Origin of the sequence: Ralstonia sp. OTU4908 (genome assembly GCF_038440115.1) — a bacterium.
Classification (GTDB): domain Bacteria; phylum Pseudomonadota; class Gammaproteobacteria; order Burkholderiales; family Burkholderiaceae; genus Ralstonia; species Ralstonia pickettii.
Genome location: NZ_JASATD010000010.1, coordinates 111770 through 168642 on the forward strand (window position 1 = coordinate 111770; position 56873 = coordinate 168642).

General features: G+C 63.8%; 50 protein-coding genes and 1 pseudogene (2 of these 51 running past the window's edge). 38 read left to right on the forward strand and 13 right to left on the reverse strand.

Going from position 1 to position 56873, the window contains the following annotated elements; all coding sequences use genetic code 11:
• On the reverse strand, positions 1-940 hold the 5' portion of the coding sequence (gene dapC, locus AAHM38_RS11465; RefSeq protein ID WP_116575772.1) for a succinyldiaminopimelate transaminase. Its footprint begins 260 nt before the window's first position; only the first 940 of its 1200 coding nucleotides appear in the window; its start codon is at positions 938-940; its stop codon lies off the left edge, out of view.
• 141 nt (positions 941-1081) lie between these two features.
• Here dapC and AAHM38_RS11470 point away from each other — a divergent pair, with 141 nt between their 5' ends.
• The 7 genes from AAHM38_RS11470 to AAHM38_RS11500 all read left to right on the forward strand — a co-directional run bounded on the left by AAHM38_RS11470 (position 1082) and on the right by AAHM38_RS11500 (position 12236).
• Entirely contained in the window at positions 1082-2002 is a 921-nt protein-coding gene (locus AAHM38_RS11470) for a DMT family transporter (RefSeq protein ID WP_116575771.1), read from the forward strand.
• A 33-nt stretch (positions 2003-2035) separates the two neighbouring features.
• The gene (locus AAHM38_RS11475) at positions 2036-3082 is read left to right on the forward strand and encodes an alpha/beta fold hydrolase (RefSeq protein WP_116575770.1); all 1047 of its coding nucleotides are present in this window, start codon (positions 2036-2038) and stop codon (positions 3080-3082) included.
• Positions 3083-3333: 251 nt separating this feature from the next.
• Positions 3334-6849 carry a chromosome segregation protein SMC gene (gene smc / locus AAHM38_RS11480; protein ID WP_116575769.1) on the forward strand — a complete coding sequence of 1172 codons (3516 nt, stop codon included), beginning with the start codon at positions 3334-3336 and terminating at the stop codon, positions 6847-6849.
• On the forward strand, positions 6850-8064 hold the full coding sequence (locus tag AAHM38_RS11485) for a cell division protein ZipA C-terminal FtsZ-binding domain-containing protein (protein ID WP_116575768.1): 1215 nt from the start codon (positions 6850-6852) through the stop codon (positions 8062-8064). It abuts the gene before it with no gap.
• A gap of 10 nt (positions 8065-8074) precedes the next feature.
• A complete protein-coding gene (gene ligA / locus AAHM38_RS11490; RefSeq protein WP_116575767.1) occupies positions 8075-10516 on the forward strand; it encodes an NAD-dependent DNA ligase LigA in 2442 nt (813 codons plus the stop codon).
• Positions 10513-11046: a peptide deformylase gene (gene def, locus AAHM38_RS11495; RefSeq protein WP_116575766.1), complete on the forward strand. Its 534-nt coding sequence runs from the start codon at positions 10513-10515 to the stop codon at positions 11044-11046. Before ligA ends, def begins: the two co-directional genes overlap by 4 nt.
• A 68-nt stretch (positions 11047-11114) precedes the next feature.
• Complete coding sequence (locus tag AAHM38_RS11500) at positions 11115-12236, forward strand: alpha/beta fold hydrolase (protein ID WP_116575765.1); 1122 nt, start codon at positions 11115-11117, stop codon at positions 12234-12236.
• Positions 12237-12309: 73 nt separating this feature from the next.
• On the opposite strand, the gene AAHM38_RS11505 is transcribed toward AAHM38_RS11500, so the two are convergent.
• The 3 genes from AAHM38_RS11505 to map all read right to left on the reverse strand — a co-directional run bounded on the left by AAHM38_RS11505 (position 12310) and on the right by map (position 17846).
• Entirely contained in the window at positions 12310-14331 is a 2022-nt protein-coding gene (locus AAHM38_RS11505) for a pseudouridine synthase (RefSeq protein WP_116575764.1), read from the reverse strand.
• Positions 14315-16903, reverse strand: coding sequence for a [protein-PII] uridylyltransferase (locus AAHM38_RS11510; RefSeq protein WP_116575763.1), 2589 nt, complete (start codon positions 16901-16903; stop codon positions 14315-14317). Before AAHM38_RS11510 ends, AAHM38_RS11505 begins: the two co-directional genes overlap by 17 nt.
• A gap of 118 nt (positions 16904-17021) precedes the next feature.
• The gene (map, locus tag AAHM38_RS11515) at positions 17022-17846 is read right to left on the reverse strand and encodes a type I methionyl aminopeptidase (RefSeq protein ID WP_009238241.1); all 825 of its coding nucleotides are present in this window, start codon (positions 17844-17846) and stop codon (positions 17022-17024) included.
• A gap of 304 nt (positions 17847-18150) precedes the next feature.
• Here map and rpsB point away from each other — a divergent pair, with 304 nt between their 5' ends.
• The 19 genes from rpsB (at position 18151) to AAHM38_RS11610 (ending at position 37929) form a co-directional block, all read left to right on the forward strand.
• Entirely contained in the window at positions 18151-18894 is a 744-nt protein-coding gene (rpsB, locus tag AAHM38_RS11520) for a 30S ribosomal protein S2 (RefSeq protein ID WP_009238240.1), read from the forward strand.
• A 253-nt stretch (positions 18895-19147) separates the two neighbouring features.
• Complete coding sequence (gene tsf / locus AAHM38_RS11525) at positions 19148-20038, forward strand: translation elongation factor Ts (protein ID WP_065854831.1); 891 nt, start codon at positions 19148-19150, stop codon at positions 20036-20038.
• Positions 20039-20329: 291 nt separating this feature from the next.
• Complete coding sequence (gene pyrH / locus AAHM38_RS11530) at positions 20330-21040, forward strand: UMP kinase (protein WP_009238238.1); 711 nt, start codon at positions 20330-20332, stop codon at positions 21038-21040.
• Between the two features lie 184 nt (positions 21041-21224).
• Positions 21225-21785 carry a ribosome recycling factor gene (frr, locus tag AAHM38_RS11535; RefSeq protein ID WP_009238237.1) on the forward strand — a complete coding sequence of 187 codons (561 nt, stop codon included), beginning with the start codon at positions 21225-21227 and terminating at the stop codon, positions 21783-21785.
• 52 nt (positions 21786-21837) lie between these two features.
• A complete protein-coding gene (gene uppS, locus AAHM38_RS11540; RefSeq protein ID WP_012761898.1) occupies positions 21838-22614 on the forward strand; it encodes a polyprenyl diphosphate synthase in 777 nt (258 codons plus the stop codon).
• A gap of 3 nt (positions 22615-22617) precedes the next feature.
• Positions 22618-23436, forward strand: a complete 819-nt coding sequence (locus tag AAHM38_RS11545) for a phosphatidate cytidylyltransferase (protein WP_116575762.1) — start codon at positions 22618-22620, stop codon at positions 23434-23436.
• Between the two features lie 11 nt (positions 23437-23447).
• Complete coding sequence (ispC, locus tag AAHM38_RS11550) at positions 23448-24638, forward strand: 1-deoxy-D-xylulose-5-phosphate reductoisomerase (protein WP_116575761.1); 1191 nt, start codon at positions 23448-23450, stop codon at positions 24636-24638.
• An 86-nt stretch (positions 24639-24724) separates the two neighbouring features.
• Complete coding sequence (gene rseP, locus AAHM38_RS11555) at positions 24725-26113, forward strand: RIP metalloprotease RseP (RefSeq protein WP_009238233.1); 1389 nt, start codon at positions 24725-24727, stop codon at positions 26111-26113.
• A gap of 115 nt (positions 26114-26228) precedes the next feature.
• Positions 26229-28526: an outer membrane protein assembly factor BamA gene (bamA, locus tag AAHM38_RS11560; protein WP_041668096.1), complete on the forward strand. Its 2298-nt coding sequence runs from the start codon at positions 26229-26231 to the stop codon at positions 28524-28526.
• A complete protein-coding gene (locus AAHM38_RS11565) occupies positions 28526-29077 on the forward strand; it encodes an OmpH family outer membrane protein (RefSeq protein WP_004626688.1) in 552 nt (183 codons plus the stop codon). The genes bamA and AAHM38_RS11565 overlap by 1 nt, the downstream gene beginning before the upstream one ends.
• Before the next feature lie 10 nt (positions 29078-29087).
• Complete coding sequence (gene lpxD / locus AAHM38_RS11570) at positions 29088-30161, forward strand: UDP-3-O-(3-hydroxymyristoyl)glucosamine N-acyltransferase (RefSeq protein WP_116575760.1); 1074 nt, start codon at positions 29088-29090, stop codon at positions 30159-30161.
• Complete coding sequence (fabZ, locus tag AAHM38_RS11575) at positions 30158-30661, forward strand: 3-hydroxyacyl-ACP dehydratase FabZ (RefSeq protein ID WP_009238230.1); 504 nt, start codon at positions 30158-30160, stop codon at positions 30659-30661. Before lpxD ends, fabZ begins: the two co-directional genes overlap by 4 nt.
• Positions 30658-31473: an acyl-ACP--UDP-N-acetylglucosamine O-acyltransferase gene (gene lpxA, locus AAHM38_RS11580; protein ID WP_012761904.1), complete on the forward strand. Its 816-nt coding sequence runs from the start codon at positions 30658-30660 to the stop codon at positions 31471-31473. Before fabZ ends, lpxA begins: the two co-directional genes overlap by 4 nt.
• Before the next feature lie 41 nt (positions 31474-31514).
• On the forward strand, positions 31515-32648 hold the full coding sequence (lpxB, locus tag AAHM38_RS11585) for a lipid-A-disaccharide synthase (protein WP_218909878.1): 1134 nt from the start codon (positions 31515-31517) through the stop codon (positions 32646-32648).
• Positions 32649-32652: 4 nt separating this feature from the next.
• Entirely contained in the window at positions 32653-33351 is a 699-nt protein-coding gene (rnhB, locus tag AAHM38_RS11590) for a ribonuclease HII (RefSeq protein WP_116575758.1), read from the forward strand.
• A 22-nt stretch (positions 33352-33373) separates the two neighbouring features.
• Positions 33374-34156 (forward strand): TrmH family RNA methyltransferase, encoded by a 783-nt coding sequence (locus AAHM38_RS11595; RefSeq protein WP_116575757.1) that lies wholly within the window; start codon positions 33374-33376, stop codon positions 34154-34156.
• 142 nt (positions 34157-34298) lie between these two features.
• Positions 34299-35174, forward strand: a complete 876-nt coding sequence (locus AAHM38_RS11600) for a M24 family metallopeptidase (RefSeq protein ID WP_116575756.1) — start codon at positions 34299-34301, stop codon at positions 35172-35174.
• A 17-nt stretch (positions 35175-35191) separates the two neighbouring features.
• Positions 35192-37000: an SDR family oxidoreductase gene (locus AAHM38_RS11605; protein ID WP_116575755.1), complete on the forward strand. Its 1809-nt coding sequence runs from the start codon at positions 35192-35194 to the stop codon at positions 36998-37000.
• A gap of 32 nt (positions 37001-37032) precedes the next feature.
• On the forward strand, positions 37033-37929 hold the full coding sequence (locus tag AAHM38_RS11610; RefSeq protein WP_116575754.1) for a metal-dependent hydrolase: 897 nt from the start codon (positions 37033-37035) through the stop codon (positions 37927-37929).
• A gap of 75 nt (positions 37930-38004) precedes the next feature.
• Here the strand turns inward: AAHM38_RS11610 and ppsR are convergent, their stop codons facing one another.
• Positions 38005-38856 carry a posphoenolpyruvate synthetase regulatory kinase/phosphorylase PpsR gene (ppsR, locus tag AAHM38_RS11615; protein WP_012761910.1) on the reverse strand — a complete coding sequence of 284 codons (852 nt, stop codon included), beginning with the start codon at positions 38854-38856 and terminating at the stop codon, positions 38005-38007.
• Positions 38857-39086: 230 nt separating this feature from the next.
• Here ppsR and ppsA point away from each other — a divergent pair, with 230 nt between their 5' ends.
• From ppsA to AAHM38_RS11630, 3 genes are all read left to right on the forward strand, one after another.
• A complete protein-coding gene (ppsA, locus tag AAHM38_RS11620) occupies positions 39087-41474 on the forward strand; it encodes a phosphoenolpyruvate synthase (protein ID WP_116575753.1) in 2388 nt (795 codons plus the stop codon).
• A gap of 177 nt (positions 41475-41651) precedes the next feature.
• On the forward strand, positions 41652-42077 hold the full coding sequence (locus AAHM38_RS11625; RefSeq protein ID WP_009238220.1) for an NfeD family protein: 426 nt from the start codon (positions 41652-41654) through the stop codon (positions 42075-42077).
• Positions 42078-42126: 49 nt separating this feature from the next.
• Complete coding sequence (locus AAHM38_RS11630; RefSeq protein ID WP_116575752.1) at positions 42127-43053, forward strand: SPFH domain-containing protein; 927 nt, start codon at positions 42127-42129, stop codon at positions 43051-43053.
• Positions 43054-43071: 18 nt separating this feature from the next.
• On the opposite strand, the gene smpB is transcribed toward AAHM38_RS11630, so the two are convergent.
• Positions 43072-43518 (reverse strand): SsrA-binding protein SmpB, encoded by a 447-nt coding sequence (smpB, locus tag AAHM38_RS11635; protein WP_012435465.1) that lies wholly within the window; start codon positions 43516-43518, stop codon positions 43072-43074.
• A gap of 125 nt (positions 43519-43643) precedes the next feature.
• Here smpB and AAHM38_RS11640 point away from each other — a divergent pair, with 125 nt between their 5' ends.
• Together AAHM38_RS11640 and AAHM38_RS11645 are read left to right on the forward strand one after the other, a co-directional pair.
• Positions 43644-44081 (forward strand): type II toxin-antitoxin system RatA family toxin, encoded by a 438-nt coding sequence (locus AAHM38_RS11640; RefSeq protein WP_116575751.1) that lies wholly within the window; start codon positions 43644-43646, stop codon positions 44079-44081.
• Positions 44068-44433 (forward strand): RnfH family protein, encoded by a 366-nt coding sequence (locus tag AAHM38_RS11645; protein WP_116575750.1) that lies wholly within the window; start codon positions 44068-44070, stop codon positions 44431-44433. Before AAHM38_RS11640 ends, AAHM38_RS11645 begins: the two co-directional genes overlap by 14 nt.
• 7 nt (positions 44434-44440) lie before the next feature.
• Here AAHM38_RS11645 and AAHM38_RS11650 read toward each other — a convergent pair whose 3' ends face one another.
• Positions 44441-44980 (reverse strand): DUF4124 domain-containing protein, encoded by a 540-nt coding sequence (locus tag AAHM38_RS11650; protein ID WP_012761915.1) that lies wholly within the window; start codon positions 44978-44980, stop codon positions 44441-44443.
• Positions 44981-45134: 154 nt separating this feature from the next.
• Positions 45135-46079 (reverse strand): DMT family transporter, encoded by a 945-nt coding sequence (locus AAHM38_RS11655; RefSeq protein WP_116575749.1) that lies wholly within the window; start codon positions 46077-46079, stop codon positions 45135-45137.
• 154 nt (positions 46080-46233) lie between these two features.
• Here AAHM38_RS11655 and guaB point away from each other — a divergent pair, with 154 nt between their 5' ends.
• The 3 genes from guaB to guaA all read left to right on the forward strand — a co-directional run bounded on the left by guaB (position 46234) and on the right by guaA (position 49993).
• Positions 46234-47697 (forward strand): IMP dehydrogenase, encoded by a 1464-nt coding sequence (gene guaB / locus AAHM38_RS11660; protein ID WP_009238214.1) that lies wholly within the window; start codon positions 46234-46236, stop codon positions 47695-47697.
• Positions 47698-47820: 123 nt separating this feature from the next.
• Positions 47821-48399: a hypothetical protein gene (locus AAHM38_RS11665; protein WP_116575748.1), complete on the forward strand. Its 579-nt coding sequence runs from the start codon at positions 47821-47823 to the stop codon at positions 48397-48399.
• Entirely contained in the window at positions 48374-49993 is a 1620-nt protein-coding gene (gene guaA / locus AAHM38_RS11670) for a glutamine-hydrolyzing GMP synthase (protein ID WP_116575747.1), read from the forward strand. Before AAHM38_RS11665 ends, guaA begins: the two co-directional genes overlap by 26 nt.
• Positions 49994-50094: 101 nt before the next feature.
• On the opposite strand, the gene AAHM38_RS11675 is transcribed toward guaA, so the two are convergent.
• Positions 50095-50307, reverse strand: a complete 213-nt coding sequence (locus AAHM38_RS11675; RefSeq protein ID WP_080725209.1) for a hypothetical protein — start codon at positions 50305-50307, stop codon at positions 50095-50097.
• Between the two features lie 267 nt (positions 50308-50574).
• Between AAHM38_RS11675 and AAHM38_RS11680 the strand changes: the two genes are divergently transcribed.
• On the forward strand, positions 50575-50778 hold the full coding sequence (locus AAHM38_RS11680) for a cold-shock protein (RefSeq protein WP_004626726.1): 204 nt from the start codon (positions 50575-50577) through the stop codon (positions 50776-50778).
• Positions 50779-50947: 169 nt separating this feature from the next.
• On the opposite strand, the gene AAHM38_RS11685 is transcribed toward AAHM38_RS11680, so the two are convergent.
• Entirely contained in the window at positions 50948-51592 is a 645-nt protein-coding gene (locus AAHM38_RS11685) for a Vgb family protein (RefSeq protein WP_116575746.1), read from the reverse strand.
• 36 nt (positions 51593-51628) lie between these two features.
• Complete coding sequence (locus AAHM38_RS11690; RefSeq protein WP_179817539.1) at positions 51629-52849, reverse strand: helix-turn-helix domain-containing protein; 1221 nt, start codon at positions 52847-52849, stop codon at positions 51629-51631.
• An 87-nt stretch (positions 52850-52936) separates the two neighbouring features.
• On the opposite strand from AAHM38_RS11690, the gene AAHM38_RS11695 reads away from it, so the two are divergent.
• Both AAHM38_RS11695 and AAHM38_RS11700 read left to right on the forward strand, forming a co-directional pair.
• Positions 52937-53707, forward strand: a complete 771-nt coding sequence (locus tag AAHM38_RS11695) for a DUF899 domain-containing protein (protein WP_116575744.1) — start codon at positions 52937-52939, stop codon at positions 53705-53707.
• Entirely contained in the window at positions 53682-54452 is a 771-nt protein-coding gene (locus tag AAHM38_RS11700; protein WP_116575743.1) for a DUF2182 domain-containing protein, read from the forward strand. Before AAHM38_RS11695 ends, AAHM38_RS11700 begins: the two co-directional genes overlap by 26 nt.
• Positions 54453-54471: 19 nt before the next feature.
• On the opposite strand, the pseudogene AAHM38_RS11705 reads toward AAHM38_RS11700, so the two are convergent.
• A pseudogene (locus AAHM38_RS11705) lies at positions 54472-54759 on the reverse strand (hydrolase); the annotation flags it as partial.
• Between the two features lie 83 nt (positions 54760-54842).
• Between AAHM38_RS11705 and AAHM38_RS11710 the strand changes: the two are divergent.
• Positions 54843-56231 (forward strand): L-cystine transporter, encoded by a 1389-nt coding sequence (locus AAHM38_RS11710; RefSeq protein ID WP_116575741.1) that lies wholly within the window; start codon positions 54843-54845, stop codon positions 56229-56231.
• Positions 56232-56294: 63 nt separating this feature from the next.
• Here AAHM38_RS11710 and pcaQ read toward each other — a convergent pair whose 3' ends face one another.
• Positions 56295-56873, reverse strand: partial view of a pca operon transcription factor PcaQ gene (gene pcaQ / locus AAHM38_RS11715; protein ID WP_116575740.1) — the 3' portion only. Its footprint extends 366 nt past the window's final position; the window shows 579 of its 945 coding nt (coding positions 367-945); its start codon lies beyond the right edge, outside the window; its stop codon occupies positions 56295-56297.

A 56873-nucleotide genomic window follows, 5' to 3' on the forward strand; every position in this document is an offset into this window, starting at 1 on the left:
CCAGCATCGGCGTGACCTGTTGGAACTTCTTGACGTATTGCGCGCGGTTGTCGCGCACATGGGCCTCGTCGTTCCACGCAGCGATGCTAGCGGATTGCACCGACGGGCTCATCGCGCTGCCGTGATACGTGCGATACAGCAGGTATGCCTTGAGCAGCTTGGCGTCGCCGGCCACGAAACCGGAGCGCATGCCCGGCACGTTGGAGCGTTTGGACAGGCTGGAGAACATCACGAGGCGGTCAAAGCCTCGGCCCAGCTTGTGCGCGGCCTGCAGTGCGCCGAGGGGCGGGTTGGCCTCGTCGAAATAGATTTCGGAGTAGCACTCGTCCGACGCGATGATGAAGCCGTATTCGTCCGACAAGGCGAAGAGTTGCTTCCAGTCTTCGAGGGTGAGCACGGCGCCGGTCGGGTTGCCGGGGCTGCATACGAAGACGAGCTGCACGTTGCGCCATTCTTCGGGCGTGATCGCGGCGAAATCGGGTGCGTAGTTGCGCGCCGGGTCGCTGTTGGCGAACAGGGGCGTGGCACCGGCCAGCAGCGCCGAGCCTTCGTAGATCTGGTAGAACGGGTTCGGGCACAGCACACGGGCACCGGGCTTGCTGCCGTCAATCACGGTCTGGGCGAACGAGAACAGCGCCTCGCGCGAGCCGTTGACGGGGATGACTTCAGTGGCTGGGTCGACCTTAGGCAAGCTGTACCGGCGCTCCAGCCATGCGGCGATGCACTGTCGCAGTGCATCGGAGCCAAGCGTCGTGGGATAATTCGCCAGCCCGCCGAGCGCCGCCGTCAGCGCGTCTTTCACCAGGGCCGGCGTCGGGTGCTTGGGCTCGCCGATGCCGAAGCTGATCGGCGTATGGGCGGCGCTGGGCGTGACGTCCTTCACAAGCGCTTTCAGTTTCTCGAACGGATACGGCTGCAGGGCGGACAGGCGCGGATTCACGGTGTTGGGCGGCGGTGTTGGGCTGGTCAGCGGACAAGCTTGGCGCTTGCCGGGAAGCCAGAAATTATACGGCCAACGTGTGCTGGCCGCCCCAAGACAATGCGGGCCGCGGCGGATTTCCGCCGTTTTTTTATTGCTTAGATGACATCGATAGCCTCCTCGGCGGACGCTTCCGCTCACCACGAGCCGCAATGGGCGGCTGCACTGTTTATCCTCCTGGGCGCCTCGGTCTGGGGCATTTCCTGGTATCCGTACCGCCTGCTGGCCGGCTGGGGGCTCGGCAGCATGCTGGCTTCGTCGATGACGGGCGCAGCTGCGGCTGTGCTGGCTGCAGTGGTGCTGCGTCGTCACTTTTCGACATTCCAATGGTCGTGGCTGATCCCGGCGCTCGGGATTGCGGCGGGCATCACCAACGCGGGCTTTGTCTGGGGCACGGTGCACGGCACGGTCATGCGGGTGCTGCTCTTGTTCTATCTGACGCCCGTCTGGACGGCGCTGCTGGCGCGCCTGTGGCTGCACGAGCGGCTGGGCTGGCGTGGCGGTGTGCTGCTCGCGCTGGCGCTGTCGGGCGCGGTGATGATGCTGTGGTCGGGCCAGGCCGGCACGCGCTGGCCGGGTTCAGCGGCGGAAGGGGCGGGGCTGATTGCTGGGCTCGCTTTTGCGTGCAACAACGTGCTCTCACGCCTAGCGGGGCAGCGCCATCCGACCATGCGCCCGGAAATGCGCACTGTGGTCGTTTTCGCAGGCTGCGCGCTGGTGGGCTTTCCGGCTGCGCTGATGCTGGATGGCGTGCGCACGATGCCGGCGGCTTTCTCGCAGAGCAATACGTGGCTGCTGCTGGCGGGCATGGCCTGCGTGCTGGTCGGCGGCAATGCGATGGTGCAGCGCGGCCTGCAACGCTTGCCGGCCAATCGTGCGGCGCTGCTGATGCTGTTCGAAATCGTGGTGGCGGCCGCGTCATCGGCGCTGCTGACGGCGGAACGCCTGTCCCCTCAGGAAATGGCGGGCGGCGCCTGCATCATCCTGGCAGGCGCGCTGTCGGGGCTGTCCCGGCGCAAGTAGGCTGCCGGCGTTTCGCAATCCAAGGAGTTGCCGATGTTGCTTCGTTCGATTCTTGCTGCGTTGACGGTTGCGTTGTCGATTGCTTCCACCGCCGCGTACGCCGCTCCGGCAGAGACCGGCCCCGTGTATGGCCCGCGCCTGGAGGGCTTCAAATACCCCGCTCCGGTCAAGCTTTTCAAGTTCGAGTCGCAGGGCAATGCCCTGGAGATGGCGTACCTTGACGTCGCACCCAGGCAGCCGAACGGCCAGGTGGCGGTGCTGCTGCACGGCAAGAACTTCTGCGCGGCCACCTGGGAAGGCACGATCGCCGCGCTGACGGGTGCCGGCTACCGCGTGATCGCCCCGGATCAGATCGGCTTCTGCAAATCCAGCAAGCCGCACGCATATCAGTTCACGTTCCAGCAACTGGCGAGCAATACGCATGCGCTGCTGGCGTCGCTCGGGATCGAGCAGGCCATCCTGATCGGCCACTCGACGGGCGGCATGCTGGCGACGCGCTACGCGCTGATGTATCCGAACGCGGTGTCGCGGCTGGTGATGATCAACCCGATCGGCCTGGAAGACTGGAAGGCCAAGGGCGTGCCGTCCATGACGGTCGACCAGTGGTTCGCGCGTGAGAAGCAAACCACCGCCGAGCGCATCCGCGCCTACGAGCAGTCCACGTACTACGCCGGGCAATGGCGCGCGCAATACGAACCGTGGGTGCAGATGCTGGCCGGCATGTACCGTGGCCCGGGGCGCGATCTGGTGGCTTGGAATTCCGCGCTGCTGTACGACATGATCTATACACAGCCCGTCGTCTATGAGTTCAGCCAATTGCGCCCGTCGACGCTGCTGCTCATCGGCCAGAAAGACACCACCGCCATCGGCAAGGACACCGCCCCGCCGGAAGCGCGGGCACAGCTGGGGCATTACCCCGAACTTGGCCGTGCAGCCGCCAAGGCTATCCCGCGCGCGACGTTGGTGGAATTCCCGGATGCGGGCCATGCGCCACAAATCCAGGATCCTGACGCGCTGCACAATGCGCTGCTCGACTGGCTCGCTGCGCCGGAGCCCTCGCGCACCCGTCGCCCGGACTGACGCCGATTGTCATGAACGTGAAACTGCTTACAAATCCGCAGCAATTTGGCCTCCCGTACTGCAAATTTCGTCCATTTTTGTAGCGATTTGATTGGCGGGAGGTTGGGGTGCGAATGGTATGATGGCGCCATCCGCGCCCCTGGGGCGTGCCTTGTCAGTCCACGCCGAACGGCGTGGGTGTGACCGTTAAGGCGCGCTCCTGGGGCGCCCGCTTTATCCCCCTTTTCTGATCCCTTCGAGACGAACACAACGTGCGCCTCTCTTCGATCAAGCTCGCAGGCTTCAAGTCTTTCGTCGATCCGACCAATTTCCACGTTCCGGGCCAGCTTGTCGGCATCGTCGGCCCGAACGGTTGCGGTAAATCCAACATCATCGACGCCGTGCGCTGGGTGCTCGGCGAATCACGCGCCGCGGAACTCCGTGGCGAATCGATGCAAGACGTCATCTTCAACGGCTCCACCCAGCGTAAGCCGGCCGGCCGGGCTAGCGTCGAACTCGTCTTCGACAACGCGGAAGGCCGCGCCGCCGGCCAGTGGAGCCAGTACGCCGAAGTGGCGGTCAAGCGCGTGCTCAGCCGCGACGGCACCTCGTCGTACTTCATCAACAACCAGGCAGTACGCCGCCGCGACATCCAGGACATCTTTCTCGGCACGGGCCTCGGGCCGCGCGCCTACGCCATCATCGGGCAGGGGATGATCTCGCGCATCATCGAGGCCAAGCCCGATGACATGCGCATCTTCCTGGAAGAAGCCGCGGGCGTGTCGAAGTACAAGGAACGCCGCCGCGAAACCGAAAACCGCCTCTCCGACACGCGTGAAAACCTGACGCGCGTGGAAGACATCCTGCGCGAACTCGGCACCAATCTCGAAAAGCTCGAGGGCCAGGCGGAAGTTGCGCAGCGCTTCCAGACGCTGCAGGCAGAAGGCGAAGAGAAGCAGCACCTGCTCTGGCTGCTCCGCAAGCGTGAAGCGCAAGCTGAGCAGGAACGCCATCAGCGCGCAATCGAACAGGCGCAGATCGACCTGGAAGCGCAGACCGCGCAGTTGCGCCATATCGAGGTCGAACTCGAAACGATGCGCGTGGCGCATTACGCGTCGTCCGACGCGATGCACGCCGCGCAGGGCGCGCTGTACGAAGCCAATTCGGAGGTCAGCCGCCTCGAAGCCGAAATCCGCTACGTGGTGGAATCGCGCAATCGCATCCAGCAGCAGATCGCCACGCTGACCGCGCAGCAGGAACAGTGGCATACGCAGGGCGAGCAGGCGCAGGAAGACCTCGCCGCCGCCGAGGAAGAGCTGGCAATGGCCGAGGAGCGTGCTGCGCAGGCCGCAGAGGACGTCGCGCGCAAAGCCGACGAACTCCCCGCCATGGAAGCGCAGTGGCGCGATGCGCAGACCGCGCTGAACGATCAACGCGCCGCGATCCTGCAATCGGAACAGGCCCTCAAGCTCGAAGCCGCACACCAGCGCAATGCCGATCAGGCCCTGCTGCAGCTCGAACAGCGCCGCGAACGTCTGACGCAAGAGTCATCCGGCCTCGACAAGCCGGACGACGTGCAGCTGGAAACGCTGCGTGCCGAACTGGCTGAGCAGGAAGAGGTGCTGGCCGAAGCGCAAGCCGCGCTGGAAGACGCAGAGACACAAGTGCCGCAGCTCGACGAGGCACGCCGCGCCGCGCAGGACCGCGTGCAATCGGAAGCCGCCGCCATCGCTAGCCTGGAAGCGCGCCTCGCCGCGCTCAAGCAGCTGCAGGAGAACGTGCAGACCGACGGCAAGGTCCAGCCGTGGCTGGCCAAGCATGAGCTGAGCGAACTGCCGCGCTTCTGGAAGAAGCTGCAGATCGAGCAGGGCTGGGAGCCCGCACTCGAAGCGGTGCTGCGTGAAAAGCTTGGCGCGCTCGAAGTCTCCAACCTCGATTGGATCAAGGCGTTTGCGGCCGACGCGCCGCCCGCCAAGCTCGCCTTCTATGCGCCCCCGCCCGCAGCGCGTCCGGTCGAGGCGCCGGCGGGGTTGCGTCCGCTGATGTCGCTGGTGCAGGTGACGGAGCCCGGCATGCGCGCCGTGCTGCAAGACTGGCTGGCCGACGTCTACATCGCCGACGACATGCAGGCTGCGCTCGCCGCGCGGCAGACGTTGCCCGAAGGCGGCACGTTTGTGGTCCAGGCCGGGCACTTGATTGGCCGGTCGTCGGTGCAGTTGTACGCGCCCGATTCCGAGCAGGCCGGCATGCTGGCGCGCGCGCAGGAGATCGAGAACCTGCACAAACAGGTGCGTGCGCAGATGCTGTTGGCCGACGAAGCCAAGAGCGCCGCCGTGCGCGCCGAAGCGGCGTACAGCCAGGCCAGCCAGAACCTCACGCAGGTGCGGGCCCGCGCCGAGCAGGCCACGCGTCGCGTGCACGTGCTGCAGATGGATGTGCTCAAGCTGTCGCAGGCGATGGAGCGCTACAACGCACGCAGCGGCCAGATCGACAGCGAGTTGGACGAGATTCGCGCGCAGATCGAAGAGCAGCGTGCCCTCCGTGCCGAATCCGAAGCGACGTTCGAACAGCACGACGCGGCGCTCGCCGACATGCAGGCGCGTTTCGAAGACAGCCAGCAGGCGTTCGAAGCGCTGGAAGTTCGCCTGAGCGATGCGCGCAACGCCTTGCGCGACCAGGAGCGCGGCGCACAGGAGGCGCACTTTGCCGAGCGCAATCTGCAGAACCGCATTGCCGAACTGAAGCGCAACATCCAGGTGGCGAGCGACCAGGCGCAGCAGATCGTGCTGACGCTCGAAAACGCGCGCGCCGAGCTGGAAACCATCAACGAGCAGACCGCGCATACCGGACTGCAGGAAGCGCTGGAGCGCCGTGCCGAGAAGGAAGAAAAGCTCGGGCTGGCACGCATGGAACTGGATGCGCTGACCGCGCAACTGCGCGCGCATGACGAGCAGCGCCTGACCGCCGAGCGCGCCCAGCAACCGCTGCGCGATCGCATTACCGAGTTGCAATTGAAGGAACAGGCCGCGCGCCTGAACCAGGAGCAGTTCACCGAGCAGCTCACCGCTGCCAATGTGGACGAAGCAGCGTTAGCCGAACGTCTGACCGGCGATCTGAAACCGTCGTACCTGCAAGGCGAAGTCACGCGCATCAACAATGCCATCAACGCGCTGGGCCCGGTCAACATGGCTGCGCTCGACGAACTGGCGGCAGCGCGCGAGCGCAAGGGCTTCCTCGATGCACAATCGGCCGATTTGACCGACGCCATCACCACGCTGGAAGACGCCATCCGCAAGATCGACCAGGAAACGCGCGCGCTGCTGCAAGGCACGTTCGACCAGGTCAACTATCACTTTGGCGAGCTGTTCCCGACGCTGTTCGGCGGCGGCCAGGCCAAGCTGATGATGACCGGCGAAGAGATTCTCGATGCAGGCGTGCAGGTGATGGCGCAGCCGCCGGGCAAGAAGAATTCGACCATTCACTTGCTGTCGGGCGGTGAGAAGGCACTGACCGCGATTGCGCTGGTGTTTGCGATGTTCCAGCTGAATCCGGCCCCGTTCTGCTTGCTCGACGAGGTGGATGCCCCGCTGGACGACGCCAACACCGAGCGCTACGCCAACATGGTCAAGCGCATGTCTGACAAGACCCAATTCGTTTTTATTTCTCACAACAAGATTGCGATGGAAATGGCGCAACAGCTCATCGGTGTGACCATGCAGGAACAAGGTGTGTCCCGGATCGTGGCGGTGGACATGGATGCCGCGCTGACCATGGCGGAGGCGGCGTAAATGCAGGACAACAACCTGGTGATGGCCCTGCTGGGCGCAGGCGTGGTGTTTGTGCTCGTGATCGTTGTCTACAACCAGTGGCAGATCCGCAAGGCGCGCCGGCCCGAGGCATATAACCCGGCCGTCGACGAGACGCCCCGCGGCGAAGGCTGGACCGAGCGCGCCGAACCCGCCCTGGGCGGAGAGCGCGACGAAATCAGCCGTGTTGAACCGCGTCTCGAGCCCGGTTTCTCGGCGAAGACGCACACGCCCGCCACGGGCAGCGCCGAAACCGAAGCCGGCGTGATTGGCGCCGAACTCACACCCTCGGGCGACGATGCCGCGCTCGAAGCCGCCGAGATGGAAGCGGCGGCCGAGCCCGCGCCGGGTTCGCTGGAGCCCGCCAATGGCGTGATCGATCCGCTGATCGATTGCATCGTGCCGCTGCATCCGGAACGCGAAGTGTCGGGCGACCGCCTGCTGCCGGCGCTCACCAAGCTGCGCCGCGCAGGCACCAAGCAGGTCCACGTGGAAGGTTTGAACCCTGCCGCCAATGCGTGGGAAGCCATCCGCGCCGGTCAACGCTATCTTGACGTGCAAGTGGCCGTGCAACTGGCCAACCGCACGGGCCCGCTGAATGCGCTGGAGTTCTCGGAATTCATCAACGCGATCGATCCGCTGTCGGAAGCGGCCGATGCGGTGCCGGAACTGCCGGACATGAACGAGACGATTTCCAATGCGCGCGAACTCGACGCGTTTGCCGCCGAATGCGATGTGCAACTGGGCGTGAGCGTGATCTCCGACGGGGCGCCGTGGTCGGCAGCGTATGTGCAGACGGTGGCCACGCAAGACGGGCTGGTGCTCTCGCGCGACGGCACGCGTTTCACGCGCTTCCACGCCGGTGCCGATGGCGTGCAGCGCGCGCTGTTCACCCTCCAGTTTGGCGACACCAATTTCCTGCGCGATGACCTGACCGTCAAGGCCGGCCGACAGATCACGCTGTTGCTCGATGTGCCGGTGGCGGAAGAAGCAAGCAAGCCCTTCAAGCTCGTGTGCGAATACGCCTACACGCTGTCGCAGCGCATGGGTGCGCAGGTGGTGGACGACAACCTGCGTCCGCTGACGGAGCAGTCGTTCGTCGCCATCCAGAAGCATCTGCGGGTGCTGTACGACAAGCTTGAAGCGCGCGGTATCCCGGCTGGTTCGAGCACCGCGGTGCGCTTGTTCAGCCACTGACGGGCCTACGATGCGCAAGATTGCAGAACCCGCGTCCGGTACCACGCCCGAGGCGCGGGCAGCCTGGCTGCGTGCCGAGCTGAACCGCTACGCCCACGAGTACTACGTGCTCGACCAGCCCAGCGTGCCCGACGCTGAATACGACCGGCTCTATCGCGAGCTGGAAGCGCTGGAGGCCGAACACCCCGAGCTGAAGACACCCGATTCGCCCACGCTGCGGGTGGGCGGCGCCGTCCTGCCCGAATTTGCGGCGGTCAGGCATGTCATCCCCATGCTGTCGATCCGCACCGAGACCGACACCACCCCCAACGGCGCGCGCGCGTTCGACGCCAGCGTAAGGCGCGAGCTGGGCCTTGATGACACCGATCCGCCCGTTGAATATGCCGCCGAACTGAAGTTCGATGGCCTGGCGATCAGCTTGCGCTATGAGCGCGGTTATCTCGTGCAGGCCGCCACACGTGGCGATGGCACCACGGGCGAAGACGTCACGCAGAACATCCGCACGATCCGCCAGATTCCGCTGGGGCTGTCGCCAGTTGATGGCCACGTGCCCGACGTGCTGGAGGTGCGCGGCGAGGTCTACATGCGTCGCGACGACTTCCAGAAGCTCAACGCCCGCCAGCGAGAGCGCGGTGACAAGACCTTCGTCAACCCGCGCAATACCGCAGCCGGTGCCGTCCGCCAGCTCGATCCTAAGATGGCTGCCGAGCGCCCACTGTCGTTCTTCGCCTATGGGCTGGGCGAAGTGGCCGGCTGGAAGGGCATGCCCGGCACGCATTCCAGCATGCTCGACGTGCTGCAGGCGTTCGGTTTCCCGGTCAGTAATGAACGCGCGGCTGTGGCGGGCGGTGAAGGCCTGGTCAGATTCCATGAGGCCATCCGGGCCAAGCGCGACAGCTTGCCGTTCGACATCGACGGCGTCGTCTACAAGGTCAACTCGCTCGCGTTGCAGCGTGAACTCGGCTTTCGCTCACGTGAGCCGCGCTGGGCGGTTGCACACAAATATCCGGCGCAGGAAGCGCTGACCACGGTCGAATCCATTGACGTGCAAGTCGGCCGGACGGGCGCCATCACGCCGGTGGCGCGGCTGGTGCCGGTGTTTGTTGGCGGGGTAACGGTCACCAATGCGACGCTGCACAACGAAGACGAAGTGCGCCGCAAGGATGTACGCGTGGGCGACACCGTGATCGTGCGGCGCGCGGGTGACGTGATTCCCGAGGTGGTGAGTGTGGTGCTTGATCGCCGCCCAATGGATGACGTCCCGGGCAGCGACTTGTTCAATCCGCAGCAGCAGCCCAAGTACCCGCCATTCGAACTGCCGAAGACGTGCCCGGTGTGCGGCTCGCACGTCGTGCGTGAAGAGGGCGAGGCGGTGGCCCGTTGCTCGGGCGGTCTGTTCTGCTCGGCGCAGCGCAAAGAGGCAATCCGCCACTTTGCCGGTCGCCGCATGATGGACATCGAAGGTCTGGGCGAGCGTTACATCGACAACCTGGTCGAGTTGGACTACGTGCACGGCATTGCCGACCTGTACAAGCTCACGCTCGAAGATTTTCTGGAGATGAAGCGCCGTGCGGACGAACGTGATGGCGTGAAGCCCGAGACGGTTTCCGCAGGCAAGATCGCCACCAAGTGGGCCGAGAATCTGCTGGAGGGCATCCAGGCCAGCAAGACGCCTCCGCTGGCGCGCTTCCTGTTTGCGCTGGGCATTCGCCACGTGGGCGAGTCGACCGCCAAGACGCTTGCCGACTGGCTCGGCAGCCTGGCCATGATCCGGCGTGCGCCTGCGCCGCTGCTGCTGGCGCTGCCCGATGTGGGTGCCACGGTGGCTGAAGCCATCGCCGATTTCTTTGCCGAGCCGAAGAACCAGCAGGCGCTCGATGCGCTGCTCGAAGCCGGTGTTGCACCGCAAGGCGAGCATGCGCCCAACGCGAAGCTGCGCGAGAAGCTGGAGCCGGCCGAACTGTACGCCACGCTGGGCGTGCCCAAGCTAACCGCCACGCGCGCAAAGCAATTGGCCGTGGCAGCGCCAACGCTTGCCCAGCTCGCCAGCGTTGAGCCCGATCAGTTGGCTGGCCTGCCCGCGGATGTGACTGCATTGCTGCTCGAATGGCTCGCCTCGCACGACCATCGCGCGCAACTGGCGAAGCTCGACGCGCTGCGCGGCGAGTTGCTCGCTGCCATGCCTGCTGAGGCCGCCGAAGAAGGCGTGCTGGCCGGCAAGACAGTCGTTTTGACCGGCACATTGCCGAATCTCACGCGTGACGAAGCCAAGGCCATGCTGGAAGCAGCAGGCGCCAAGGTATCGGGTTCGGTCTCGAAAAAGACCGACTACGTTGTCGCCGGAGAAGATGCCGGCAGCAAGCTCGCCAAAGCCGAAGAATTGAACGTGAAGGTTCTGGACGAAGCGGGTATGCTCGCGCTGTTAAAAAAACCGGCGGGAGACCAGGCATGATCCGAAACATCCTCAAGATGGGCGACAGCCGGCTGCTGCGCGTTGCCAAGCCGGTCGAGCGTTTCCACACGCCCGAACTGACTGCCCTGATCGAAGACATGTTCGACACCATGGATGCGGCCCGCGGTGCCGGTCTGGCAGCCCCGCAGATCGGCGTGGATCTACAGGTCGTCATCTTCGGGTTCGATCGTAACGACCGGTATCCGGATGCACCGGCCGTGCCGAAGACGGTGTTGATCAACCCCACCGTCGAGCCGCTGTCGGACGAGATGGAAGAGGGCTGGGAAGGCTGCCTCTCTGTACCCGGCCTGCGCGGTGTGGTGCCGCGCTACACGCGCCTGCGCTATACCGGCTTCGACCAGCATGGCCATGCCATCGACCGTATTGCCGAGGGCTTCCACGCCCGCGTCGTGCAGCACGAATGCGATCACCTGCAGGGCGTGCTGTACCCGATGCGCGTCAAGGATTTCACTCGCTTCGGCTTTACCGAAGTGCTGTTCCCGGAATTGCCCGCCCATCACGACGACTGATCGCGACTGCGGGAGCGTCGGACCTGCGGGGGCGGGTAGGCGCGTGTTTCATCCACCACGGAGACGATATGAAGCGCGATGGTTTGAGGGGCTGGCGCCGGTTGGCGCTTGGTGTGGCCATGACTGCGATGCTAGGGCTGGCCGCATGCGCGGGGCCGCAGACGCCGGAAACGACCGCGGCTGCGTCGGCTGCGCAGAAGCCTCAGGGGCCCGTCTGGCAGCGCGTGCATCTTGGTACCGATGCAGCGGGCTACGATTTCCCCGTCTACGCCAACCATCCGCTTGATGGCAACCTCGGCAGCATCCGCGAAGTCGTGTTCGTGCAGCACGGCCTGCAGCGCAACGGAAACGATTACTACACCGCTGGCGCCGAGCTGCTCCAGGCCAGCGGCCGTAATCCCGACGAGGTCCTGCTGATTGCCCCGAACTTTCCCGGTACGCCTGACGAAGGCAAAGGCTTCGACGGCATGCCGGTGTGGTCGGTGGACGGCTGGATTGGCGGCTTCAACGCCACCAATGCACCGTACACGGACCTGAGTTCGCTCAAGGTGCTCGATGATCTGATCGGCTACGTAACCGACCCGGCGCGCGCGCCCAACGTCAAGCGCGTGACGGTGGCAGGCCATTCGGGTGGCGGCCAGGTCGTGCAACGCTACGCCGTGCTCAACAACGTGGATGAAGTCATCCGCAAGCGCGGCATCGATTTGCGCTACGTGATCGCCAACCCGTCGTCGTATCTGTATTTCACGCCGGAGCGACCGCGCGGCAAGGGCTTTGCGCGCTACAGCACCAGCGTCTGCCCGGACTACGATCACTACAAATACGGCATGGTCGACATGGTGCCGTATGCCGCCGGCAAGACCGGTCGCCAATTGTTCAATCGATACGCACAGCGCCACGTGACTTACCTGGTCGGCACACACGACAACGACCCGAATCACCGCGTACTCGACAAGTTGTGCGGTGCCGAGGCCGAAGGCCCGACGCGCCTGGATCGCGCACGCAACTACTGGCGCTACGAGCGCTACCTCGCGGGGCGCAAGCGCGTCAACCATCAGGCGCACGAAGTGGTTGGCGTAGGCCACGAGCAGGCGAAGATGTTCGGTTCGCGTTGTGGCGCACAGGCCGTGTTCGGCATGCCTGCGTCGGCCAACACCTCGGGGGCAGCCTGCCAGGCTCCGCATCTGTAATGTAGGCAGAGCAAAAAAAAACCGGTCAACGCAGGGTGCGCTGACCGGTTTTTTGTTTGGGCCTGAGGCTGCCTCAGAACTTCTCGAACGGCCCCAGGAATCGCCACTGGCCGACCGGCAGATCGCCCAGCACGATGCTGCCCATGCGGATGCGCTTCAGGCCGACCACTTCCAGTCCCACCTGTTCGCACATGCGGCGGATTTGGCGTTTCTTGCCTTCGCGCAGAACAAAGCGCAACTGCTCTTCGTTTTGCCAGCTCACCTTTGCAGGCTTGAGTGCTTCGCCGTCGAGCGACAGGCCAAAGCGCAGCTTCTCCATCAGCTCTTCCGGGAAGACCTTGGAGATGTCGTGCTCGACAACGCCGTCCGGTGAATGCCACACCACGCGCACCAAGTATTCCTTCTCGACCGTCGAATCCTCGCCAATCAGGTGGCGTGCCACGCGGCCGTCCTGCGTCAACACCAGCAAGCCGGTGGAGTCGATATCCAGCCGGCCGGCCGGCGCCAGTGCCCGACGCTGCCACGGCGCGAAGCGCTTGCGCGTAGGATCGCCTTCCCACTGGTTTTCCGGCACGAATAGCGAAACCGCCGGCTGATAGCCGTCTTCCGCCTGGCCCGAAACGTAGCCGACCGGCTTGTGCATCAGCACGGTGACGCGCTCGCCTTGCTCGGATCGCGCCGACTGGTGGATTTCGATGATCGCATCCGGCTTGACGCGCGACCCCAGTTCGGTGACCGGCTCGCCATCCACCAGCACCCAGCCACGCGGAATCCATTCATCGGCCTCGCGGCGAGAGCACAGACCCAGCTCGGACATGCGTTTGGACAGACGGACCAGCCCGCTGGATTCGGTCTGCGCGGCCTGGCGTGGTGCCTGCTCCTCGGCATGACGCGGGGCACGCTCCTCACGCTCGCGCTCGGGCCGTTGCGGACGTGCCGGACGATCATCGAAGCGACGCGGTGGTCGGTCGTTGTCAAAACGACGCGGAGGGCGTTCGTCATCGAAGCGACGCGGAGCCCGGTCATCGCCATAGCGGCGGGGCGGTCGTTGCTCATCGTTGAACCGACGCGGCGGGCGTTCATCGTCAAAGCGTCGTGGAGGCCGCTGGTCGCCATCGCGACGCGGCGCGCGTTGATCGTCGCCATAGCGGCGCGGGCCTTCGTCATCGAAACGACGGGGCGGACGTTGGTCGTCGCTGAACCGGCGCGGGGGGCGTTCGTCGTCAAGGCGGCGCGGCGGACGTTGGTCACCACCACGATGCGGTGCGCGTTGATCGTCGCCATAGCGGCGCGGGCGCTCGTCATCGAAACGACGGGGCGGGCGCTGATCGTCACCGAACTTGCGCGGGGGGCGCTCTTCGTCGAAGCGGCGCGGTGGCAGCTGCTCGTCATTGAACCGGCGTGGCGGGCGCTCTTCGTCAAAGCGTCGCGGAGGGCGTTGGTCGCCATCACGACGCGGCGCGCGTTGATCGTCGCCATAGCGGCGTGGGCGCTCGTCATCGAAACGACGAGGCGGCCGTTGGTCGTCGCTGAACCTGCGCGGCGGGCGCTCATCGTCAAAGCGTCTCGGGGGACGGTCGTTGTCGAACCTGCGCGGCGGACGCTCGTCGTCGAACCGGCGAGGTGGGCGATCTTCGAACCGACGCGGCGGGCGCTCATCGTCGGAGCGGCGGGGCGATCGTGGCTCGTCATTGAACCGACGCGGCGGACGCTCGTCATCAAAGCGTCGCGGCGGGCGATCGCCTTGCATGCGGCGCGGCTTGGCTTCGCGCGTCTGGCCGTCGTCGTCGCGTCGCGCAGGACGTGCGGGGCGAGGCGGCTTACCTGCGCCTTCTTCCGGCTTGGGGCGGCGCTGGGCTGGGCGCAGCGGCTGGCGCTCGCGGTTCAGGTCGGAAGAACGCAGCGGCTTGCCGGTGGAGCGTACGGCATTGCCTTCGTCGTCGCGGCGCACGCCGAGCGTTGCACGCTTGCCCGGGCGGGTGGCGCGCTGAGTCGGGTCGCTGGCGCCGCGCTTGTCGTCGTCGCCCGGAAAATCATCGGAATCGGTAGTCATGAATCTAGACCGGTAAGGCTGGCGCTCAGATGGCGAGCGCATCAAGCAGCTCGCTTTCAAGCTCGAGCTGCAGTTTGTTGTCCTGGGTCAGACGGGTCCCGTCGACCAGGAAGATATCTTCCACGCGCTCGCCGAGCGTGTTGATGCGCGCGGTGTGCACCGACACGCGACGGTGTGCGAGCACGCGGGCAATGGCGTAGAGCAGACCGGTGCGGTCTGTTGCAGAAATGGACAGCAGGTAATACTGGCCGCGCTCGTCCGCCCGCAGGTCGACGCGCGGCTTGATCGGGAAGCTGCGCGACTGCCGCGAGATGCGCCCTCGCGGCGGCTCGGGCAGGGCGGTTTCGCGTGAGATCTGCTCAGCCAGCTCGTGCTCGACCAGCGTGATGATGTCGCGGTAATGGCCGGGCTCCACCAGGCCGCTGCTGGGGTCGGCCACCTGGAAGGTGTCGAGTGCGTAGCCGTGTTTCGTAGTGTGAATCTTGGCGTCCAGAATCGTCAGGCTCTTGCGCTCGAAGTAGCCGCAGATGCGCGCAAAAAGATCAGGCCGATCCGGCGAGTACACCGCCACCTGCAGGCCGACGCCCGCTGGCGAAATGCGTGCTCGCACAATCGGGATCGTCGTGTCGACACGGTTGTAGAAATGCCGCGTGAACCAGGCGATGTCGCGCGCGTCGTGGCGCAGGAACACGCCCACGTCGAGCTGTTTCCACAGTGCCTCGTGTGCAGTGTCGTCCAGCGCGGCCAGGCGCAGCAGGGCGCGCGCTTCTTCCTTGCGGCCTTCGAGCACGGCGTGCGGGTCCGTGGTGGCACCGCCGAGCACGCGCAGCGTCATACGGTACAGGTCTTCCAGCAGCTTGCCCTTCCAGGCGTTCCACACCTTGGGGCTGGTGCCACGGATGTCGGCAACGGTCAGCAGATACAGCGCGGTCAGCCGACGCTCGGAGCCGACCAGATCGGCAAAATGGCGGATGACTTCGGGATCGCCGAGGTCCTGCTTCTGCGCGACCTGGCTCATCGTCAGGTGATGTTCGACAAGCCAGACGATCAAGTCTGCGTCTTCCTTGGCGATGCCGTGTTCCTTGCAGAAGCGCCGTGCGTCGGACATGCCGAGCACGGAGTGATCACCGCCGCGTCCTTTCGCAATGTCATGGAACAGCGCGGCCACGGTCAGCACCCACGGCTTGTCGAAGTTCGCCATCAACTGGCTGCAGAACGGAAACTCGTGCGTGTGCTCTACGATGGCGAAACGGCGGATATTGCGCACCACCATCAAGATGTGCTGATCGACCGTGTAGACGTGGAACAGGTCGTGCTGCATCTGCCCGACGATGCGGCGGAAGTTGACCAGGTAGCGGCCGAGCACGCTGGTCTGGTTCATCAGGCGCAGGGCGTGCGTGATGCCCTGCGGCTGTTGCAGGATCGACAGGAACAGCGCGCGATTGGCCGGATCCTTGCGCCATTTGGCGTCCATCAACGTCCGCGCGTTGTAGAGCGCGCGCATCGTGCTGGCTGCCAATCCCTTGATGCCGCGCGTCTGCTCGTAAAGCAGGAACGTTTCCAGGATGGCCGTCGGCTCGCGCTGGTAGAGATCGGCGTCGGCAATCTCGAGCATGCCTTGCCGTTCGACAAAGCGATCGTTGATCCGCCGCGTGATACCCAGCTCGCTCGGGAACAGCCGCGCCTCGATGTTCTGCAGCACCACGGTATTGAGCTGCGTGACCGCCTTGGCCACCCAGTAATAGCGGCGCATGAGCTGTTCGCTCGCGCGCTTGGCGGTGGTCGGGCGGTATCCGAACGATTCGGCCAGTTGCGTCTGCAGATCGAACACCAATACGTCCTGCCGGCGCCCGGCCAGCAGGTGCAGACGCGCGCGGACGGTTTTGAGCAAGCGCTCGTTGCTGGCCAGCTCCTGCGCTTCACGGCGCGTCAGCAGGCCATTGGCGAGCAGCTCGTTCCAGCTGGAGCCGAAACCAGCCGCGCGCGTCATCCACAGAATGACCTGCAGGTCGCGCAGGCCGCCGGGGCTTTCCTTGCAGTTCGGTTCGAGCGAGTAGGGCGTGTCCTGGTACTTGGCGTGCCGCTGGCGCATTTCCAGCAGTTTCGACTGGAAGAAGTCTGCGGCGTCCAGATGGCCTTGATAGTGCGTCTCGAACGTGCGGTATAACCCTTCGTCGCCCGTCAGCAGACGCGCTTCCAGCAGCGACGTGCGTACTGTTACGTCTTGTGCGGCTTCCTTGATGCACTCGTCGACCGTGCGCACCGAGGAGCCGATGTCCAGCCCCATGTCCCAGCAGCGGCCGATGAAGGCCTCCAGCCGGGCCTCCAAGGCCTTGTCTGCGGTGCCTGGCAGCAACAGGAGGATGTCCACATCGGAATGCGGAAACAGCTCGCCGCGCCCGTAGCCGCCCACGGCAATCAGCGCGCAGGTGGTGGGCATCTGCTCTTCCTGCCAAAGACGCACGAGCGCACGGTCCACCGCGCGCGCCAGCTTGGTCACAAGTTGCTGAACGTTGGCGTGCTGGTCGAACTGCGCGAACAGGTGCGCGCGCTCAGCTTTCAGGGCGTCGCGCGGATGAGTTTCTTCGGCAGGGACGGCGGCAGCGGAGGGCATGAGCAGAGCGTGAATGAAACAGCGACCGGAATGAGCCGGTCGCTGCAGGAGTTGAGCCGGTGCGGGGCGAGATCAGCGGGACGTTACCGCCGCTGAGGTCGCAGCTCGCCCGCGAGGATCAGGCCGTGGCGGGAGCGCCTTCGTGTACGAATTCGGGTGCCGGTGGCGTCAATGCCGACACCGTCAGCACTTCATGGCCGGTTTCCGTCACCAGAAGCGTATGTTCCCACTGCGCCGACAGGCTGCGGTCACGCGTCTTGACCGTCCATTGGTCGGGCATCGTGCGGATGTCGCGCTTGCCCGCGTTGATCATCGGTTCGATCGTGAAGATCATGCCGGCTTTCAATTCCATCCCGGTACCGGGCCGGCCGTAGTGCAGGATTTGCGGATCTTCGTGGAATTTCTTGCCGATGCCGTGGCCGCAATATTCACGCACCACGCTGTAGCCCGCAGCTTCGGCATGCTGCTGGATCACGTGGCCGATATCACCGAGTCGGGCGCCCGGACGCACTGCAGCAATGCCCTTCCACATGCATTCGAACGTCACCTGGGTCAGGCGCTTGGCGAGGATCGAGCCCTCGCCAACAACGAACGTGCGGCTGGTATCGCCGTAGTAGCCTTCCTTGGTGATGACCGTGATGTCGAGATTGACGATGTCCCCATTCTTAAGAACCTTGTCGCCGGGAATGCCGTGGCAGATCACATCGTTGACCGATGTGCAGATCGATGCCGGGAAGGGCGGATAGCCTGGGGGCGCATAGTTTAGCGGTGCCGGCACGGTGCCTTGCACGTCACGCATGTAGGCGTGGCACAGCTGGTCCAGCTTGCCTGTCGTCACGCCGGGTACGACGAACGGCGTGATGTAGTCGAGAACTTCGGACGCAAGCCGGCAGGCCACGCGCATCTGCGCAATGTCTTCGGCGGTGTGAATGGTAACGGCCATGCTGTGACTCTTTCTGCACGCAGGCGCCTGGAGCGCCGCGTCGTGGCTAAAGGACGAATTATCGCACCAAAGCGCCCCGGCCGGGGTTTTCGGGCGGCGGGCGCCAGTCTTGCTCGGTTTGTCGCGGATACTCGGAAGGTCTTGAGTTGATTGGGTTTTTGCCGCTATAATCGCTGGCTAAGCAGTTGCCGGTCGTGTGGCCGGTGGCGCTTGAAATCGCGAGCCGCTTCACCGCGGGTGTTTTTCGTATCGCATGCGAAGAATGTCTGAGGCGACTTTAGACCTAACCCGACTGGAGAATTTCATGTCCGTAACCATGCGCGAAATGCTGGAAGCCGGTGTCCACTTTGGCCACCAGACCCGCTTCTGGAACCCCAAGATGGCCCCTTACATCTTCGGCCATCGCAACAAGATTCACATCATCAACCTGGAAAAGACGCTGCCGATGTACCAGGACGCACTGAAGTACGTGCGCCAACTGGCAGCCAACCGGGGCACCATTCTGTTCGTCGGCACGAAGCGTCAATCGCGTGAGATCCTGGCTGAAGAAGCGGCTCGCGCGGGTATGCCGTTCGTCGACAGCCGCTGGCTCGGCGGCATGCTGACCAACTTCAAGACGGTCAAGACCTCGATCAAGCGCCTGAAGGACATGGAAGTCGCCAAGGAAGCCGGCGCGACCGAAACCATGAGCAAGAAGGAAGCGCTGATGTTCGAACGCGAAATGGACAAGCTGGTGAAGTCCATTGGCGGCATCAAGGACATGGGCGGCATTCCGGACGCCATCTTCGTGGTGGACGTTGGTTACCACAAGATTGCCGTGACCGAAGCTGCCAAGCTGGGTATTCCGGTGATCGGCGTGGTTGACACGAACCACTCGCCGGAAGGCATCGACTACGTCATCCCGGGTAACGACGACTCGAGCAAGGCTGTTGCACTGTACGTGCGCGGCGTGGCCGACGCGATCCTGGAAGGCCGTGCGAATGCGGTCCAGGAAGTGGTTGAAGCCGCTCGCGGCGGCGACGACTTCGTCGAAGTCCAAGAAGGCTAAATACAAGAAGGCGGGCGCCCGCGGCTTGATTGCGCGGGACGCGTGCCAGGCCGCACCTGATGGAGCCCATCAGGGTTGACGGCCAGACAGGGGCGCGTAACAAACGCCCCTTTTTTTTGAAATTTGTCATGCGGATGCCCCACGCGCGTCGTATCTCGTGGGGCGGCCGGATGGAAACCGGACGACAGGCCGGCGCGAGGCGAAGACTGATCCGCGCGCGACCGGACGACGATCTGAAACAAGGAGCATGAGAATGGCGGCAATTACCGCAAGCATGGTTGCAGAACTGCGCGCGAAGACCGACGCGCCGATGATGGAGTGCAAGAAGGCCCTGACCGAAGCCGAAGGCAACCTGGAAAAGGCCGAAGAGATCCTGCGCGTGAAGCTGGGCAACAAGGCCGGCAAGGCCGCCTCGCGCATCACCGCTGAAGGCGTGGTGGCCGCTGCCGTGGAAGGCAAGACTGGCGCGCTGGTCGAGATCAACTGCGAAACCGACTTCGTCTCGAAGAACGATTCGTTCCTGGCCTTCGCCAACTCGGTCGCAGCACTGATTGCCAAGAACAACCCGGCTGACGTTGCGGCTGTCGGCGCCCTGCCGCTGTCGCAAGACGGCTTCGGCCCGACGGTGGAAGACGTACGCGTGGGCCTGATTGGCAAGATCGGCGAGAACATGACGATCCGTCGCTTCCAGCGTTTCGAAGGCACTCAGCTGACTTCGTACCTGCACGGTACCCGCATCGGCGTGATGGTGGCATTCGAAGGCAACGAAGTGGCAGCCAAGGACGCAGCAATGCAGGCTGCCGCGATGAAGCCCGTGTCGCTGTCGGCTGACGACGTGCCTGCCGAGCTGGTCGCCAAGGAGCGCAGCGTTGCCGAGCAGAAGGCTGCAGAATCGGGCAAGCCGGCTGAAATCGTTGCCAAGATGGTCGAAGGCAGCGTGCAGAAGTATCTGAAGGAAGTCTCGCTGCTGAACCAGCCGTTCGTGAAGAATGACAAGCAGACCGTTGAGCAAATGCTCAAGGCCGCCAACACGACCGTGAAGGCTTTCACCCTGTACGTGGTGGGCGAGGGCATCGAGAAGAAGCAAGACGACTTTGCCGCTGAAGTGGCCGCCCAAGTGGCCGCCGCCAAGCAACAGGCGTAATGCTGCAGCGGCTGTCTCCAACGGTGCGGCGAGCCGCCTTCCGGCGCAGGCCGGCAGGGGTCGTTTCCACCATTGGCGCAGCCGTATAATGCCAAACAGACAGGGCACCGAAAGGTGCCCTGTTTGCAGGTGCAGCCTGCTTGCGCGGGCATCGTTGGTGATTTTTCCGACGGCTTCCGCGCAAGAAGGTTGCGGGATGTGCGAAGTCCCCGCTTTGCACGTCGTCGTCATATCCGCAGCGTCATTTCCCCTTTCCTGTTTCCCGTACCAGGAATCGTCACGAGGATCTCCATGCCTGCCTACAAGCGCGTTCTACTCAAACTTTCCGGCGAAGCCCTGATGGGCGACGATGCCTTCGGCATCAACCGCAGCACCATCGAAGGGATGGTCAACGACATCGCTGAAATCGTGAAGCTGGGCGTGCAGGTGGCAGTGGTGATCGGCGGCGGCAATATCTTCCGCGGTGTCGCGGGCGGCGCCGCCGGCATGGACCGCGCCACGGCCGACTACATGGGCATGCTGGCCACCATGATGAACGCGCTGGCCCTGCAGGACGCCATGCGTCATGCCAACCTCGAAGGCCGCGTTCAATCGGCGCTGCGCCTGGACCAAGTGGTCGAACCGTACATCCGCCCGCGTGCCATCCGCCAGTTGGAAGAAGGCAAGATCGTCATCTTCGCCGCCGGCACCGGCAACCCGTTCTTCACGACCGACACCGCGGCGGCGCTGCGCGGCTCGGAAATCGGCGCAGAGATTGTGCTCAAGGCCACCAAGGTCGATGGGGTCTACACTGCCGATCCGAAGAAGGACCCGAGCGCCACGCGCTACACCACGATTACTTTTGACGAAGCCATTTCGCGCAACCTGCAGGTGATGGACGCGACCGCTTTCGCGCTGTGCCGCGACCAGAAGCTGCCGATCAAGGTGTTCTCGATCCAGAAGCCGGGCGCGCTCAAGCGCGTGATCCTGGGTGAAGACGAAGGCACGCTGGTGCACGTCTGAAGCCGTCGGAAAGCCGCATAGCAGGCGCCTTTTTTTACCGTTCGCTGACCCTGCGTAAATGGCGTTGGCGAGCGGCTTCCATGTAAAATCGCCTATTGTCTTTTTGGTCTTGCCGGTGCCCTGTGCCCTGTGCCGTGTTCCGGGGTGCATGTTCGGCAGACCGCCGTTATCGTTCGGAGGAAGTATGAGCGTCGCCGATGTCAAGAAGAATGCCGAGCAGAAGATGCAGAAGTCGATCGAGGCTCTGAAGACCGATCTGGCCAAGATCCGTACTGGCCGTGCCCACACCGGTCTGCTCGATCACGTGCAAGTTGACTACTACGGCTCGATGGTGCCGATCAGCCAGGTTGCCAACGTGACGCTGGTGGACGCACGCACGATTGGCGTGCAACCGTGGGAAAAGAAGATGGTGCAAGCCGTCGAAAAGGCCATCCGTGAAGCGGACCTCGGCCTGAACCCCGCCACGATGGGCGACATCATTCGCGTGCCGACCCCCGCCCTGACCGAAGAGCGCCGCAAGGAGCTGACCAAGGTCGTGAAGGGCGAGGGCGAGGATGCCAAGGTCGCCGTGCGCAACCTGCGTCGCGATGCCAACGAACAGCTCAAGAAACTGGTGAAGGACAAGGCAATCTCGGAAGACGACGAGCGTCGCGGTGGTGACGACATCCAGAAGCTGACCGACAAGTTCGTCGCCGAGATCGACAAGCTGGTCGCCGAGAAAGACAAGGAAATCATGACGGTGTAAGGCCGTCTCCCGTCGCCGGCGCATTGGGTGCAGGCGGTGGGAAGCCCGATTCATGCATATCAGTTCCACACTGGCGGTGCCAGACACCGCCGACACGCCGCGCCACGTTGCCGTCATCATGGACGGTAACGGCCGCTGGGCCACCGAACGGCACCTGCCTCGCGTGGCCGGGCATAGCCGCGGCCTCGATGCCGTACGTGCAACCGTTGAAGCGGCTGCGCGCCGTGGCGTCGGCTACTTGACGCTGTTTGCTTTCAGCTCCGAAAACTGGCGTCGCCCGGCAGAGGAAGTCACCTTCCTCATGAAGCTGTTCATGACGGCGCTGCGCCGCGAAGTGAGCAAGCTTCATGACAACGGCATCCGCCTGCGCGTGGTGGGCGATCTGTCGGCATTTAGCCCGCGCATCCAGCTCTTGATTCGAGAAGCGGAAGCCAAGACAGCCGCCAACCCCGGGCTGACCGTCACGATTCTCGCCAACTACGGTGGGCGCTGGGACATCCTGCAGGCTATGCGCGCGTTGTTGGCAGCGCAGCCCGGCATTGCACCCGACGCCATCACAGAAGAGATGCTGGCGCCGTACATGGCGCTGTCCTATGCGCCGGAGCCGGATCTGTTCATCCGCACCGGTGGCGAGCAGCGCATCAGTAACTTTCTGCTGTGGCAGCTTGCCTATTCCGAGTTGTACTTCACCGATCGCTACTGGCCGGATTTCGATGCCGCAGAGCTCGATCGCGCCTTTGCGTGGTATCGCAACCGCGAGCGTCGCTTTGGACGCACCAGCGCGCAGCTCGAGCCCGATGTTCCCCCCGCGCTATCCGCCGGAGCCTGACACATGCTGCTGACTCGCGTCATTACCGCTGTCTGCCTGCTGATTGTCATCCTGCCCATTCTGTTTTTCGCGCCGCCCGCCGGCCTGGCCGGGCTGGTGACGGTATTTGCTGCCCTCGCAGCGTGGGAGTGGGGGCGTCTCGTGCGCCTGACCGGCTGGTGGGGCCCCATTCTCTATGCCGTCGTGGTCGTCATGCTGACGATCGCCTGGCACGACATACCCGTTCGTGGTGATGTGCGGCCGCTGTTCCATGGCGCAGTCATCGCCTGGGTGATCGCCTGGGCGCTGCTGGCAGGTGGCGTGCGCGAGTTGCATGGCACGCGCAGAATCGTTTTCGCGCTGCTTGGCTTGGTGATATTGCCGGCGTTTGTGCATGGCGCCATTGAATTACGCACGCACGGCATCGCGTTTCTGCTTTCTGTGGCGCTGCTCGTGTGGGCCGCTGATGTGGGCGCCTATTTTGTCGGCAAGGCCATTGGTCGCCGTAAGCTTGCTCCGACCATCAGCCCCGGCAAGTCCTGGGAAGGTGCAATCGGCGGTGCTGTGCTCGTTGCGGTGATTGCGACTGCCGCCGGCGTTACGCACTGGTTTGCGCCGACGTGGTTTTCGCACGAGTTTGATCAGCGCGGTGCCGTCGTTGCCTTGGTGCTGACCATCTTGCTGGTGGCTGCAAGCGTCGGTGGCGATTTGTTCGAGTCTTTGCTCAAGCGTCAGGTCGGCATGAAAGACAGCAGCCGCCTGTTGCCCGGCCACGGCGGTGTGCTCGACCGTATCGACGCGCTGCTGCCGGTGCTTCCGCTCGCGGCGCTGCTGATTTCCTGAGGCGTCCGAACATGATGCGTTTGACCGTTCTTGGCGCCACTGGCTCCATTGGCGACAGCACGCTCGATGTGGTGCGCCGCCATCCCGACAAGTACAGCGTTTTTGCGCTGACTGCCCACGCGCAGGCCGACAAGCTCGCGGTCCTCTGCCGCGAGTTTCGCCCCAAGATGGCGGTGCTGGGTTCGCCTGCTGCAGCGGATGCGTTGCGTGATCAGCTCGGCGCCGAGGCAGCCGGTATCGAAATCCGGTCCGGCACCGAAGCATTGGAAGAGGCCGCCGCCCACCCTGGTTGCGATGCCGTCATGGCCGCTATCGTGGGCGCGGCCGGCTTGCGTCCCACGCTTGCGGCCGTGCGCGCCGGCAAGCGCGTGTTGCTGGCCAACAAGGAGGCGCTGGTCATGTCCGGCGCGCTCTTCATGGACGCCGTGCGTCAGCATGGCGCCACCGTGCTTCCAATCGACAGCGAGCACAACGCCATCTTCCAATGCCTGCCGCAGCAAGTTCCGCAGTTCGGGCGCGGCGTGTCACGCATCGTGCTGACGGCATCGGGCGGCCCGTTCCGCACGCGCGCTGTGGAGTCTCTTGCGGATGTCACGCCAGATCAGGCGTGCGCGCATCCGAACTGGGTGATGGGGCGCAAGATCTCGGTCGATTCCGCCACCATGATGAACAAGGGGCTGGAGGTGATCGAGGCGCACTGGCTGTTCGGCGTCCCGGTCGAGCATCTCGAAGTCCTGATCCACCCGCAGAGCGTCATCCATTCGATGGTCGGCTACGACGATGGCTCCGTGCTGGCGCAGCTCGGCAACCCGGATATGCGCACGCCGATCGCCTACGGCCTGGCATATCCCGAGCGCATCGAGGCCGGCGTTGCGCTGCTCGATCTCGTCACCACGGGCGCACTGACTTTCGAGGCGCCGGACCTGCGCCGATTCCCGTGCCTGGCGTTGGCGTTCGAGGCACTGCGTGCCGGTGGTACGGCACCTGCTGCACTGAACGCGGCCAACGAGGTGGCTGTCGAGGCATTTTTGCAGCGCCGCATCCGGTTCACCGAGATTGCTGCCGTCGTGGCTGACACGCTCGCCCGCACGTCGGTCGTGCCGGCTGATTCGCTTGACACCGTTTTTGCTGCCGACGCCCAGGCGCGTCAGCAGGCCGAGCGCTATATCTCGACCGTACGCGCGCAGCTGCCGGCTGCATGAAAGCGCGCCGTCAGAGCAAGCGGGTAACATAGCGGCTTCGCGCGGGCCAGCCTCACGCGTGCCCTTCAGTGCATCCGGAGAAGGTTTTGCAGACCGTTTTAGCGTTTGTCTTTGCGATCGCGGTACTGATCGTCATTCACGAACTGGGCCACTACAGCGTCGCGCGACTGTGCGGCGTCAAGGTGCTCCGGTTTTCCGTCGGCTTTGGCAAAGTGCTGTTCCGCCGCGTCGGTCGTGGCCCTGACCACACCGAATGGACGATCTGCGCCATTCCACTGGGCGGCTACGTCAAGATGCTCGGCGAGGGATCGCGAGACCCCGAGAAAGACCCGCCCATCCTCCCCGAAGACCTCCCACGCACCTTCGATCACCAGCCGGTCTACAAGCGATTCGCCATCGTGGCGGCTGGCCCGGTCGCCAATTTCCTTCTGGCGATTGCGCTTTACGCGGTGCTGGCATGGGTGGGCGCAATCGAGCCGTTGCCTATCCTCGGCGCTCCGCCGCCGGGCAGCATCGCCGCCCAGGCCGACTTGCGCGCCCGGGACCGGGTGATCGCTATCGGCACGGACGGCGAGACGCCGGCCTCTGTGCGCAGTTGGAGCGACGTCCGCATGCGCTTGTACTCGGCCGGCATCGCGGGGCGCGACGCACTTGTGCAGGTGCGCGGCGCCGATGGTGCCGAGCGCACCGTCCGCCTGCATGGCTTGCCGAGCGCAGCCCGTACGCCGCAGGCCGATGTGATTGACCAGATCGGTTTGCGTCTGCTCGGCGGCCCGGTCACCATCGTCGATGTGTTGCCCTCGAGTGCCGCAGCCCGTGCGGGGTTGAGAGCCGGAGACCAAATCGTTCGCTTCGCGGGCCAGCCCGCCGATCAGGCCATGGACCTCATCCGCCAGATCCGGGCCATGCCGGAGCAGAACGCCTCGATCGATATACTGCGCAACGATCAGCCCATGACGTTGCCTGTTCGCCCTGATGCTGACACCGATCCCAAAAACCCGACCGGCCCGAAGATCGGCAAGCTTGGTGCGCAGCTAAACCAGAAGGTGGAAACGGCGATGATCCGGGATGAGCCGGTCGCGGCACTGGGCCATGCCGTAGGCGAGGTCTGGCGGACTTCGGTGCTGTCGCTGCAGGTGCTGGGCAAGATGATTGTCGGTCAGGCATCGCTGCAGAATCTGAGCGGGCCGATCACGGTGGCGGACTTTGCGGGCAAGGCGGCAAGCCTTGGCTGGCAGACGTTTGTGAGCTTTCTCGCGTTGATCAGCGTCAGTCTCGGCGTGCTCAACTTATTGCCCGTTCCGGTATTGGATGGGGGGCATTTGCTGTATTATTGCGTGGAATTTTTGACTGGCCGACCCGTGCCGGAATCCTGGCAAGCAGTCCTTCAGAAGATCGGCGTCGCCTGCATCCTGCTTCTCACTTCGCTCGCCCTGTACAACGATTTGAGTCGGTTGTTTCTGACTCGTGGCTAGACCGTATTCAAATTGGGTCAGTAAGCCGTATCGTTGCCACCGGCGTGAGCGGGCAACTCAGGGTTTTGAAAACACTCAGAAGTGGATTCCGATTGAATCCAACTAGGGGATTAGATTGATCAGACAACATCGCTTCCCGCTCAGCGTGCTGGCGGCTTCCGTGCTGACCGTCACTGCCGGTCAGGCTCATGCAGTGGAGCCGTTCGTCGTCAAGGACATTCGCGTGGAGGGGGTGCAGCGCGTCGAGCCGGGCACCGTGTTCGGCTATCTGCCCGTGAAGGTGGGTGAGACCTTCACCGACGAGAAGGGCGCCGAATCGATCCGCGCGCTCTATAACACCGGCTTCTTCAAGGACGTGCAGATCCGCTCCGAAGGCAACGTGCTGGTGGTGCGCGTGGAAGAGCGTCCGGCGATCTCGCAGCTCGAGTTCATCGGCTTCAAGGAATTCGACAAGGAAGCGCTGCGTCGTACGCTGCGTGGCGTGGGCGTGGCAGAGGCCCGTTACTACGACAAATCCCTCATCGACCGTGCCGAGCAGGAAATCAAGCGCCAGTACGTTTCGCGCGGCTACTACGCGGCCGAGGTGACGACGACCGTGACGCCGGTCGACGCCAATCGTGTGTCGATCACGTTCACGGTGGACGAAGGCCCGACCGCCAAGATCCGCCAGATCAATATCGTCGGCAACAAGGCCTTCAAGGAGGGCGACCTGCGCGACGAGATGCAACTGTCCACGCCGAATTGGCTGTCGTGGTACACCAAGAACGATCTGTACTCGAAGCAGAAACTCACGGCCGACCTGGAAGCGCTGCGCTCTTTCTATCTCGATCGCGGCTACCTGGAATTCGCCATCGAGTCGACCCAGGTGTCGATCACGCCGGACAAGAAGGACATCTACCTGACGCTGAACATCCACGAGGGTGAGCAGTACAAGGTGTCGGACATCAAGCTGACCGGTGAGCTGCTGGGCAAGCAGGCCGAGATGGAGAAGCTCATCAAGCTCAAGCAGGGCGATGTCTTCTCGTCGGCGAAACTGTCGTCGACCACGAAGTCGATCACCGATCTGCTCGGCACGTATGGCTACGCTTTCGCGACCATCAACCCGCAGCCGCAGATCAACCAGACGGATCGTACGGTAGCGCTGACCCTGGTCGTGGATCCGGGCCGCCGCGTATATGTGCGTCGCGTGAACGTTGTCGGCAACAGCAAGACCCGCGATGAAGTCGTGCGCCGCGAAATGCGCCAGATGGAAGCGTCGTGGTTCGATGGCGAAAAGCTGCAACTGTCGCAGAACCGCGTGAACCGCACGGGTTACTTCACCGATGCGAACATCACGACGGAAGACGTGCCGGGTACGACTGACCAGGTCGATGTGAACGTCAACGTGACGGAAAAGCCGACCGGCCAGATCAACCTTGGCGTGGGCTTTTCGTCGACCGACAAGCTGGTGCTGTCGGCCGGCATCCGCCAGGACAACGTGTTCGGCTCCGGCACGAGCCTCGGCCTAGATGTGAACACGTCCAAGTCGAACCGCACCATTGCGGTGACGCAGTTCGATCCGTACTTCACGGTGGATGGCATCAGCCGTTCGACCGAACTGTACTACCGCACGTACCGCCCGCTGTACTACACGGGTGACCAGGACTATCGCGTCGTGCAACAGGGCGGCAACGTCAAGTTCGGGGTGCCGTTCTCGGAAACCGATACCGTCTTCTTCGGCATCGGCTACGAGCGCACGACCATCGATGTGACGTCCAACACGCCGCTGGCCTATCAGAATTACGTCGCGAAGAACGGCCGTATCACCAACAACTTCCCGATCACCATCGGCTGGTCGAAGGACCAGCGTGACAGCGCCTTGGTGCCGACGCGTGGTCGCTACCAGCAGGCCAACCTGGAGTTCGGTATCCCGGGCGGCGATCTGCAGTACTTCCGCGCCTACTATCAGCACCAGTATTTCTACCCGCTGTCGAAGTCGTTCACGATGGCGTTCAACAACGAAATCGGGTACGGCCACGGTTACGGCGGCAAGGACTTCCCGGTTTTCAAGAACTACTACGCAGGCGGTATCGGCTCGGTGCGCGGTTACGAAACCAGCACGCTGGGCCCGCGCGACGCCAACGGTGTGGCTATCGGCGGCGCCAGCAAGTTCGTCGGCAACGTGGAATTCATCTTCCCGCTGCCGGGTTCGGGCGTGGACCGCACCGTTCGCCTGTTCACGTTCTTTGACTACGGTAACGTGTTTGCCGAAGGTCAGCCGTACAAGCTGGGCGACATGCGTTACTCGACCGGTTTCGGTCTGTCGTGGCTGTCGCCGATCGGTCCGCTCAAGATCAGCATGGGCTTCCCGATCAAGCGCAAGACCGAAGATCAAACGCAACGCTTCCAGTTCCAGATCGGGACTGCATTCTAATGACTGCATTCATCATGAAATCCACGCGCATCACGTTGTCCCGCATGGGCGTGTCCGCTGCTTTCGCCGCACTTGCCGCAGCCAGCTTTGCGCTGCCGGCGACGGCGCAGGAAGCGCGCATCGCCGCCGTCAATTCCGAGCGCATCCTGCGCGACTCGCAACCTGCCAAGGCTGCGCAGGCCAAGCTGGAAACCGAGTTCGCCAAGCGCGACCGCGAGCTGCAGGACATGGCCGCCAAGCTCAAGGGCATGTCCGACAAGCTGGACAAGGATTCGGCCGTGCTGGCCGATTCTGATCGCAATCGCCGTCAGCGTGAGCTGTCGGACCTGGATCGCGACTTCCAGCGCAAGCAGCGCGAATTCCGTGAAGACCTGAACCAGCGCCGCAATGAAGAGCTGGCCCAGGTGCTTGAGCGCGCCAACCGCGTGATCCGCTCGATTGCCGAGCAGCGCAAGTACGATCTGATCGTGCAGGAAGCCGTGTATGTGAACCCGCGCATCGACATCACGGACGAGGTGCTCAAGGCGCTGAATTCGCAATCGGCCAAATGAGGTTGTCCGCATGTCGTTTTCGCTTGGTGAACTTGCTGCGTCGCTCGGCGCGACCGTCCAGGGTGACGCAGGCCTGATCGTCAAGTCGATCGCGCCGCTGGATCAAGCGGGCGCCGATCAGCTCGCTTTTCTCTCCAATCCGCTGTACCTCAATCAGGCTGTGAGTTCCGGCGCGGGTGCGATCATCGTGTCGCCCCGCGATCTGGAAACGCTTGAAAGCCAGGGCCACGCTGCTGGCCGGAACTGGCTGATTGCGGCCAATCCGTACGCTGCGTTTGCCCGTGTCGCCCAGCGCTTTGTTGCGCTGGCTGCGCGCCCCGTTGTGCCGGGCATCCACCCGAGTGCCAGCGTGGAAGAGGGCGCCACGGTGCCGGCATCCTGCTCCATCGGCCCGAACGTCACCATCGAAGCCGGTGCTGTGCTCGGCGAGCGTGTGCGCATCGCCGGCAACAGCTTTGTTGGCGCCGGTGCCCGCATTGGCGATGACACGTTGCTTTACGCGAACGTTTCGATCTACCACGGCTGCGAGGTGGGGGCGCGCTGCATTCTGCATAGCGGCGTCGTGATCGGTGCGGATGGCTTCGGCTTTGCCCCTGACTTTGGTCCGCAGGGCGGCGAATGGGTGAAGATTCCCCAGGTCGGCCGGGCCGTAATTGGCGACGACGTGGAGATCGGCGCGAACACCGCCATCGACCGCGGCGCGATGGCCGATACCGTGGTCGAGCAGGGCTGCAAGATCGATAACCAGGTGCAGATCGCGCATAACGTGCATGTGGGCGCCTATACCGTGATCGCCGGCTGCGCGGCCATTTCCGGCAGTACGAAGATCGGGCGCTACTGCATCATCGGCGGTGCGGCCAATTTTGCCGGCCACCTGACCATTGCGGACCGCGTGACCGTTTCGGGCGGCACCTCCATTACCAAATCCATCACCAAGCCCGGTGGCCACTTCACCAGCGTTTTCCCGTTCATGCCGCATGGCGACTGGGAGCGTAACGCGGCCATCGTCCGAGGCCTGACGCGCATGCGCGAACGGTTGCAACAACTCGAACAGCGGGTCAAAGACCTGCAGCAACAACCATGACCGAAGCAACGAATGCGACGAGCGCGGCCCCCAGCCTTGTCAGCGATTTCAACATCAAGAAAATTCTCGACCTGCTGCCGCATCGCTACCCGATGCTGCTGGTTGACCGCGTGATTTCGCTGGAGCCGCGCAAGTCGATTACGGCCATCAAGAACGTGACGTTCAACGAGCCGTTCTTCAACGGGCACTTTCCCGGTCACCCGGTGATGCCGGGCGTGTTGATGCTCGAGGCGCTGGCGCAAACCGCTGCGCTGCTGACCTTCGGCGAGGCCGATCACGAGCGCAAGGAAAACCAGCTCTACCTGTTTGTGAGCATCGATGGTGCGCGCTTTAAGCGACAGGTGACGCCGGGCGACCAGCTTGTGATGACGGCTGAGCTGCTGCGCTCGAAGAGCGGTATGTGGAAGTTCAAGGTGTATGGCAAGGTTGACGGTGAAGTCGCCGTGGAAGCCGAAATCATGTGTGCCGTGCGCGAAGACAAGTCCAAGGGCGAGGCATGACGCAAGCACAGAAGATCCACCCGACCGCGCAGATCGATCCGAAGGCCGAACTGGATTCGAGCGTCGAGATCGGCGCGTTTACGGTCGTGGGCCCGAATGTGCGGATGGGTGCTGGCACGCGTGTCGGCCACCATACGGTGGTCGAGGGCTACACGACGCTGGGCCGTGACAACAGCATCGGCCACTTCGCATCGGTGGGTGGCCGCCCGCAGGACATGAAGTATCGCGATGAGCCGACGCAGCTGATTGTCGGCGATCGCAATACGATCCGCGAATTCACCACGATCCATACCGGCACGGCGCAGGATGCCGGCATCACGTCGATCGGCGATGACAACTGGATCATGGCCTACGTGCATATCGCGCACGATTGCCGCGTGGGTAACCACACGGTGTTCTCGAGCAACGCGCAGATTGCTGGCCACGTGGAAGTCGGTGACTGGGCGATCCTCGGTGGCATGTCGGGCGTGCACCAGTTCGTGCGTATCGGCGCGCATGCCATGCTGGGTGGCGCATCGGCGCTGGTGCAGGATGTGCCGCCGTTCGTGATCGCCGCAAGCGACAAGGGCGGCAACAAGGCTGCGCCGCACGGCATCAACGTGGAGGGCCTTCGTCGCCGCGGCTTTACGGCCGAGCAGATCACCGGTCTGCGCCAGGCGTACAAGCTGCTCTACAAGAGCGATCTGAGCTTTGATCAGGCCAAGGCTGAAATCGCCGCGCAGATCGCTCAGACGGATGACGCCCCGACCCGCGAGGTGTTGACCGCATTTGCTGATTTCATTGCCGCCACCAAGCGCGGCATCGTGCGTTGAGCGAGCAGCTTCAGAACGCCGCGCCGGTGCGCCGCATCGGCATGGTGGCCGGCGAGGCTTCCGGCGATTTGCTGGCCTCGCTGCTGCTGAAGGGGCTGCGCGCACAACTGCCTGCCGACATCGCCTACAACGGCATTGGCGGTGCGCGCATGACGGAGCAGGGTTTCCAGTCGAACTGGCCGATGCACAAGCTGTCGGTGAACGGCTACGTGGAAGTGCTTGGCCAGTTGCGTGAGATTCTCACGATCCGCAAGGAACTCAAGCAGAACCTGCTGACTGCGCCCCCCCTGGCGTTCATCGGCGTGGACGCACCCGACTTCAATTTCAACGTCGAGATCGCCATGCGGCAGGCGGGTGTGCCGGTGGTGCACTTCGTGAGCCCGTCGATCTGGGCGTGGCGCGCCGGCCGTATCAAGACGATCGCCCGCGCCGTCGACCATATCCTCTGCCTGTTCCCGTTCGAGCCGGAGATTTACGCCAAGGCCGGCATTCCGGCCACGTACGTCGGGCATCCGCTTGCGGACGAGATTCCGCTGGTGCCGGACATTGAGGGCGCACGCACCCGCCTGGGGCTGCCGTTGGGCCGCAAGGTCGTTGCGGTGCTGCCGGGCAGCCGCAATTCCGAAGTGAAGCATCTGGGGCCGACGCTGTTTGCCGCAATGTCGCGCATGCAGGCGGTCGAGCCGGATCTGGCGTTTGTGCTGCCGGCCGCCAATGCGACACTGCGCGAGCGCATCGATGCCATGCGCGCGGAGCATCCCGGCCTGCATCTGTGGGTCGTCGATGGACAGTCGCACGCAGCCATGGAAGCGGCTGACGTGATCCTGCTGGCCAGCGGTACGGCCACGCTGGAAGCGGCGTTGTACAAGAAGCCGATGGTCATCACCTATAAGGTGCCCTGGTTGACCGCGCAGATCATGAAGCGCAAAGGCTATCTGCCGTATGTTGGGCTGCCGAACATCCTGTCCGGCCGCTTTGTCGTGCCGGAGTTGCTGCAGGATGACGCGACCCCCGAGGCACTCGCGCGCGAAACGCTGCTGCAACTCAGCGACCATGGCAACGCCACATTCCTGCGTGAACACTTCACGCAGATGCACCTGACGCTCAAGCAGAACATGGCGGAGATTGGAGCGAAAGTCGTCGTCGATCTGCTACGCAGTCGCAGTAAGCTTTAAGCCCATGGCTTCCCGCAAACCCAATCCCGACCAGCTCGGCCTGCTGCTCTCGCAAGAGCCGGCGGCCAAGCGTGCGCGTCGCATCCTGTGCGGCGTGGATGAGGCTGGACGCGGGCCATTGGCCGGGCCGGTGACGGCTGCGGCGGTCGTTCTCAATCCGCGCAAGCCGATCAAGGGCCTGGCCGACTCAAAAATTCTGACCGCCAAGAAGCGGGAAGCGCTCTACGACGAGATCGTCGAAAAGGCGCTCGCCTGGCACGTGGCCGAAGCCACCGTCGAGGAAATCGATCGCATCAACATCCTGCACGCAACCATGCTCGCCATGCAGCGCGCGGTGCATGGCGTGGCCGCACTGGGCACGCTGCCCGATCTCGTGCAGGTGGACGGCAATCGTTGCCCGCAGGTGGCGTTTGCGGTGGAGGCCGTCGTCAAGGGCGATGCGCTGGTGCCGGCCATTTCAGCGGCGTCCATCCTGGCGAAGGTCACGCGCGATCGGCAGTTGGCCGCGCTGCATGTCGAGTTTCCGCTTTACGGTTTTGACGTCCATGCCGGCTATGGCACACCGCAGCATCTGGCGGCGATCGACCTGCATGGCGTGACGCCGCATCATCGCCGCTCGTTCGCGCCCGTGCGCCGTGCACTGGATGGGAAGAGTGCGATCAGCATCGAAACCACCGCTGCAGTCAGCGCCTGGGACGACTGACCTTTTTCTGCTGGGCCCATTCGTGAAGCACATCACTTCCCGCGACAACGCGGTGTTCAAGCATCTCAAGGCGCTCTCGGGCTCGACGCAGCACCGTCGGCGCGCGGGGCAATCCGTGCTCGATGGCGTGCACCTGGTGGTGGCGTATCTGGATGCGGGCCACATGCCGGTGCAATGCCTGGTGTCGGAGCGCCATATCCGGCATCCGGAAGTGGCTGCGGTGCTCGACCGTGTCGATCCGGACACCGTCATCCTGCTGGCCGACAACCTGTTTGGGCAACTCACCACCGTCGTCAATGGCGTCGATCTGATGGCCTTGGTCGAGACGCCGGAAGGCAAGTTGCCGCAGACCATTGATGCGGACTGCGTGATCCTGGACGGCATTCAGGATGCCGGCAACGTCGGTTCCATCCTGCGGTGTGCGGCCGCAGCCGGCGTGCGCGATGTGTTCATGACGCCGGGCTGCGCGTTCGCGTGGTCGGCCAAGACACTGCGCGCCGCCATGGGTGCGCATTTCCACCTGAACATCGTTGAGCACTGCGCCTTCGAAAGCGTGCATTCGCGGCTTCAGGTGCCGCTGTTGGCGACCTCGTCGCACGCCAAGCAGGCGGTGTTCGATGTGCCGCTCAATGCACCTGTGGGTTGGGTGTTTGGCAACGAGGGGGCGGGCGTGTCGCAGGAGTGGCTTTCTGCCGTGACGACGCCGGTGGCGATTCCGCAGCCCGGCGGCATGGAGTCGCTCAATGTGGCTGCCGCAGCAGCGATCTGCCTGTTTGAGGCCGTGCGACAACGCCGCGCAGCGTAACCCTCTCTTTTTTCTGTCGGTTACCGGTCATACGGCGTTTTCAAACGCCAGAAAAGTCCCGCATTGACTTTGACATTGAGTAATGGAACATTGAGCGCGGCGCCATCGAGCGCCCTCGATACCCAGACTCAAGGAGACCGGCATGCCGAACCCCACCCTGGCGCGCGTCCATGTCGACGAACTCGCCCAGTTTCGCGAAATCCAGCAGCTCGCTTACGCGTGCGTCGAAGCCGTCGGTGGCATGCTGCGCCCCGGCATGACCGAGAAGGACGCGGCCAAGCTGCTCACCGAGTGGCTTGGCGATCGCGGCGTCCATGACTGGCTGCACAAGCCGTTCGCGTGGTTTGGCGACCGCACCGCGTTCCAGGGCTTTTCGGGCCTGACGCATATGGCTGGCTTCAATCTGGCCTTCTTTCCGTCGTCGCGGCGGTTGGAAGAGAACATGCCGGTCATCCTCGACGTGGCGCCCGTGCGCAATGGGGTGATCGCCGATGTCGGCTATGCCACATGTCTCGGCAAAAACGCCATCCTCGATCAGCTGCAGGACGACCTGATGGCGCATCGCGAGTTGATCGTGCGTTTGATCCGCGAGCGTCGATCGATGGCAGATGTAGCCCGTGCGGTGGACCAGCTCTGCATGAAGCAGGGCGTGGAGCCCCGTCACAAGGCGTATCCGTTCAAAGTGCTGGCGCATCGCGTGGCCAAGCTCGACAGCCCATCGAAGCCGCGTTTCGTGGCGCGCTTCGGGCTGAACGCCACGCGCAGCCTGGTCCTCGACCAGGTGCGAAGCGGCAAGCAGGAAGGCTGGTCGCCGCTGTGGTCGATCGATCGTCGATCCGAACACGCGCCGGTGCCGGGCTTGTGGGCCGTCGAACCGCACCTGGGCTTCCATGGCGTCGGGGCCAAGTTCGAGGAACTGCTCGTCATTACCGAAGACGACGCCTACTGGCTCGACGACGATCTGCCGCACGTGCGCCGCTGGCAGCAGCGTCAACTGGCACAGCAGCGCGCTGCCTGACGTACGCGGAGGCCAAGATGAAAACGCTTCTTGAAGAGGCCCCGCTGGCGTTGTTCGAATCGACCGCAGCGGTTTCGCCCAACGACTATTCGGAGCGGACGGTGCAGTCGGCCAGAGTCTCGCTCGCCGTCAAGACGTGGGGCAACCCGGCGCATCCGACCGTCGTGCTTGTGCATGGCTATCCCGACAACAGCGAGGTCTGGCACGAGATGGCACCGCTGCTCGCGCGCGACTACTACGTCGTTGCCTACGACGTGCGGGGTGCGGGTCGGTCGAGTTCACCCAAGGGAATGCGCAACTACACCTTCGCGCGGTTGACCGACGACTTCATCGCCGTGATCGATGCGCTGAGCCCCGGCAAGCCTGTGCACCTGATCGCGCACGATTGGGGTTCGATCCAGTCGTGGGAATTCGTGACGGAGGCGCGCCTGCGCGGCCGCATTGCGTCATACACGTCGTGCTCGGGGCCGTGCCTGGACCACGTCGGGCATTGGATGCGCGCGCGATTGCTGCGTCCGACGCCGTCGTCGGTGGGCAAGATGCTCGGGCAGCTCGTGCGCTCGTGGTACGTGCTGCTGTTCCATTTGCCGATCGTGCCGGAACTGAGCTGGCGCCTGTGGCTGGGGCGCGCGTGGCCGCGTGTGCTGCGTCGTGTCGAGAAGACCGCCATCGTGCCGCGCGCCACGCAGACAGCCGATGGCGTGCGCGGTGTGTCGCTGTATCGCGCCAACTTTATCCGCAGCCTGTTCACGCCGCGCAAGCGCGTCGCCCATGCGCCGGTGCAGGTGATCGTGCCGACGCTGGACAAGTACGTCAGCCCCGCGTTGTCCGAAGACCTCTCGCGCTGGGTGCCGCAGTATTGGCGCCGCGAGGTCGTGGCACGGCACTGGCTGCCGGTCACGCATGCCGCACGCATGGCCGAGATGGCGCGCGAGCTGATCGAGCACGCCGAGGGCAAGCCGGAATCCGAAGCGCTGCAGCGCGCGCGTCAGCAAGGCGAGCGCAAACCGCTGTCCGGCAAGCTCGCCGTCATCACGGGGGCCGGCAGCGGCATCGGTCGTTGCGCGGCGCTGGAATTCGCGGAGCAAGGCGCAGCCATTGTCGCCGTCGATATTTGTGCCGAAGATGCCGAGCGCACCGCCAAGCTCCTCCGCCTCACGGGCGGCAAGGCGTGGGCGCGCACCGTCGATGTCGGCAACGCCGAGCAGATGGAAGCGTTGGTCGATTGGGTCGGCAAGGAACTGGGCGGCGCCGACATCGTCGTCAACAACGCGGGCATCGGCATGGCGGGCGGCATTGTCGACACGTCCGAGCGCGATTGGCAACGCATCCTGCACGTGAATGTGTGGGGCGTGATCCATGGCGCCCGGCTGTTCGCCAAGCAGATGGTGGCGCGCGCGCAGGGCGGTCACATCCTGAACACGGCATCGGCGGCGGCCTTTGCGCCGTCGCGTGATCTTGCCGCCTATGCGACGACAAAGGCCGCGGTGCTGATGCTGTCCGAATGCATGCGCGGCGAGCTGGCCGGGCAGGGTATTGGCGTGTCGGCCATCTGCCCCGGTTTTGCGGAGACCGGAATCATGGCCTCCACGGTCTACAGCGGCACGACCGAGGCACAGCAGGCGCAACTGCGCGCCCGCGCGACCAAGCTCTACCAGTTGCGCGGCCTCAAGCCAGAGACCGTCGCGAAAGCGATGTTTGGCGCGATCCAACACAACAAGCCTGTGGTCACGATTAGCATCGAGGCGCATTCGTCACGCTTCATCTCGCGCTATGTGCAATGGCTGAGCCGGCTGATCGCGCGCGTGAGCATGGCCGGGCATTGAGCCCGCACAGACAAGAACATCCGGAGACCACCATGACCGCGCCCGATTACTTCATCAAGGCCCGCCACGTCCGTTTCGACTGGAAGGACACGCCCATCCAGTGGATTCCCGGCGATCCGTCCAGCACGCACATCATCAACATCCTGAACCTGCTGTTTCCCGCCGGCGAGTTGTGGTTCTGCCGCGTTTACAACAAGGCGTTGCCGCTGATTACCGACGCGAAGCTGCGCGCCGATGCCGAGGGCTTCCTGCGTCAGGAGGCGGTCCATTCGCGCTCGCATGCCGGCGTGCTGGCGCATTACTACAAAGACCACGGCATCGATACCCAGCCTTTTACCAAGCGGCTCGACTGGCTGTTCTCCAAGGTGCTCGGCGAACAGCCGATGGGTCTGAAGATCGGTCACACGCGTTTCTGGCTGCGGCAGCAACTCGGCATCATTGCTGCGCTCGAGCACTTTTTCGGCTATCTGGGCAACTGGGTGCTCAACGCAAAGGGGCTCGACGCCGCCCAAGCCGATCCCGTCATGCTGGACTTGTTGCGCTGGCATGGCGCGGAGGAAGTCGAGCACCGCACCGTCGCGTTCGACATCTTCCGGCACATGGGCGGCTCGTATCTCGAACGCTGCTTCCATATGCTGACCACGATCCTGTTGCTCCTGTACTTCTTGGTCACCGGCTTCGGCTTCATGTACCAGCGCGATCCGGGGGCGGGCAGGTTCCCCGGTTTTATCCGCGGCTGGTGGCATGGCTCGCGGCGTAACTGCCTGCCATCGTTCTGGAAAATGCTGGGGGCCGCGCTGCGCTATTTCCGGCCCAGCTATACGCCGCATCATGAAGGGTCGACCGAGCAGGCGCTGGCCTATCTGGAAATATCGCCGGCAGCGCAGGCCGCGGCGCACGGCGGCAACTGGGTGCGCGATCGCGCCTGACTGGCTCGCCCGCCGGCAGAAAAACAAAACGGCCGGTGCAATGCCGGCCGTTTTGTTTGCGGGGCGATTCCACGCTCAGTAGTTGTTGTGATCCATCTTGATGTCCTGCAGGATCGTCGTGGCAATTTCCTCGATCGACTTGTGCGTGGACGACAGCCACTTGATGCCCTCGCGTCGCATCATCGCTTCGGCTTCGTTGATCTCGTAGCGGCAGTTTTCCAGCGCGGCATATTTGCTGCCCGGCCGACGTTCATTACGGATTTCCGACAAGCGTTGCGGGTCGATCGACAGCCCAAAAATCTTGCTCTTGTAGTCATACAGCACCGACGGCAGCTTCCCGCGCTCGAAATCGTCCGGGATGAGCGGGTAATTGGCCGACTTCACGCCGTATTGCATCGCCAGATACAGGCTGGTCGGCGTCTTGCCGCTGCGCGACACCCCCACCAAAATCACATCCGCCTCGGCCAGGTTCTTGTGTGACTGGCCATCATCATGGGCAAGTGAAAAATTGATCGCTTCGATGCGGTTTTTATACGCCTCGGTGTCGGCGTTCTGGTGAAAGCGGCCGATGGCGTGGGTGGACTTGAGGTTCAGCTCCTTCTCGAGCGGCTCGATGAAGGTCTGGAACATGTCCAGGATGGTGGCCTTGGCCCGATGGACGATCTCGTTTGCCTCGGCATCCACCAACGTGGTGAAGACGATCGGCCTCACCCCTTCGGCATGAAATGCTTCGTTGATCTTTGCGACTGCAACATGCGCCTTGTCGATCGTGTCAACAAACGGGATCCGCACCTGGCGGAATTTCATCTCAAACTGCGCCAGGATCGAGTGGCTGAAGGTTTCTGCGGTGATCCCGGTGCCATCCGACACGATGAAAACGGTCCGGAACGGTGTCCGGTTGGGAGTTGCGGAGGCGAGGTCGGTCATCGAAAACGAGGGGTTTTTCCAGCAAGCCGGCAGGAAATCGTGCTGCGGCACGGTAGAATAGCGGCGATCGTTTAGCTAAGCAATTCGGGCCAATCGCCTGCCAGGCGCTGCCGCAGCGGCAATCCTGGCATGGCTTCCGGACGGTTTAGCCAAGCGATTCGTACGGCCAGACGACAAGAAGAACGCTCCGTGCGCATCCGACCGGTTTTTCACTTAGTTTAGGGGCTTGTATGACTAACCTGTCGCAAGACGGCGCCTATGTGCTGCCGTTCGAGCAATTGCGGATGACCGATGTCGAGGTCGTTGGCGGTAAAAACGCTTCGCTGGGCGAGATGATCTCCCAGCTGGATGGCGCCGGCGTGCGCGTTCCGGGCGGTTTTGCCACCACGGCACTGGCGTTCCGCGATTTCCTTGCACACAACAACCTGACCGAGCGCATCTCGCAGCGTCTGGCCAGCCTCGACGTCGACGACGTCAAGGCGCTGGCGGCCGCCGGCAAGGAGATCCGCGAATGGGTCGCCACCGCGCCGTTCCAGCCGCGTCTGGAGCAGGAGATTCGCGAGTCGTACGCTCGCGTGTCCGCCCGCGAAGGCGCTGAGGCATCGTTCGCGGTGCGCTCGTCGGCCACAGCTGAAGATTTGCCGGACGCGTCGTTTGCCGGCCAGCAGGAGAGCTACCTCAACGTGCTCGGCATCGACGACGTGCTCGATAAGATCAAGCACGTGTTTGCGTCGCTGTACAACGACCGCGCGATCTCCTATCGCGTACACAAGGGTTTCGCGCATGACGTGGTCGCCCTGTCGGCGGGCATCCAGCGCATGGTCCGCTCGGACTGCGGCGCCTCGGGCGTGATGTTCACGATCGACACCGAATCGGGCTTCCAGGATGTCGTTTTCATCACCTCCAGCTACGGCCTGGGCGAAACGGTGGTGCAGGGCGCCGTGAACCCTGACGAGTTTTACGTCTTCAAGCCGACGCTGGCCGCCGGCAAGTACCCGATCATCCGCCGCTCGATCGGGTCCAAGCTGATCAAGATGGAATTCACCGCGCCGGGCGAACAAGGCCGCGTGAAGACGGTCGACGTCCCGGGCGAACTCCGCAACCGCTACTCCATCAACGATGCTGATGTGGCGGAGCTGGCGAAGTACGCCGTCATCATCGAGAAGCACTACGGCCGCCCGATGGACATCGAGTGGGGCAAGGACGGCAAGGACGGCAAGATCTACATCCTCCAGGCTCGCCCGGAGACGGTGAAGAGCCAGGCACACGGTAAGGTCGAGCAACGATTCCGCCTGAAGGGCTCGGCGCCGGTGCTGACCACCGGCCGTGCCATCGGCCAGAAGATCGGCACGGGCCCGGTGCGCGTGATCAACGATCCGGCTGAAATGGAACGCGTGCAGCCGGGCGACGTACTGGTTGCCGACATGACCGACCCGAACTGGGAACCGGTGATGAAACGCGCCTCGGCCATCGTCACCAACCGTGGTGGCCGGACCTGCCACGCGGCCATCATTGCGCGTGAGCTGGGTGTGCCGGCGGTGGTCGGCTGCGGCGATGCGACCGACCTGCTGAAGGACGGCACGCTCGTGACGGTTTCGTGCGCCGAAGGCGACGAAGGCAAGATCTACGACGGCCTGCTGGAAACCGAAATCACGGAAGTCCAGCGCGGCGAAATGCCGACGATCAGCACCAAGATCATGATGAACGTCGGCAACCCGCAGCTCGCGTTCGATTTCTGTCAGATTCCGAACGGTGGCGTGGGCTTGGCCCGTCTGGAATTCATCATCAACAACAACATCGGCGTTCACCCGAAGGCGATTCTCGACTACCCGCAGGTCGACAGCGACCTGAAGAAGGCCGTGGAAAGCGTGGCCCGTGGCCATGCCAGCCCGCGCGCGTTCTACGTCGACAAGCTGGCCGAGGGCATTGCCACCATCGCAGCGGCCTTCTATCCAAAGCCCGTGATCGTGCGCCTGTCTGACTTCAAGTCCAACGAGTACAAGAAGCTGATTGGCGGTTCGCGCTACGAGCCGGACGAAGAAAACCCGATGCTGGGCTTCCGCGGCGCCTCGCGCTACATCGCCGAAGACTTTGCAGAAGCCTTCGAGATGGAGTGCCGTGCCATGAAGCGCGTGCGCGACGAGATGGGCCTGACCAACGTCGAAGTGATGGTGCCGTTCGTGCGTACGCTCGGCCAGGCTGAGAAGGTTGTCGAGCTGCTGGCCAAGTACGGCCTGAAGCGCGGTGAGAACGGCCTGCGCCTGATCATGATGTGCGAAGTGCCGTCCAACGCGATCCTGGCCGAGCAATTCCTGCAGCATTTCGACGGTTTCTCGATCGGTTCGAACGACCTAACGCAGCTCACGCTCGGCCTGGACCGCGACTCCGGCATGGAGCTGCTGGCCAAGGACTTCGACGAGCGCGATCCGGCGGTCAAGTTCATGCTGCAGCGCGCCATCTCCACGGCGCTGTCGATGAACAAATACGTCGGCATCTGCGGTCAGGGCCCGTCCGATCACCCGGATTTTGCCGAGTGGCTGGCGAAGGAAGGCATCTCGTCGATCTCGCTGAACCCGGATTCAGTGGTCGACACATGGCAGAAGCTCGGTTCGGCTTGAGCTTGAACTAGAGCGTTGCAACGAATGTCGTGAGACAAGGCGCGTATCCTGACGGGTGCGCGCCAACAAGAACGCGAAGTGCCCGGTGGCGTCCAACGCTGGCGGGGGCCGAGCGACATGCCCCCGCAGACGAACAGCGTCGCGGGGGTTTTTTTCTGGGATTCAGGGAGAGGGAGTATGTCGGCTCAGACCGTCTGGTTTTCGCTGGCCGTGCTGCTCGTCATCGGCGAGCTGATGACGGGCACCTTCTATCTGCTGATGGTCGCGATTGGGCTGATTGCCGGCGGTCTTGCCGCGCTGATCGGCCTTGCATTTCCTGCGCAGGCCATCGTGGCCGCCATCGTGGCGGTGTTCGGCATCGTCGGGCTGCGGCGTACGCGCTACGGGCGTGTGACGCGCGAAAATGCCGCCCGCAACCGCAACGTCAATCTGGATATCGGCGAGACATTGCGCGTCGATGCCTGGTCACCCGAGCGGCGTGCACGCGTGCAATATCGCGGCGCCGCATGGGACGTCGAGTTGGCGCCAAATGCGCCGGCTACCGTCGGTGAATTCCGGATCGTTGAAGTGCGCGGCAACGTGCTCGTCGTCACGCCCAAATAGCACGCAACTCGTAGCCAAAACAACCAACAAGCTCAACCACGGAGGTTTTATGTTCGAGCTGGGGACTCTCGCGCTCATCGTCCTGTTTGCCGCCATCGTGCTTATCGCACAAGGCATCAAGATCGTGCCGCAACAGCACGCCTGGATTCTGGAGCGGCTGGGCAAGTATCACGCGACGCTCTCGCCGGGGCTGAATATCGTGCTGCCCTTTGTCGATCGCGTTGCCTACAAGCACGTGCTCAAGGAAATCCCGCTCGACGTGCCGAGCCAGATCTGTATCACCAAGGACAACACGCAGCTGCAGGTGGACGGCATCCTCTACTTCCAGGTGACCGACCCGATGCGGGCTTCGTATGGCTCCAGCAACTTCGTGATCGCCATCACCCAACTCGCGCAGACGACGCTGCGCTCGGTCGTCGGCAAGCTGGAGCTGGACAAGACGTTTGAAGAGCGCGACTTCATCAACCACAGCGTGGTCAACGCGCTGGATGAGGCGGCATCGAACTGGGGCGTGAAGGTGCTGCGCTACGAGATCAAGGATCTGACACCGCCGAAGGAAATCCTGCACGCCATGCAGGCGCAGATTACGGCCGAGCGTGAGAAGCGTGCGCTGATCGCCGCATCTGAAGGCAAGCGCCAGGAGCAGATCAACCTGGCATCCGGTGCGCGGGAGGCCGCCATCCAGAAATCAGAAGGGGAAAAGCAGGCCGCCATCAACAGGGCACAGGGTGAAGCGGCGGCGATCCTGGCGGTGGCTGAAGCCAACGCCCAGGCGATCCAGAAGATCGGTCACGCCATTCGCACCGAAGGGGGCATCGATGCGGTCAACCTGAAAGTGGCGGAAGAGTATGTGAGCGCGTTCGGCAACCTGGCCAAGCAGGGCAACACGCTCATCGTGCCGGGGAACATGGGCGACCTGAGCACGATGATTGCGTCAGCGTTGACGATCGTGAAGCAGCAGCGGCCGAGCGCGTAAAGTTCGGAGCGGGAGGGCTCAAGCCTTCTCGCGCATGAGGCGGGCTTTTTCGCGCTGCCAGTCGCGGTCCTTCTCGGTTTCGCGCTTGTCGAACTGCTTCTTGCCCTTGGCGAGGCCGATTTCGCACTTCACGCGGCCGCGCGTGTAGTGCAGGTTGAGCGGAACGAGCGTGTAGCCACGCTGCTCGACCTTGCCGATGAGCTTCTTGATCTCTTCGGCGTGCAGCAGCAGTTTGCGGGTGCGCACGGGGTCCGGATGGACATGCGTGGAGGCCGATTGCAGCGGGCTGATATGGGCCCCGATCAGGAACAGCTCGGCGTTACGGATGACGACGTAACCTTCCTTGATCTGCGCACGGTTGGCCCGGATGGCTTTCACCTCCCAGCCCTCGAGAGCCATGCCTGCCTCGTAGCGCTCTTCGATGAAATAATCGAAAAAGGCCTTCTTGTTGTCGGCGATGGTCATACGTTGGAATATGCGGTGCGCGCATTGGGGTGACGATCCCTGCATGCGCTGCGATAAAATGGCGAGTTTAACAAATCCGCCGCAATCCCAACCGGGACGCGGCGCGCAAAGCTTTCGGATCACGCATGGCAGACGTTGAAAAAACCGTGTTGATTGGCCACTCGGCCGAACAGATGTTCGACCTGGTCACCGACGTCAAAGACTATCCGAACTTCCTGCCATGGTGCGGCGGCGTGGAAATCTACGAGCAGACGGAAACGTCACTCGACGCGCGCGTGGATATCGCCTTCAAAGGCATCCATCAGTTCTTTCGCACGCGTAACGTACAAACGCGGCCCACCCGCATTGATATGACGTTCGCTGACGGGCCTTTCAAGTCGTTCACCGGGTTTTGGATCTTCACGCCGCTGCGCGCGGACGCCTGCAAGATCAACTTCCATCTGCATTACGAGTTTTCCAGCGTCATTCTGGAAAAGCTGATCGGCCCGGTGTTCAGCATGATTGCCAACACCTTCGTCGATTCGTTCGTCAAACGCGCTGAGACGGTGTATGGCGAATCCTGATTCCAACACTGTGATCGACGTGATGGTCTGCGTGGCGACGGTCACGCCGCCGCGGCTCGTCAACGTGCAAGTGCCGGCGCAGGCGACGGTGGCCGACGCAGTGCGCGCGTCGGGCTTGCTCCACGGCTTGGACCTGACCATCGATACCTGCAGGCTGGGCGTTTACGGCAAGCGCAAGACGCCGGATGCCGCATTGCATGCGCGTGATCGGGTGGAAATCCTGGGCCCGTTGATCGCCGATCCAAAAACGGCTCGCCGGCGGCGCGTGCAGAAAGTGCGGGCCACCGGCACGCGCGAAGGCCTGAAGTGGCTGCGCAACGAGGCGCCGCCCAAAGACGACGTCCTCGAATAACGCTCCGTCAGCTGCAGTTGGCGCTCAGGGCTGCCTGATTGCGCTGCACGGCGGCGGCACGCTGGTTGTCATCCAAATACGCGATCGAGCCGTCCGGTTGCACCGAACCGACGCGGCGGCCATCCTGCATATACGTGGTTTCGTTGCGCAGGCGTGCGCATTCGGCTTGCTTGCGCTGCGCCGCCTCTGCCTGCCTGGCTTCGTCCTGTTCCTTCTTGGCGCGGTCGGCCAGGCGCTTGCGCAGCTCTTCGTCGGGGTTGGAGGCCGCGACGCCCGAGGCTGGCTGGCCGGGTTTGGCAGCCGCGCCTGGGTCCGCTGCCTTGACGCCCGAAGCCGGCGCGGAAAGCGCTTCGTAGGCCGTGGCCGTGCGGCTGTTCGGGTTGCGGATGATGCGGCTAGGCGGTACCGACGGCGGCGGTGCGGCGTCGCTGTAGACCATATGGCCTTTGTCGTCGCGCCATTGCCAGGCCCATTGCGCCTGGGCAATCGGGCAGGCAAGGGCGATCAGGGCGGCGGTGGCAGGCAACAGGACGTGCAGTCGTTTCATGAAGTTCTCGTTCGTGGACTGCCGACGGCGCGCTGGCCGACCCGACGACGGCCCCTCGACGCGCACGGGAGCCCGGTGGCGTGAGCGCCACTCGCCAATCTACGCCGACGGCCTGGCTCGGCCTGTCGACTCGCCCCCCGGCAAGGCGCCCAGTTTATGCAGACTTGTCGTTGGCGTGCAAGCGCACCGACCAGCCGACGCCCAGGATCAGCAAGGCGATGGCGGCGATCTCGAGCGGGCGGGGCCAGCGGCCGTCGTACACAAAGCCATATGCCAGCGCAAACAGCGTCTCGAACACGATCATCTGGCCCGACAGCGTGAGCGGCAGGCGCCGCGAGGCGATGTTCCACAGGTTGTTGCCGATCAGCGACGCGCCGAGCGCCACAGCAGCGTTGACCGCCCAGAACGTGCCCCAGATACGTCCGCCGGTATGCATCCAGCCTGTGCCGACCGTGAGCAGCGCGGCTGTCGCGAGCGCGGCCGACAGCATGCCGCTCGAAATGCCGTACAGGGCTGACCATTCGTTGCTGGAGAAATGCGGATTGCGCTGCAGATGGCGGGCGTTGTCCACGGCGTACCACGTCCAGCTGCAGAGCGCGCCGGCCGCGCACGCGATGCCGGCAATGCGCTGCCAGATCGGCCGGACATTGGCCGCCGCGGCAGTGGCCTGATGGCCAAACAGGTCGACGTTGATGCAGACGATGCCGGCTGCCACCACGAGCAGCGGCCAGCTCAGCCGGGAAAGCGGCACGGCGCCGTGGTCGCGCCGCCCCAGCACCGTCACGGTGATGGGCAGGATGCCGATGATCAGCGAAGTGGGCGCGACTCCAGCCAGTTGCACGGCAAAAGCCAGAAGTACGTAATAGACAAGATTGCCGCTGCCGGATTGGCGGGCGAGCGCCAGGCAATCGGCGCGGGTCATCTTGCGGGCAATGCGAGGAAGGATCGGGCCGGCGGCAATGGCAGCGATGACGCCGTAGGCGAGGTAGCGGCCGAGGGTCAGTTCCCATGGTGAAAAGGCGGGCAGCGCGCGGGGCGCAATAAAGACCATGCCCCACATCGCCCCGGCCAGCAGGGCGCACAATACGCCGATTCCCATTCGAACACTCACGAGGCTAATTCTGCGCGGCCGCTGGCGGCGCAGGGCGCTGGAGATGCGTGCGCGAAGAAAAATTTATCGAGCATAGCACGGGTCTCTACAACCGTGGGGCGAATTCCCGTATAATCCGATTTTGCGCCTAGAGGAAATTGCTATGCGTCTTGTCCAGAAAGCACTCACGTTCGATGATGTGCTGCTCGTCCCGGCCTACTCGGCCGTCCTGCCCCGCGATACGTCCCTTCGCACCAAGCTCACCCGTTCGATCGAACTCGCCATTCCGCTCGTCTCCGCCGCCATGGATACGGTTACGGAAGCGCGGCTCGCCATCGCCATGGCGCAGCAAGGTGGCATCGGTATCGTCCACAAGAACCTGAAGCCGGAAGAACAAGCGCGCGAAGTTGCCAAGGTCAAGCGCTTTGAATCGGGCGTGCTGCGCGACCCGATCACCATCGGTCCGGACATGAAGATCCGCGACGTGATGGCGCTGTCGGCCCAGCACGGCATCTCGGGTTTCCCGGTGCTGGAAGGCAAGAAGGTGGTGGGCATCATCACCAACCGCGATCTGCGTTTCGAAGAAGAACTGGACGCCCCGGTGCGCGCCAAGATGACGCCGAGCGAGAAGCTCGTCACCGTCAAGGAAGGCGCTTCGCTGGAAGAGGCCAAGCGTCTGATGAACAAGCACCGCCTCGAGCGTGTGCTGGTGGTGGGCGAGGCTTTCGAGCTACGCGGCCTGATCACCGTCAAGGACATCCAGAAGGCCACCGAATATCCGCTGGCGTCGAAGGACGAACGCGGTTCGCTGCGCGTGGGTGCGGCGGTGGGCGTGGGCCCGGATAACGATCTGCGTATCGATTTGCTGGTCAAGGCCGGCGTGGACGTCATCGTCGTCGATACCGCGCATGGCCACAGCCAGGGCGTGCTGAACCGCGTGCGCTGGATCAAGGACAACTACCCGCAGGTGCAGGTGATTGGCGGCAACATCGCCACGGGCGACGCCGCCCGGGCGCTGGTCGACCACGGCGCGGATGGCGTCAAGGTCGGCATTGGCCCGGGTTCGATCTGCACGACGCGGATCGTCGCCGGCGTGGGCGTGCCGCAGATCTTTGCCGTGTCGAATGTGGCCGAGGCGCTGAAGGGCACCGGCGTGCCGCTCATCGCTGACGGCGGTATCCGCTACTCGGGCGATGTGGCCAAGGCACTGGCTGCGGGCGCACACACCGTGATGATGGGCGGCATGTTTGCCGGCACGGACGAATCGCCGGGTGAGGTGTTCCTGTTCCAGGGGCGCTCGTACAAGAGCTACCGCGGCATGGGCTCGGTGGGCGCGATGAAGGACGGCGCTGCCGACCGTTACTTCCAGGAAGACAACACCGCCAACGTTGACAAGCTGGTGCCCGAAGGTATCGAGGGCCGCGTGCCTTACAAGGGCTCCGCGTTGCCGATCGTGCATCAACTCACGGGCGGCGTTCGCTCGTCGATGGGCTACTGCGGGTGCGCCTCGATTGCCGAATGGCACGAGAAGGCCCAGTTTGTCGAGATCACCGCCGCAGGCATGAACGAATCGCACGTGCACGACGTGCAGATCACGAAGGAAGCGCCGAACTATCACCGCGACTGATCGCTTGTCGATCTTCGCAAACAAGATAGAAGGCAAGCAGTACTGCCGCCGGGGCGCGCGGGTGCCCCGGCTGAATCAACCGGTGGCCGAAGCACGGGCGGCCGCCCGCAACTGGAGACGATGATGAAAGCGCTTTTGCGACTCGTTCTGTTTCTGGATGCGGCTGTCGCACTGTGCGTCGGTCTCGTCCTGCTGGCTTCACCCCTGACGTCCATCTTCGGCGCGCTGCAATTGCCGCAGCCGGAGCCGGCGATGTACGGCCAACTGCTCGGCGTCACGCTGATTGGCGTGGCCTGGCTGCTGTGGCACGCCACCGTCAACGGGCAATTGACCACCGCCGTCGCACAGGTGGTCGGTCATGTGAACCTGGCTGTTGCCGTGCTGGTGATTGCCTGGCTGCTGTTCTTCCACCTGCCGGTGGACGGCGCCGGCCGCATCTGGCTGCCCACGTTTGCCGCGGTGCTGGCGGCGTTTTCCGCCGTGCAGATTCCCGCCTCGCGCCGCGTGCGCACCAACGAGCGCGTGCGCGCACAGAAGGCCCGCGAAGACGCCGCGGCTGCGCGCGAACGCGAACGCGCAGAAAAGGCGCAGCGCAAAGAACCTGGCTACATGCCGCCTCCGGGCTACGGCCCCGGCACTGAAGTCGACACGATTGCCGATTCCATTCCTCCAGAACATGCACGACAAAGTCCTCATCCTTGATTTCGGCTCGCAGGTCACGCAACTGATTGCGCGACGGGTGCGTGAAGCACACGTCTATTGCGAAATCCATCCGAACGACGTGTCCGACGCCTTCGTGCGCGACTTCGCGCCCAAGGCGATCATCCTGTCCGGCAGCCACGCCAGCACGTACGAAGATCATCAACTGCGCGCCCCGCAGGCCGTGTGGGACCTGGGCGTGCCGGTGCTCGGCATCTGCTACGGCATGCAGACCATGGCCGTGCAGCTGGGCGGCAAGGTGGAGTGGAGCGACCACCGCGAATTCGGTTACGCCGAAGTGCGCGCCCATGGCCACACCCGCCTGCTCAAGGACATCCAGGACTTCGCCACGCCGGAAGGCCACGGCATGCTCAAGGTGTGGATGAGCCACGGCGACAAGGTTGCCGAGCTGCCCCCGGGCTTCAAGCTGCTGGCCTCGACGCCGAGCTGCCCGATTGCCGGCATGGCCGACGAGGCGCGCGGCTACTACGCCGTGCAGTTCCACCCGGAAGTCACGCACACCGTGCAGGGCCGCGCGATGCTCGAGCGCTTCGTGCTGGAGATCGCCGGTGCCAAGCCGGACTGGATCATGCGCGACCACATCGAGGAAGCCGTCGAGCGCATTCGCGAGCAGGTGGGCGATGAAGAGGTGATCCTCGGCCTGTCGGGCGGCGTCGATTCGTCGGTGGCTGCAGCATTGATCCACCGTGCCATTGGCGACCAGCTGACCTGCGTGTTTGTCGACCACGGGCTGCTGCGTCTGGACGAAGGCAAGATGGTGATGGACATGTTCGCCGGCCGCCTGCACGCCAAGGTCGTGCACGTGGATGCGTCCGAGCAGTTCCTTGGCCATCTGGCTGGCGTGACTGACCCCGAAGCCAAGCGCAAGATCATCGGCCGCGAGTTCGTTGAGGTATTCCAGGCGGAAGCCAAGAAACTCAGCAACGCCAAGTGGCTGGCGCAAGGCACGATCTACCCGGACGTGGTGGAATCGGGCGGCACCAAGACCAAGAAGGCAACGACGATCAAGAGCCACCACAACGTGGGCGGCCTGCCGGAAACGCTCGGCCTGAAGTTGCTCGAGCCGCTGCGCGACCTGTTCAAGGATGAAGTGCGCGAGCTGGGTGTGGCGCTGGGCCTGCCGCACGAGATGGTGTATCGCCACCCGTTCCCGGGGCCTGGCCTGGGCGTGCGCATTCTGGGTGAGGTCAAGCGTGAATATGCAGACCTGCTGCGCCGTGCCGATGCGATCTTCATCGAAGAGCTGCGCGGCACGAAGGCCACGGCGCAGGATGCGGCCGCCGGCCTGTGCGGCGAAGGCGATGTTGGCAAGAGCTGGTACGACCTGACCAGCCAGGCGTTTGCGGTGTTCCTGCCGATCAAGTCCGTCGGCGTGATGGGCGATGGCCGCACATACGACTACGTGACAGCGCTGCGTGCCGTGCAGACCACCGACTTCATGACCGCACATTGGGCGCATCTGCCGTACACGCTGCTGGGCCGCGTGTCGAACCGCATCATTAACGAGGTGCGTGGTTTGAGCCGCGTCGTGTACGACGTGTCGGGCAAGCCGCCTGCGACGATTGAGTGGGAGTGAGGTTCACCTCCCAAGTCAGAAGAAGCCCGCGTTATGCGGGCTTTTTTTCGTCCTTATAGTTGGCTATCCAGTGTCTGCCAAAAAGCTACCCCGGACGGCGTCTACGCCTCCAGTGACCAGCCTTGGTTGTCCACGTTCTTTTCGTCGCGATAGACCCATCGCGCACCGCATGTGGGACACGAGAACGTGCTGACGGTGATTGCGCGCGCGGAGGGCGATTTGATGCGTTGCGTGTCGGTGATTCTGAGCAAAGCATGGCCTGGCGCGCCGCGTCTATGGAGTTCGATTGCGGCGCAAGCCGAGCAGAGTGTCATGCCGATGGTTCTCTCAAGAGCGCATGCCCACTGTGGCGTGCTGACTCAGCGGTGGGGTGCGGCGTAGGTCAATGGTGACAGATTATCTAATTATTTGTTGACGCGGGTCTGAAATGTCTGTAGAAACCATCCTCGCAGGATCTTCAAGCAGTTACTCCGATGTTCTGGGTTGTCACGCCAAGCGGTGCTTCCTTTGCTCCATGTTTCTTCCTTGATTGTCGTGCCTGGTGAGCACAGGCTCATGCAGAACTTTTTAGGATATCCAACATGGAAACCGGCACAGTAAAGTGGTTCAACGACTCCAAGGGCTTCGGCTTCATCACCCCGGACGCAGGCGGCAACGATCTCTTCGCTCACTTCTCTGAAGTTCAGGGCAACGGGTTCAAGTCCCTCCAAGAGGGTCAGAAGGTGCGCTACGTTGCAGGCGTTGGCCAAAAGGGCCCGGCTGCCACGAAGATCGAAGCGATCTGATCGGTCGCATCTGCCAAGAAAAAACCCCGCACTGCGGGGTTTTTTTTCGTAGCAACATTAAGGTGTCCAAGACGCACTTTGCCGCAGCGTCTGAGGCTCTTGCGGCAGCAGATGAATCTGCTGCGGCATCACATAAACGGCAACCGCTGCCGAAAGCCCCGTAGCGCGCCTATGCCGCCTGCTTGCGGGGGCGTCGCACCGCGCGAATCTTCCCGGTGGTTCCGCCGCCGCAGAAGAACTGATCGGCGCCATCCGACTCGAGACCCGACACGTTCATGCCGGCCGGCATGTCAAGCTGCTCCAGCACTTCACCGGTTTGCGGATCGATGTGCCGCAGCTCGCTCGTATCACCTTCCCAAGTGCCGTGCCAAAGCTCACCGTCGACCCACGTGACGCCGGTAACGAACCGGTTGGATTCGATGGTGCGCAATACCTTGCCGGTGTCCGGATCGATCTGGCGGATCTTGCGCTCGCGGTAGTGGCCGACCCACAGCGTGCCTTCGGCCCAGGCGAGGCCCGAGTCTCCGCCCGCGCCCGGCGCCGGAATCGTGGCGAGCACGGTGCCCGTTTGCGGGTCGATTTTCTGGATGCGGTCTTCGGCAATCTGGAACAGGTGCCGCCCATCGAACGCGGTCCCGGCATGGGCCGGTACATCGATGGAGCGCTGCGTCTTGCCGCTGTCGGGGTCGAGTTCCTTCAGCTGACCGCCGGCAGCAAACCAGACGTGCTGACCATCGTAGGTCACGCCGCCGACGTTCTCTGCGCCAGGGAAGGGGCCGTATTCGCGCACGACTTCGGCGGTGAATCGCTTCATGTTGGGCTCGCTGGAATCGGTTGTGGAGTCTTCATCCTAGTCACTTGGCAGCGGTGCGGGGAGTAACAAGATGGTCGCGAATCCGGGTACCGGCGGCGTCACCCATCGGCGCGCGCGCCCGCGTCCGAAGAACTGCACCTTGCCGGCGGCTGCCAACGCGTCGAGCGCGCGCTGTACGGTGCGCTGGCTGGCGCCGAGCGCCAATGCCAATGCAGAGCTGGACCACGATTCCCCATCAGCGAGGCACGCCAGCACGGCGGCGTATTGCTCGTCGACAGGCTGAGCGAGAACAACGACGTCTTGCGTCGCGTGGGGTTGCAGTGCAAATCCGTGCTTGGTCGCTTTGACCGTGCCCAGCGCACCAAGCGCGGCGCGCAAACGCCCGATCTCTACGCGCAAGCGCACGCGGTGCGTTTCGTCGGGATGCCGGGAGCGGAATGCCCCCGCGATGAGGCTGTCTCTGGGCACGTCTTCCGGCCACGCCTCTGCAAGTGCACGTGCCAGCGTGAACAGAACGGGCCGCGTGGCGAGCGAGACGACTGTGTCGGCCTGCCTCACGGCAAGCCGGCATGCATCCACCACCAGCGCGTCCGATGCAAAGAGGACCTCGACATCATCAAGGCGCAACACGCGCTCTTCGCCGCGCGAGATGAGCCGCGCAGCGGGTGCGCTCAAGACCAGGGCAGCGCGTTCGACTTCGGCGCTGAGCGTCGGGATACCGGCCTCGCGTGCTGCGCGATCGGCATCGCTCAGGGCTGCCCGTGCGGCAGCGGTCTGCAAACGTCGGATGGCAATGCCGGCGACGACAAGCGCATGTACCGCTCGCAAGACCGGAGGGAGATGCGCCGGCGTCAGCGCGGCGAGCGCGGCTTCGGCATCGTCCAGCCGGCCGATCAGCAGCAGGCGACGGATGCTGAGATACCGCGCGTGTGCGGCGTTGACGTGGTCGCCGTGCGCCTCGAGCGTGGCGCATGCGGTGTCCAGGGTTTTGGCGGGCCAGCCCAGATCGCGCGAGGCGAGGGCGACTTCGGCTTCCGCGACGATGCAGCGTGCGCGTGCCACGGCCTCGCGGGCGCCGAAAGACCGGGCGGCGCGACGCAGCAGGATCTTGGCGCGTGCCAGGTCGCCAAGCTGGGCCATGGCGATGCCACGCAGAGCCAGCGCGGCGGCATCGTCGCGCAGAGCGACGCGGTTCAGCGCTCCGAATGGGTCACCGGCGGCGAGTGCGCGGGCCGCAGCCGTGATCAATGAATCCATTCGAATCCCGCCACACTTGTCACTCCCGCCGTTTGAGGTCGGCGCCTAATCTAGCACACGACCACTCACCCAAAAACGGAGGCAAGCATGAGTGCAACACACCCGACAGCAACCCGCGCAACCTGGCTGGCAGAGCGCATTGAATTGCTCAAGGCCGAGAAGGAACTCACGCGCCGCAGCGATGAACTCGCGCGCCGCCGGCAGGCACTGCCGTGGGTTCGCATCGACAAAAGCTATCGCTTTGAAACCGAGAACGGCAGCGCCTCGCTGGCCGATCTGTTTGGCGGCCGCTCGCAACTGCTGGTCTATCACTTCATGTTCGGGCCGGACTACAAGGCGGGCTGCCCCTCGTGCTCGATGATTGCCGATGGCTTCGATGGCTTCGTCACGCATCTGGCGAACCACGACGTGACGCTGATGGCGGTGTCGCGTGGGCCGTTGGCCAAGCTGCTGGAGTACCGGGGGCGGATGGGCTGGAGCTTTCCGTGGGTATCGTCGGTGGGCAGCGATTTCAACTACGACTTCAACGTCTCGATCACGGAAGACCAGCAGCGCGCCGGCAGCGCCGACTACAACTACGTGCGCGGCAGCCACGTCATGGACGCATCCGACTTGCCCGAACCCGTGCAGCAGTTCGCCAGCATGTGCGGTACCGATGCGCCCACCTACGTGCGCGACCGGCCCGGCATGAGCGCGTTCGTGCTGGAAGATGGCGTCGTGTATCACACGTATTCCACCTACGCGCGCGGGCTCGACGGCTTGTGGGGCGCATACCAGTGGCTGGACCGCGCGCCGCTGGGCCGCAACGAAACCGGTGTCTGGTGGCGTCGCCATGACGAATACGCTCAGCAGCGTTGAGCTGTCACACGAGCAAGCCGTGTCCGAGCGCGGCTTTCTGGCTGTCTCGGCATTGCTGTTCATCGCCAGCACGGCGGCGACGGTGGCATGGTGCAATGCCATGCCGGCCATGACGGAGATGCCGATGGCCTGGATGCCGATGTGCGGTCAGACGTGGTGGAGCTTTGCTGCGTCCTTCATTGGCATGTGGACGGTGATGATGGTCGCGATGATGCTGCCGTCATTGCTGCCGACGCTGCGGCAGTATCGCGGTGCGCTGCACCTGGCAGGCAAACCGAACGTTGATACGCAGACGGCGTTGGCAGGCGCGGGATACTTCGCGGTATGGACGCTGATCGGCGTGATGGTCTTTGCGCTGGGCGCGGCGTTGGCACAGTTCGAAATGACATGGCCTGTTGTGGCACGCGTGGCGCCGCTTGCCAGAGGCGCGGTGGTTCTTGCGGCGGGCGCACTGCAGTTCAGCGCATGGAAGGCGCGCCAGCGTGCATGGTGCCGCGTAGCTCAGGCGCCTGGCTGTGCATGGCGATTTGGCTTGGATCTTGGCGTGCGCTGTGCCGCTTCGTGCGCCGGCCTGACGGCCATCCTGTTGGTGACCGGCGTGATGGACGTGCGTGCAATGGTGGCCGTGTCAGCGGCGATTACGCTCGAGCGCTTGGCGCCTGCGGGGCAGCGCGTGGCCCGCTGTATTGGCGCTGCTGCCGTCGGGGCAGGATTGCTCTTGATGTTGCGTGCCACGTTGCCCTGAGGCGTCCTCAACACACGACTTACATCACCGCGCCAAGCTGCCACGGCACGAACTCGTTGTCGCCCAAACCATTGAGTTCGCTCTTGGTGCGCGTGCCGGAGGCAGCGGCCAGCATCAGCTGGAACAGCGCCTCGCCGGCTTGCGCGATGCTCAGGCGGCCGTCGACGATGCCGCCGCAGTCGTAGTCCATGTCGAGTTCCATGTGCCGATAGAGCGTGCTGTTGGTCGCAAGCTTCAATGAGGGCACCGGCTTGCAGCCGTAGGTGGACCCGCGGCCCGTTGTGAAGCAGATCAGGTTGGCGCCACCCGTTCCATGCCTCGGCAACCTTCGTGCAACTGGCGTAAGATGCCCGCTCGATTTTCGATCGCTGCGTGCGGCATCCAAGCAACATGAACCTTCCGCTTTTACTCAATATCGCGACGTTCGTCGTCATCCTGATCGCTCTCGGCCGTGTGAACGCGAGCTGGAGTCTTGCCAAGCGTGTGCTGCTGGGCATGGTGCTCGGTATCCTGTTCGGACTGGCGCTGCACCTGATCTATGGCGCCGACAGCGCGACGCTCAAGCAGTCGATCTCTTGGTTCAGCATCGTTGGCGGCGGCTACATTCAGTTGCTGCAGATGATCGTCATGCCGCTCGTGCTGGTGTCAGTGCTGAACTCGGTGGCCAAGCTCAACAGCACGGCGTCGCTCGGCAAGATCAGCGTGCTGACGATCGGCACGTTGCTGCTCACAACGCTCATTTCAGCGCTGGTCGGCGTGTTCGTCACGCACCTGTTTGGGCTGACGGCGCAAGGACTGGTGCAGGGCGCGCAGGAAACCGCCCGGTTGACCGCCATCCAGGACAACTATGTCGGCAAGGTGGCCGACCTGTCGGTGCCGCAGCTGGTGCAGTCCTTCATTCCGAAGAACCCCTTTGCCGAGCTGACCGGCGCCAAGCCCACGTCCATCATCGGCGTGGTGATCTTCGCGGCGTTCCTGGGCGTGGCTGCGTTGAACCTGCTGAAGGATGATGCGGTAAAAGGCGAGCGCGTGCTGACCGCCATCGACACCGCGCAGGCCTGGGTGATGAAGCTTGTGCGGCTCGTCATTCGCTTGACCCCTTACGGCGTGCTGGCGCTGATGACGAATGTGGTAGCCGTGTCCAACGTGCAGGACATCATCAAGCTCGGCGGTTTCGTGGTGGCGTCTTACCTGGGCCTGGCGATCATGTTTGGCGTGCATGCCGTGCTGCTGACGCTCAACGGCATCAATCCGCTTCGCTTCTTCCGCAAGGTCTGGCCGGCGCTGTCGTTCGCGTTCACGAGCCGGTCGAGTGCGGCCACCATTCCGCTGAGCATCGAGGCGCAGACGCGGCGCATCGGCGTGCCGGAGTCGATCGCCAGCTTAGCTGCATCGTTTGGCACGACCATTGGCCAGAACGGCTGCGCAGGCCTGTATCCCGCCATGCTGGCAGTGATGGTGGCGCCCACGGTGGGCATCAACCCGTTCGATCCTGTATGGATTGCAACGCTCGTGGCGGTGGTCACGCTCAGCTCGGTCGGCGTGGCGGGTGTGGGCGGCGGCGCCACGTTTGCAGCGTTGATCGTGCTGCCGGCGATGGGCTTGCCGGTGACGCTCGTGGCACTGCTGATCTCCATCGAACCGCTGATCGACATGGGCCGTACCGCGCTCAACGTCAATGGCTCGATGACCGCCGGGACGATCACCAGCCAGTTGCTGGGGCAGACCGATCGCAGTGTCTTCGATGCTGCCGATGACGTGGAGATGGCACACCGCTGATCTGCGCGTCGAAATAAAAAATGCCGGCCATGGGGTCGGCATTTTTTTTGAGCGCAGGGCGGCTCAGTCGGGCGTCTGCGCCAGCTCGGTCAGCAGTTCCATGAACGCGCTGGCCAGTTCGCTGGGCGTGGCGGCGCTTCTGCGCAGCAGGCCGACGGGTTCCTTGGTGCCCGACGTGGCAATGTCCAGACGGGCAAGTTGACCATGCGCCATGTCGTCGCCCGCTGCGCGCTCGGGGGTGATCCACACCGCGTCGGACCGGCACGCCAGCAACCGTGCGACGGACACCGAGAGCGTTTCCGTCACGCCCGCCGGCAAGCGCAGCCCGTGCGTCTGGAACAGCGCCTCGGTGTGGTGGCGCGGCACCGTGCCCTGCATGGCGATCACCAGCGGATATTCCAGCACCGCCTGCAACGAAGCTGATGCTCCTGGCTGCGTCAGGAGCGGATGCCCGGGCCGCACGACCAGCGCCAGCGGCTCGGCATACAACAGTTCGAACGTCAGCCCCTGCATGCGATCCGGCTCGGCCATGCGCCCGACGATGAAATCGAGTTCGCCGGCCTTGAGCGCGGTCAGCAGCTCGACATTGGTGCCGGTACGCAACCGCACGCCGGCATGCGGGCGCTGCGCGTGCAAATGGGC

Excerpts from the sequence above, each read along its gene's own strand:
- uppS (WP_012761898.1), top strand. The coding sequence starts at position 21,838 with ATGCATATCAGTTCCACACTGGCGGTGCCAGACACCGCCGACACGCCG.
- lpxB (WP_218909878.1), top strand. The coding sequence starts at position 31,515 with ATGGTGGCCGGCGAGGCTTCCGGCGATTTGCTGGCCTCGCTGCTGCTG.
- lpxA (WP_012761904.1), top strand. The coding sequence starts at position 30,658 with ATGACGCAAGCACAGAAGATCCACCCGACCGCGCAGATCGATCCGAAG.
- AAHM38_RS11690 (WP_179817539.1), bottom strand. The coding sequence starts at position 52,849 with ATGGATTCATTGATCACGGCTGCGGCCCGCGCACTCGCCGCCGGTGAC.
- AAHM38_RS11675 (WP_080725209.1), bottom strand. The coding sequence starts at position 50,307 with ATGACACTCTGCTCGGCTTGCGCCGCAATCGAACTCCATAGACGCGGC.
- ppsA (WP_116575753.1), top strand. The coding sequence starts at position 39,087 with ATGACTAACCTGTCGCAAGACGGCGCCTATGTGCTGCCGTTCGAGCAA.
- AAHM38_RS11500 (WP_116575765.1), top strand. The coding sequence starts at position 11,115 with ATGAAGCGCGATGGTTTGAGGGGCTGGCGCCGGTTGGCGCTTGGTGTG.
- AAHM38_RS11600 (WP_116575756.1), top strand. The coding sequence starts at position 34,299 with ATGCCGAACCCCACCCTGGCGCGCGTCCATGTCGACGAACTCGCCCAG.
- AAHM38_RS11565 (WP_004626688.1), top strand. The coding sequence starts at position 28,526 with ATGACTGCATTCATCATGAAATCCACGCGCATCACGTTGTCCCGCATG.
- map (WP_009238241.1), bottom strand. The coding sequence starts at position 17,846 with ATGGCCGTTACCATTCACACCGCCGAAGACATTGCGCAGATGCGCGTG.
- tsf (WP_065854831.1), top strand. The coding sequence starts at position 19,148 with ATGGCGGCAATTACCGCAAGCATGGTTGCAGAACTGCGCGCGAAGACC.
- AAHM38_RS11665 (WP_116575748.1), top strand. The coding sequence starts at position 47,821 with ATGAAAGCGCTTTTGCGACTCGTTCTGTTTCTGGATGCGGCTGTCGCA.
- AAHM38_RS11650 (WP_012761915.1), bottom strand. The coding sequence starts at position 44,980 with ATGAAACGACTGCACGTCCTGTTGCCTGCCACCGCCGCCCTGATCGCC.
- AAHM38_RS11505 (WP_116575764.1), bottom strand. The coding sequence starts at position 14,331 with ATGCGCTCGCCATCTGAGCGCCAGCCTTACCGGTCTAGATTCATGACT.
- AAHM38_RS11475 (WP_116575770.1), top strand. The coding sequence starts at position 2,036 with ATGTTGCTTCGTTCGATTCTTGCTGCGTTGACGGTTGCGTTGTCGATT.
- AAHM38_RS11640 (WP_116575751.1), top strand. The coding sequence starts at position 43,644 with ATGGCAGACGTTGAAAAAACCGTGTTGATTGGCCACTCGGCCGAACAG.
- guaB (WP_009238214.1), top strand. The coding sequence starts at position 46,234 with ATGCGTCTTGTCCAGAAAGCACTCACGTTCGATGATGTGCTGCTCGTC.
- lpxD (WP_116575760.1), top strand. The coding sequence starts at position 29,088 with ATGTCGTTTTCGCTTGGTGAACTTGCTGCGTCGCTCGGCGCGACCGTC.
- smpB (WP_012435465.1), bottom strand. The coding sequence starts at position 43,518 with ATGACCATCGCCGACAACAAGAAGGCCTTTTTCGATTATTTCATCGAA.
- rpsB (WP_009238240.1), top strand. The coding sequence starts at position 18,151 with ATGTCCGTAACCATGCGCGAAATGCTGGAAGCCGGTGTCCACTTTGGC.
- ligA (WP_116575767.1), top strand. The coding sequence starts at position 8,075 with ATGCGCAAGATTGCAGAACCCGCGTCCGGTACCACGCCCGAGGCGCGG.
- AAHM38_RS11695 (WP_116575744.1), top strand. The coding sequence starts at position 52,937 with ATGAGTGCAACACACCCGACAGCAACCCGCGCAACCTGGCTGGCAGAG.
- AAHM38_RS11545 (WP_116575762.1), top strand. The coding sequence starts at position 22,618 with ATGCTGCTGACTCGCGTCATTACCGCTGTCTGCCTGCTGATTGTCATC.
- AAHM38_RS11710 (WP_116575741.1), top strand. The coding sequence starts at position 54,843 with ATGAACCTTCCGCTTTTACTCAATATCGCGACGTTCGTCGTCATCCTG.
- AAHM38_RS11610 (WP_116575754.1), top strand. The coding sequence starts at position 37,033 with ATGACCGCGCCCGATTACTTCATCAAGGCCCGCCACGTCCGTTTCGAC.
- ispC (WP_116575761.1), top strand. The coding sequence starts at position 23,448 with ATGATGCGTTTGACCGTTCTTGGCGCCACTGGCTCCATTGGCGACAGC.
- AAHM38_RS11510 (WP_116575763.1), bottom strand. The coding sequence starts at position 16,903 with ATGCCCTCCGCTGCCGCCGTCCCTGCCGAAGAAACTCATCCGCGCGAC.
- AAHM38_RS11470 (WP_116575771.1), top strand. The coding sequence starts at position 1,082 with ATGACATCGATAGCCTCCTCGGCGGACGCTTCCGCTCACCACGAGCCG.
- AAHM38_RS11680 (WP_004626726.1), top strand. The coding sequence starts at position 50,575 with ATGGAAACCGGCACAGTAAAGTGGTTCAACGACTCCAAGGGCTTCGGC.
- AAHM38_RS11700 (WP_116575743.1), top strand. The coding sequence starts at position 53,682 with ATGACGAATACGCTCAGCAGCGTTGAGCTGTCACACGAGCAAGCCGTG.
- AAHM38_RS11605 (WP_116575755.1), top strand. The coding sequence starts at position 35,192 with ATGAAAACGCTTCTTGAAGAGGCCCCGCTGGCGTTGTTCGAATCGACC.
- AAHM38_RS11630 (WP_116575752.1), top strand. The coding sequence starts at position 42,127 with ATGTTCGAGCTGGGGACTCTCGCGCTCATCGTCCTGTTTGCCGCCATC.
- frr (WP_009238237.1), top strand. The coding sequence starts at position 21,225 with ATGAGCGTCGCCGATGTCAAGAAGAATGCCGAGCAGAAGATGCAGAAG.
- def (WP_116575766.1), top strand. The coding sequence starts at position 10,513 with ATGATCCGAAACATCCTCAAGATGGGCGACAGCCGGCTGCTGCGCGTT.
- AAHM38_RS11655 (WP_116575749.1), bottom strand. The coding sequence starts at position 46,079 with ATGGGAATCGGCGTATTGTGCGCCCTGCTGGCCGGGGCGATGTGGGGC.
- AAHM38_RS11645 (WP_116575750.1), top strand. The coding sequence starts at position 44,068 with ATGGCGAATCCTGATTCCAACACTGTGATCGACGTGATGGTCTGCGTG.
- rnhB (WP_116575758.1), top strand. The coding sequence starts at position 32,653 with ATGGCTTCCCGCAAACCCAATCCCGACCAGCTCGGCCTGCTGCTCTCG.
- guaA (WP_116575747.1), top strand. The coding sequence starts at position 48,374 with ATGCACGACAAAGTCCTCATCCTTGATTTCGGCTCGCAGGTCACGCAA.
- AAHM38_RS11685 (WP_116575746.1), bottom strand. The coding sequence starts at position 51,592 with ATGAAGCGATTCACCGCCGAAGTCGTGCGCGAATACGGCCCCTTCCCT.
- fabZ (WP_009238230.1), top strand. The coding sequence starts at position 30,158 with ATGACCGAAGCAACGAATGCGACGAGCGCGGCCCCCAGCCTTGTCAGC.
- pyrH (WP_009238238.1), top strand. The coding sequence starts at position 20,330 with ATGCCTGCCTACAAGCGCGTTCTACTCAAACTTTCCGGCGAAGCCCTG.
- AAHM38_RS11625 (WP_009238220.1), top strand. The coding sequence starts at position 41,652 with ATGTCGGCTCAGACCGTCTGGTTTTCGCTGGCCGTGCTGCTCGTCATC.
- ppsR (WP_012761910.1), bottom strand. The coding sequence starts at position 38,856 with ATGACCGACCTCGCCTCCGCAACTCCCAACCGGACACCGTTCCGGACC.
- AAHM38_RS11485 (WP_116575768.1), top strand. The coding sequence starts at position 6,850 with ATGCAGGACAACAACCTGGTGATGGCCCTGCTGGGCGCAGGCGTGGTG.